56 protein-coding genes (1 of these 56 cut by a window edge) are annotated in these 55,174 nt (G+C 59.1%); 31 read left to right on the top strand and 25 right to left on the bottom strand.

Annotated elements, in window-relative coordinates; genetic code table 11:
* From AB5Y53_RS13065 to AB5Y53_RS13100, 8 genes are all read left to right on the top strand, one after another.
* A partial coding sequence (locus AB5Y53_RS13065) for a type VI secretion system tip protein VgrG (protein WP_368182240.1) occupies positions 1-1,803 on the top strand: 1,803 nt, incomplete at its 5' end.
* Positions 1,803-2,672 carry a DUF4123 domain-containing protein gene (locus AB5Y53_RS13070; RefSeq protein ID WP_368182242.1) on the top strand — a complete coding sequence of 290 codons (870 nt, stop codon included), beginning with the start codon at positions 1,803-1,805 and terminating at the stop codon, positions 2,670-2,672. The genes AB5Y53_RS13065 and AB5Y53_RS13070, both read left to right, overlap by 1 nt.
* Positions 2,669-5,839 carry a T6SS effector BTH_I2691 family protein gene (locus AB5Y53_RS13075; RefSeq protein WP_368182243.1) on the top strand — a complete coding sequence of 1,057 codons (3,171 nt, stop codon included), beginning with the start codon at positions 2,669-2,671 and terminating at the stop codon, positions 5,837-5,839. Before AB5Y53_RS13070 ends, AB5Y53_RS13075 begins: the two co-directional genes overlap by 4 nt.
* Entirely contained in the window at positions 5,839-6,633 is a 795-nt protein-coding gene (locus tag AB5Y53_RS13080; RefSeq protein ID WP_368182244.1) for a hypothetical protein, read from the top strand. The genes AB5Y53_RS13075 and AB5Y53_RS13080 overlap by 1 nt, the downstream gene beginning before the upstream one ends.
* A 295-nt stretch (positions 6,634-6,928) precedes the next feature.
* Positions 6,929-7,222, top strand: a complete 294-nt coding sequence (locus AB5Y53_RS13085; RefSeq protein ID WP_368182246.1) for a hypothetical protein — start codon at positions 6,929-6,931, stop codon at positions 7,220-7,222.
* Complete coding sequence (locus AB5Y53_RS13090) at positions 7,219-7,854, top strand: hypothetical protein (RefSeq protein ID WP_368182247.1); 636 nt, start codon at positions 7,219-7,221, stop codon at positions 7,852-7,854. The genes AB5Y53_RS13085 and AB5Y53_RS13090 overlap by 4 nt, the downstream gene beginning before the upstream one ends.
* Positions 7,855-8,330: 476 nt before the next feature.
* A complete protein-coding gene (locus AB5Y53_RS13095) occupies positions 8,331-8,621 on the top strand; it encodes a hypothetical protein (RefSeq protein WP_368182248.1) in 291 nt (96 codons plus the stop codon).
* A complete protein-coding gene (locus AB5Y53_RS13100) occupies positions 8,621-9,352 on the top strand; it encodes a hypothetical protein (protein ID WP_368182249.1) in 732 nt (243 codons plus the stop codon). The genes AB5Y53_RS13095 and AB5Y53_RS13100 overlap by 1 nt, the downstream gene beginning before the upstream one ends.
* Before the next feature lie 117 nt (positions 9,353-9,469).
* On the opposite strand, the gene AB5Y53_RS13105 is transcribed toward AB5Y53_RS13100, so the two are convergent.
* Together AB5Y53_RS13105 and AB5Y53_RS13110 are read right to left on the bottom strand one after the other, a co-directional pair.
* Entirely contained in the window at positions 9,470-10,045 is a 576-nt protein-coding gene (locus tag AB5Y53_RS13105; protein ID WP_368182251.1) for a DJ-1 family glyoxalase III, read from the bottom strand.
* A 30-nt stretch (positions 10,046-10,075) separates the two neighbouring features.
* Complete coding sequence (locus tag AB5Y53_RS13110) at positions 10,076-11,023, bottom strand: ketopantoate reductase family protein (RefSeq protein ID WP_128344696.1); 948 nt, start codon at positions 11,021-11,023, stop codon at positions 10,076-10,078.
* A 358-nt stretch (positions 11,024-11,381) separates the two neighbouring features.
* On the opposite strand from AB5Y53_RS13110, the gene AB5Y53_RS13115 reads away from it, so the two are divergent.
* The gene (locus tag AB5Y53_RS13115) at positions 11,382-11,864 is read left to right on the top strand and encodes a YajQ family cyclic di-GMP-binding protein (RefSeq protein ID WP_010673357.1); all 483 of its coding nucleotides are present in this window, start codon (positions 11,382-11,384) and stop codon (positions 11,862-11,864) included.
* Positions 11,865-11,967: 103 nt separating this feature from the next.
* On the opposite strand, the gene AB5Y53_RS13120 is transcribed toward AB5Y53_RS13115, so the two are convergent.
* From AB5Y53_RS13120 to AB5Y53_RS13145, 6 genes are all read right to left on the bottom strand, one after another.
* Positions 11,968-12,774 carry an outer membrane protein OmpK gene (locus AB5Y53_RS13120; protein WP_039040713.1) on the bottom strand — a complete coding sequence of 269 codons (807 nt, stop codon included), beginning with the start codon at positions 12,772-12,774 and terminating at the stop codon, positions 11,968-11,970.
* 156 nt (positions 12,775-12,930) lie between these two features.
* A complete protein-coding gene (locus AB5Y53_RS13125) occupies positions 12,931-14,232 on the bottom strand; it encodes an MFS transporter (RefSeq protein ID WP_227263739.1) in 1,302 nt (433 codons plus the stop codon).
* 187 nt (positions 14,233-14,419) lie between these two features.
* Complete coding sequence (locus AB5Y53_RS13130) at positions 14,420-14,749, bottom strand: hypothetical protein (protein ID WP_214002747.1); 330 nt, start codon at positions 14,747-14,749, stop codon at positions 14,420-14,422.
* Between the two features lie 114 nt (positions 14,750-14,863).
* Positions 14,864-15,415 (bottom strand): peptidylprolyl isomerase, encoded by a 552-nt coding sequence (locus tag AB5Y53_RS13135; RefSeq protein ID WP_010673361.1) that lies wholly within the window; start codon positions 15,413-15,415, stop codon positions 14,864-14,866.
* A gap of 14 nt (positions 15,416-15,429) precedes the next feature.
* Positions 15,430-16,002 (bottom strand): YajG family lipoprotein, encoded by a 573-nt coding sequence (locus AB5Y53_RS13140; protein ID WP_010673362.1) that lies wholly within the window; start codon positions 16,000-16,002, stop codon positions 15,430-15,432.
* Between the two features lie 24 nt (positions 16,003-16,026).
* Complete coding sequence (locus AB5Y53_RS13145) at positions 16,027-17,160, bottom strand: methyltransferase (RefSeq protein ID WP_049636261.1); 1,134 nt, start codon at positions 17,158-17,160, stop codon at positions 16,027-16,029.
* Positions 17,161-17,367: 207 nt separating this feature from the next.
* Here AB5Y53_RS13145 and AB5Y53_RS13150 point away from each other — a divergent pair, with 207 nt between their 5' ends.
* From AB5Y53_RS13150 to nqrM, 9 genes are all read left to right on the top strand, one after another.
* Positions 17,368-17,676 carry a BolA family transcriptional regulator gene (locus AB5Y53_RS13150; RefSeq protein WP_010673364.1) on the top strand — a complete coding sequence of 103 codons (309 nt, stop codon included), beginning with the start codon at positions 17,368-17,370 and terminating at the stop codon, positions 17,674-17,676.
* 419 nt (positions 17,677-18,095) lie between these two features.
* Entirely contained in the window at positions 18,096-19,439 is a 1,344-nt protein-coding gene (locus AB5Y53_RS13155) for a Na(+)-translocating NADH-quinone reductase subunit A (RefSeq protein WP_029313920.1), read from the top strand.
* 3 nt (positions 19,440-19,442) lie between these two features.
* Entirely contained in the window at positions 19,443-20,672 is a 1,230-nt protein-coding gene (locus tag AB5Y53_RS13160; protein WP_010673367.1) for an NADH:ubiquinone reductase (Na(+)-transporting) subunit B, read from the top strand.
* Positions 20,662-21,450: a Na(+)-translocating NADH-quinone reductase subunit C gene (locus AB5Y53_RS13165; RefSeq protein WP_039040709.1), complete on the top strand. Its 789-nt coding sequence runs from the start codon at positions 20,662-20,664 to the stop codon at positions 21,448-21,450. The genes AB5Y53_RS13160 and AB5Y53_RS13165 overlap by 11 nt, the downstream gene beginning before the upstream one ends.
* Positions 21,443-22,075, top strand: coding sequence for an NADH:ubiquinone reductase (Na(+)-transporting) subunit D (locus AB5Y53_RS13170; protein ID WP_005303545.1), 633 nt, complete (start codon positions 21,443-21,445; stop codon positions 22,073-22,075). The genes AB5Y53_RS13165 and AB5Y53_RS13170 overlap by 8 nt, the downstream gene beginning before the upstream one ends.
* Positions 22,076-22,078: 3 nt before the next feature.
* The gene (gene nqrE, locus AB5Y53_RS13175; protein ID WP_005303538.1) at positions 22,079-22,675 is read left to right on the top strand and encodes an NADH:ubiquinone reductase (Na(+)-transporting) subunit E; all 597 of its coding nucleotides are present in this window, start codon (positions 22,079-22,081) and stop codon (positions 22,673-22,675) included.
* 17 nt (positions 22,676-22,692) lie between these two features.
* Complete coding sequence (gene nqrF, locus AB5Y53_RS13180; RefSeq protein WP_010673369.1) at positions 22,693-23,916, top strand: NADH:ubiquinone reductase (Na(+)-transporting) subunit F; 1,224 nt, start codon at positions 22,693-22,695, stop codon at positions 23,914-23,916.
* Positions 23,917-23,919: 3 nt separating this feature from the next.
* Positions 23,920-24,957: an FAD:protein FMN transferase gene (locus AB5Y53_RS13185; RefSeq protein ID WP_029313924.1), complete on the top strand. Its 1,038-nt coding sequence runs from the start codon at positions 23,920-23,922 to the stop codon at positions 24,955-24,957.
* 11 nt (positions 24,958-24,968) lie between these two features.
* Positions 24,969-25,193 carry a (Na+)-NQR maturation NqrM gene (gene nqrM, locus AB5Y53_RS13190; RefSeq protein WP_010673371.1) on the top strand — a complete coding sequence of 75 codons (225 nt, stop codon included), beginning with the start codon at positions 24,969-24,971 and terminating at the stop codon, positions 25,191-25,193.
* An 81-nt stretch (positions 25,194-25,274) separates the two neighbouring features.
* Here nqrM and AB5Y53_RS13195 read toward each other — a convergent pair whose 3' ends face one another.
* Complete coding sequence (locus tag AB5Y53_RS13195; protein WP_048208185.1) at positions 25,275-25,484, bottom strand: hypothetical protein; 210 nt, start codon at positions 25,482-25,484, stop codon at positions 25,275-25,277.
* Between the two features lie 217 nt (positions 25,485-25,701).
* On the opposite strand from AB5Y53_RS13195, the gene dinB reads away from it, so the two are divergent.
* The 6 genes from dinB (at position 25,702) to rlmM (ending at position 32,329) form a co-directional block, all read left to right on the top strand.
* Positions 25,702-26,754 carry a DNA polymerase IV gene (gene dinB / locus AB5Y53_RS13200; RefSeq protein WP_010673373.1) on the top strand — a complete coding sequence of 351 codons (1,053 nt, stop codon included), beginning with the start codon at positions 25,702-25,704 and terminating at the stop codon, positions 26,752-26,754.
* A 67-nt stretch (positions 26,755-26,821) separates the two neighbouring features.
* Positions 26,822-28,957 (top strand): methyl-accepting chemotaxis protein, encoded by a 2,136-nt coding sequence (locus AB5Y53_RS13205; protein WP_368182253.1) that lies wholly within the window; start codon positions 26,822-26,824, stop codon positions 28,955-28,957.
* Positions 28,958-29,243: 286 nt separating this feature from the next.
* Entirely contained in the window at positions 29,244-30,164 is a 921-nt protein-coding gene (locus tag AB5Y53_RS13210) for a transcriptional regulator GcvA (RefSeq protein WP_029313926.1), read from the top strand.
* A 12-nt stretch (positions 30,165-30,176) separates the two neighbouring features.
* Positions 30,177-30,812, top strand: a complete 636-nt coding sequence (locus AB5Y53_RS13215) for an alpha/beta fold hydrolase (protein WP_368182254.1) — start codon at positions 30,177-30,179, stop codon at positions 30,810-30,812.
* A gap of 43 nt (positions 30,813-30,855) precedes the next feature.
* Positions 30,856-31,242, top strand: a complete 387-nt coding sequence (locus tag AB5Y53_RS13220; protein ID WP_114523173.1) for a DUF423 domain-containing protein — start codon at positions 30,856-30,858, stop codon at positions 31,240-31,242.
* Entirely contained in the window at positions 31,235-32,329 is a 1,095-nt protein-coding gene (gene rlmM, locus AB5Y53_RS13225) for a 23S rRNA (cytidine(2498)-2'-O)-methyltransferase RlmM (RefSeq protein WP_041214679.1), read from the top strand. The genes AB5Y53_RS13220 and rlmM overlap by 8 nt, the downstream gene beginning before the upstream one ends.
* A 66-nt stretch (positions 32,330-32,395) precedes the next feature.
* Here rlmM and AB5Y53_RS13230 read toward each other — a convergent pair whose 3' ends face one another.
* The 7 genes from AB5Y53_RS13230 to queF all read right to left on the bottom strand — a co-directional run bounded on the left by AB5Y53_RS13230 (position 32,396) and on the right by queF (position 41,466).
* A complete protein-coding gene (locus AB5Y53_RS13230) occupies positions 32,396-32,839 on the bottom strand; it encodes a hypothetical protein (protein WP_368182255.1) in 444 nt (147 codons plus the stop codon).
* Positions 32,840-32,959: 120 nt separating this feature from the next.
* The gene (locus tag AB5Y53_RS13235; protein WP_368182256.1) at positions 32,960-33,967 is read right to left on the bottom strand and encodes an isocitrate dehydrogenase; all 1,008 of its coding nucleotides are present in this window, start codon (positions 33,965-33,967) and stop codon (positions 32,960-32,962) included.
* A 142-nt stretch (positions 33,968-34,109) separates the two neighbouring features.
* Positions 34,110-34,907 (bottom strand): flap endonuclease Xni, encoded by a 798-nt coding sequence (xni, locus tag AB5Y53_RS13240; protein ID WP_368182257.1) that lies wholly within the window; start codon positions 34,905-34,907, stop codon positions 34,110-34,112.
* A gap of 122 nt (positions 34,908-35,029) precedes the next feature.
* On the bottom strand, positions 35,030-36,385 hold the full coding sequence (gene ppnN / locus AB5Y53_RS13245) for a nucleotide 5'-monophosphate nucleosidase PpnN (RefSeq protein WP_010673382.1): 1,356 nt from the start codon (positions 36,383-36,385) through the stop codon (positions 35,030-35,032).
* Between the two features lie 158 nt (positions 36,386-36,543).
* Positions 36,544-38,145: a diguanylate cyclase gene (locus tag AB5Y53_RS13250; protein ID WP_029313929.1), complete on the bottom strand. Its 1,602-nt coding sequence runs from the start codon at positions 38,143-38,145 to the stop codon at positions 36,544-36,546.
* A gap of 85 nt (positions 38,146-38,230) precedes the next feature.
* Complete coding sequence (locus AB5Y53_RS13255) at positions 38,231-40,501, bottom strand: hypothetical protein (RefSeq protein ID WP_114523178.1); 2,271 nt, start codon at positions 40,499-40,501, stop codon at positions 38,231-38,233.
* A gap of 116 nt (positions 40,502-40,617) precedes the next feature.
* Positions 40,618-41,466, bottom strand: coding sequence for an NADPH-dependent 7-cyano-7-deazaguanine reductase QueF (gene queF / locus AB5Y53_RS13260; RefSeq protein WP_368182259.1), 849 nt, complete (start codon positions 41,464-41,466; stop codon positions 40,618-40,620).
* A 105-nt stretch (positions 41,467-41,571) separates the two neighbouring features.
* Between queF and syd the strand changes: the two genes are divergently transcribed.
* Positions 41,572-42,120 (top strand): SecY-interacting protein, encoded by a 549-nt coding sequence (syd, locus tag AB5Y53_RS13265; protein WP_010673386.1) that lies wholly within the window; start codon positions 41,572-41,574, stop codon positions 42,118-42,120.
* Between the two features lie 73 nt (positions 42,121-42,193).
* On the opposite strand, the gene AB5Y53_RS13270 is transcribed toward syd, so the two are convergent.
* From AB5Y53_RS13270 to AB5Y53_RS13290, 5 genes are all read right to left on the bottom strand, one after another.
* Positions 42,194-42,979, bottom strand: a complete 786-nt coding sequence (locus AB5Y53_RS13270; RefSeq protein WP_368182261.1) for a Zn-ribbon-containing protein — start codon at positions 42,977-42,979, stop codon at positions 42,194-42,196.
* 9 nt (positions 42,980-42,988) lie between these two features.
* On the bottom strand, positions 42,989-43,300 hold the full coding sequence (locus AB5Y53_RS13275) for a hypothetical protein (RefSeq protein ID WP_368182262.1): 312 nt from the start codon (positions 43,298-43,300) through the stop codon (positions 42,989-42,991).
* A 181-nt stretch (positions 43,301-43,481) separates the two neighbouring features.
* Positions 43,482-43,718: a DUF2789 domain-containing protein gene (locus tag AB5Y53_RS13280; RefSeq protein ID WP_039039420.1), complete on the bottom strand. Its 237-nt coding sequence runs from the start codon at positions 43,716-43,718 to the stop codon at positions 43,482-43,484.
* Between the two features lie 59 nt (positions 43,719-43,777).
* Positions 43,778-44,074, bottom strand: a complete 297-nt coding sequence (locus AB5Y53_RS13285) for a DUF3301 domain-containing protein (protein ID WP_039039421.1) — start codon at positions 44,072-44,074, stop codon at positions 43,778-43,780.
* Between the two features lie 68 nt (positions 44,075-44,142).
* Positions 44,143-45,171 carry a DUF3549 family protein gene (locus AB5Y53_RS13290; RefSeq protein ID WP_368182264.1) on the bottom strand — a complete coding sequence of 343 codons (1,029 nt, stop codon included), beginning with the start codon at positions 45,169-45,171 and terminating at the stop codon, positions 44,143-44,145.
* A 197-nt stretch (positions 45,172-45,368) separates the two neighbouring features.
* On the opposite strand from AB5Y53_RS13290, the gene AB5Y53_RS13295 reads away from it, so the two are divergent.
* The 3 genes from AB5Y53_RS13295 to AB5Y53_RS13305 all read left to right on the top strand — a co-directional run bounded on the left by AB5Y53_RS13295 (position 45,369) and on the right by AB5Y53_RS13305 (position 47,105).
* Positions 45,369-45,704 carry a YqcC family protein gene (locus AB5Y53_RS13295; protein WP_202042134.1) on the top strand — a complete coding sequence of 112 codons (336 nt, stop codon included), beginning with the start codon at positions 45,369-45,371 and terminating at the stop codon, positions 45,702-45,704.
* Positions 45,701-46,480, top strand: coding sequence for a tRNA pseudouridine(65) synthase TruC (truC, locus tag AB5Y53_RS13300; protein WP_010673393.1), 780 nt, complete (start codon positions 45,701-45,703; stop codon positions 46,478-46,480). Before AB5Y53_RS13295 ends, truC begins: the two co-directional genes overlap by 4 nt.
* 184 nt (positions 46,481-46,664) lie before the next feature.
* Positions 46,665-47,105, top strand: coding sequence for a flavodoxin (locus AB5Y53_RS13305; protein ID WP_010673394.1), 441 nt, complete (start codon positions 46,665-46,667; stop codon positions 47,103-47,105).
* Positions 47,106-47,176: 71 nt separating this feature from the next.
* Here AB5Y53_RS13305 and AB5Y53_RS13310 read toward each other — a convergent pair whose 3' ends face one another.
* A complete protein-coding gene (locus AB5Y53_RS13310; RefSeq protein ID WP_010673395.1) occupies positions 47,177-47,317 on the bottom strand; it encodes a hypothetical protein in 141 nt (46 codons plus the stop codon).
* Positions 47,318-47,632: 315 nt separating this feature from the next.
* Between AB5Y53_RS13310 and AB5Y53_RS13315 the strand changes: the two genes are divergently transcribed.
* The 3 genes from AB5Y53_RS13315 to ptsG all read left to right on the top strand — a co-directional run bounded on the left by AB5Y53_RS13315 (position 47,633) and on the right by ptsG (position 51,879).
* The gene (locus AB5Y53_RS13315; RefSeq protein WP_053288142.1) at positions 47,633-48,952 is read left to right on the top strand and encodes a maltoporin; all 1,320 of its coding nucleotides are present in this window, start codon (positions 47,633-47,635) and stop codon (positions 48,950-48,952) included.
* Between the two features lie 90 nt (positions 48,953-49,042).
* Positions 49,043-50,017, top strand: a complete 975-nt coding sequence (locus AB5Y53_RS13320; protein WP_042015533.1) for a MalM family protein — start codon at positions 49,043-49,045, stop codon at positions 50,015-50,017.
* A 428-nt stretch (positions 50,018-50,445) separates the two neighbouring features.
* Positions 50,446-51,879 (top strand): PTS glucose transporter subunit IIBC, encoded by a 1,434-nt coding sequence (gene ptsG / locus AB5Y53_RS13325; protein ID WP_010673398.1) that lies wholly within the window; start codon positions 50,446-50,448, stop codon positions 51,877-51,879.
* A 163-nt stretch (positions 51,880-52,042) separates the two neighbouring features.
* Here ptsG and AB5Y53_RS13330 read toward each other — a convergent pair whose 3' ends face one another.
* The 3 genes from AB5Y53_RS13330 to glnD all read right to left on the bottom strand — a co-directional run.
* A complete protein-coding gene (locus tag AB5Y53_RS13330) occupies positions 52,043-52,426 on the bottom strand; it encodes a DUF3461 family protein (protein WP_039039426.1) in 384 nt (127 codons plus the stop codon).
* A gap of 275 nt (positions 52,427-52,701) precedes the next feature.
* Positions 52,702-53,529: a 2,3,4,5-tetrahydropyridine-2,6-dicarboxylate N-succinyltransferase gene (dapD, locus tag AB5Y53_RS13335; protein ID WP_010673400.1), complete on the bottom strand. Its 828-nt coding sequence runs from the start codon at positions 53,527-53,529 to the stop codon at positions 52,702-52,704.
* Positions 53,530-53,707: 178 nt separating this feature from the next.
* A protein-coding gene (gene glnD / locus AB5Y53_RS13340; RefSeq protein ID WP_368182267.1) for a bifunctional uridylyltransferase/uridylyl-removing protein GlnD crosses the window boundary here: on the bottom strand, positions 53,708-55,174 show its 3' portion. Its footprint extends 1,176 nt past the window's final position; only the last 1,467 of its 2,643 coding nucleotides appear in the window; its start codon lies off the right edge, out of view — the gene reads right to left on this strand; it ends in the stop codon at positions 53,708-53,710.

Genomic DNA, 55,174 nt, shown 5'->3' on the forward strand with positions numbered 1-55,174 from the left:
CAGGGTGACAGCGGCTTTCGCCGCACCCGCTATCAGCTGCTGGTACAGCCGGCCCTGTGGCGGCTGTCACTTCGCCACAACTCCCGCATCTTCCAGGCACAAAAGCCCGATGAAATCCTCTCCATCCTGTTGCAAGAGCACGGCATCACCGATTACGCCTTTGCGCTCAAAAACGAGCATGCCCAGCGGGAATACTGTGTTCAGTACCGGGAAACCGACCTCGACTTTGTGAACCGCCTCGCCGCCGAAGAGGGGATGTTCTACTTCCACGAGTTTGAAGCGGGCAAACACCGCATCGTCTTTGCCGACGACGCAGCCGCATTGACTCAAGGCCCCGAGCTCTTCTTCAACCTCGGCAATCGTTCCCTTGAGCAAGGCCCCTATGTGCGCCAATTCCACTACCGCGAGGCGGTGCGCCCCTCGGATGTAGAGCTCAAAGACTACAGCTTCAAGACCCCGGCTTATGGCCTCTCCCACAAAAAGCAGGGTGCAGAGCTCGAACACCAGCGCGACACCTACCAGCACTTCGACTTCCCGGGTCGCTACAAGCAGGATGGCAGCGGCAAGGCCTTTGCCCAGCACCGGCTCGATGCCCTGCGCAACGATGCTGTGGCGGGCCAGGCTAAGTCCAACTGCGCGGCTTTGCAGCCGGGGCAAACCTTCTCACTGACCGAACACCCCAACGGCAGCCTCAACACCGACTGGCAAGTGGTGCGTATCCAGCATACCGGCTTGCAGCCCCAGGCGCTGGAAGAGGAGGGGGGCAGCGGCCCCACCGTCTACCACAACGAATTCGGGGTGGTGAAAGCGAGCACCACCTGGCGGGCGCGCATCGGCAGCCCGGAGGCTCCTCACAAGCCGATGGTGGATGGCCCGCAAATCGCCATGGTGGTAGGCCCCGAGGGGGAAGAGATTTACTGCGACGAGCACGGCCGGGTGAAGTTGCAATTCCCGTGGGACCGCTACGGCTCGAGCAACGACCAGAGCTCCTGCTGGGTGCGAGTCTCGCAGGGCTGGGCGGGCGGTCAATACGGCATGATGGCCATCCCACGCATCGGCCACGAGGTCATCGTCTCATTTCTGGAGGGGGACCCCGACCAGCCCATCGTGACTGGTCGCACCTATCACGCCACCAACCGGCCGCCGTATGAGCTGCCGGCCAACAAGACCCGCACCGTGCTGCGCACCGAAACTCACCAGGGGGAGGGCTTCAACGAGCTGCGTTTCGAAGACCAGGCGGGCAAGGAAGAGATTTACATCCACGGTCAGAAAGACCTGAACGTGCTTATCGAAAATGATGCCGCCTGGCACATCAAGCACGACCAGCACACCGATATCGACAACGAGCGAGTGACCCGCATCAAGGCCAATGACCATCTCACCGTCAATGGAGAGAAGCGCGATCACATCAAGGCCGACTATTCCCTGACCGTGGATGCCAGCCTGCACCAGAAGCTCGGCCAATCCCTGCTGGTGGAAGCGGGAAGCGAGGTACACCACAAGGCGGGCATGAAGATAGTGATGGAGGCGGGTGCCGAGCTGACCCTCAAGGTGGGGGGGAGTTTTGTCAAAATCGACCCGAGCGGTGTCATCCTCTCGGGCGGCTCCATCAAGATGAACTCAGGCGGCAGCCCGGGTTCTGGCTCTGGCTGGGGTGGCCAGATGCCGATCCAGCCCGGAGCGGTTGAGGTGGTGGCGCCACCACCTCCCATGGACCCCGCACGTCAGATTGCGACGCTCAAGTCTGCCGAACCTGTGTGCGAGATCTGTGAGCAACTGGCCAGACAGGAGGGTGGTGGCTGATGGCCATGGCTTTCGTCGCAGAGCGTCCCGACATCGAGCTGAACAGCGGTGAGCAACTCTATCTGTTGCTCGATGGGGCGCGCATTCCCGCGCTGGAGCGCGCGTTGTTCGAGCAGGACCCATCGCCTTCCTATCAGCCTGTTTACCTTCACGCCCCCTGGGACAGCTTGCGAGAAGTGAGCCCCTGTCTGGTCTGTGCAACGCCCAATCTGCTGGATTGGTTTATGCAAAACCGCGATGCATCATGGGGTTACCTGTTATCGTCCCCTCTTTCTCTGTTGCCGTTGGCCGAGCGACTGCGTGGGCTTATCGAGGTGGAGAGTCCCTATGGCAGCAGGATTTTGCTCAAGCTGGCCATGCCGGAGACCATGTGGCGGCTGTTTATGGATGATGAACCCTGGCTCTGGCAGGGGGTGGCTCAAGTCTGGATCCCGACCCGGCAAGGGGAGGGGCAGGTGTGGCAGCACAAGGTTGCCGCGCCTGGAATGGGGTCCCCCATGGGGGATCGCCTGCGACTTTCCGACGTGCAGTGGCGCCGTCTGGGAGAGGTGAGCTGGTTGCACACCCTTGATGGGATAAGAGCACACATGCACACCTGGTTTGGGGCTCGCATGCTGACGCTGCCAGAACCCATGGCCTGGATTGCCCATTGGGCTGATTACGCCTATGCCCAGGGATTCGAGAGCGAGCGGGATCTGCTGCTGTTTTTCAATGTGATGGGGTATCTCGGCAGTGGCTGGTTTGATGAAGATGAGCATCCCCGGATCAAGGCGTTGATTACCCAGCGTTCGCCCCAGACCCCTTCGCAACGTATCGAGCAGGCCGCCGAGCTTGCTGCCGCATTGAGCAACAAGGATCAAGACGCATGAGTACGCCCAATCAAGCCGCCCAGTGTGCAAACACGACCGACAGCAAGAGCCCGGCAGGAGTCTGTCCGCTCAAGAACAAGAAGATCGCCATCATCCCGGTGCGTTATGCCCTGGATGAGCCGTTCTCCCCGCCACAAAAGCAGCCTCACCCAGTCCCCGCCGGAGCAGGCTTTGTGGTGCCTCTCAAGTTGAAAGAGAGCGGTTATGCCTTGCGCCAACTGCGTGATGGCTGGCTCTATGTCTATGACGAAAAGACCAAGACATTTGATGAGTACGAGATAAAGGGAGCGACCTTCATCAGCCAGAGCAAGGGAAGCAAGGGGCATCTGCTCTACCCGGCGAACCATACCCTCTCCCTCGCTTATTCTCCCCAGCGCTGGACGGGGCGCATCAAGCATGAGATGGAAAAGAGCGGCGGTTTGCGCACCACCTGGATGCGGCAGGTGAAACTGGGCAGTTTTGCCAGCACCATGAAGGCACCTCATTGCGGTCTGCCAGATGTGCTCGACAAGGTTGCGGACCTGGGGATGTCCAACAAGGGATTTGTGCTCTCTTCTACCCCCCTTGCCAAGCCTGCCGAAGAGGACAAGCAGGGGATCAAGTTGCTGGCTCACAAACCGGCGAGTTCACCGACTGCCTACAAAGCGGGCATACCGGATCCCAAGAGCGCCATGGTGGTCGCTCTGGAGGACCCGCTGGCCGACCTTGCCGACCTTTCCATGAAGGTCAATCAACTGCTCGCCAAGCGCGAAGCACTGCTGGGGAAAGATGATGCCACCATCAAGGTCAACAGCCACAAGCTGATGATGGCGGAGGTCACGCGCAACCTGGCCAGGGTGCGGCTCGACGAGAAGGAGTTGCCCGCCTCCGTCAGGGGAAATGTCGCCAGGACCCAGGCCTTTGAAGAGGCGCTGGATGATTATCTTGGGGATCGCTACCTCGCCGACATGGAGAGCATGACGGCAGAGCCCGGGATGGTGCGGTTCAACTCCCCCATGGAGAAACGGGCTGATGAGAAGCTGAAAATCTTGCGGGAACAATATGGTTTCAATCCATCTCAAAAACAGGTTTCCCAATGGAAAGAGCGCGCCGCCTTCCAGGATGAGGTCAACTGGAGCGGGCTCAATGCGTTTATCAAGCAGTATCAGGTGCCACTCAATGAGCTGGGTCTGGCCCTGACGCGGGCTCATGAAGATCTGTTCAACGGTGTGGCCCGTCTCAAGGCCGATCCGCTGCCCTTTGGTCTGGACAACAGAACGACTCAAGGACAAGCCTATCTGCAGACCCTGTTTGCCGAGGCCGGGCCGGTACTCTCTCTTAGCTGCCACACGGAGGAGAGGAAGAAAGCGCTGGAGAAGCTGCTGGGCGAAAAGAGCCGCGACAACTTGCTGGCGCTAGCCCCTTATGGCTTTGATGCCGCGTTGCACAAGGGATTGAGCGAGCTGACGGTAGACAATGCCTGGCTCAGCACCTCCTCTGGCGATATGACAGCCCTCTATGGCAGAACGGCTGATCTGGAGACGCTACTGGGGGACGAGAGATTCAAGCAAAAGTCCTGGTTCCAGACGATCGAAGCCGTCATTGAAGCCATGAAAGTTGCTGGAAAATCCATGGCCAAGGGGGCCCACGCCCAGATCATGGCGGCCATCTTGCCCCATGCCTGGAAGAACAGCCTGGCGGGCAACCTCAGACTCGTATTGCTGGAGTCCCTGCTCGGCGACCAGCCGCTGCAGGTCAACCGAGACTATCGGATGCTCCACAACCGCTTCCAGCAGAAGGTCTGGATCATAGTCAAGGAGATGTCGGCCATCAGCTCTCCTCCTCCCGGGCGCCGCACCACGGTGAAGGCCATCAACGGTCAGCTAAAAACCTTGCAGCAACAGCTTGATACCCTGATTGCCAGTGAAATGCCCCTGCTGGTGAAGCTGAAAGGTGATCTCTACCAGCAACAAGCCAGACAATATGTTGGTGACTATCTGGCGAGCGTACGTAGCGGCGTGAATCAACGCATCACGGCCATGAACGAGAGAATTCCCAATCTGGCGACCTTTGGCGGGCTGGTTGCCCTGCTCAACCTCTGGAATCTGACAGTGGTCATCGCAGGGACGGCGCAAAACGCCCAGTCCATCGGTCGGGAACGGGCAAATATGCAGTTGGGCTCGGCCTTCGCCTGGACGGGTAATGCCATCGCCGCACTCTATCAGGGGGCTGCATGGGAGAAGCTAAAACCTCTAGTAATTAACGGTAAAACACTGACATCATTGCCTATTAGTGATGTGCTGGGAAGTGAGAGTGGAGCTTTGATTAAGTCATTCTCTATGCGGATGTTAGCTTTTGCTGGATTGGGAATGGTGGCTGCCGGGGCAGAGATGTGGGACACCTTCCAGGCCAGCAAGGATCCCCTGATAAGTGATATGGAAAAGACGCTCTTGCAGATGAAAGCAGGAGTATTGCTGGGGCAAGGAATCATCTTTGGCGCACAGCTCTTCTATCTGCTGGGGAATGGATTGGGTTTCTCATCAATCGCAGCGATCTTTGCGCCCTGGATGCTGGTTGGACTCTTTGTGCTAGGTGCCGCTTATCTGGTGTTGACCGTGCTGCTCAATATTTTTAAACGCTCGGATCTGGAGAAGTGGTTATTACAATCTACCTGGGGTAAGCAGCCTGCCAATTGGTCCTCGGAAGACGAACTGGCTCGCTTTGAAATGCTGGTCAATAAGCCTGGAGCTAGCCTGACTGTGGTTCGCTCCAGGCCTCAGGGCTGGATGGATACCGGTCGCCCCCAGTGGCAGTTGCAACTCTCGCTCCCCGCCCATTTGCGAGGACAAACAATAGGGTTAAATGTCACTTCTCAACCACTTGCCAGAGCTGGCCAGATGGTGCCGGTACGCTCCAAAGAGGATCTGGCGCGCTATCAGGCTGCGATGCAGCCAAAGACGCTGGAAACACAACGAGGCCGCTGGGATGACATGGTCTATACCCTACCTTTGGATATCGCTACCAATAGTGCCATCAAGTTGGAACTGGGATATATGGGCGATATGGTCCAGCGGGAAATTATCTTCAAGGGCAGCGGAAATAACAACGGCCCCATCACATTGGATACAAGTAGTGGTGAACTGGAAAAAATGCCGGCTTTGGTAGTTGGCAACCAAGGAAATAAATAATGAATAAGGTGAATGCAATGGCTGAGGTAAGTGAGCAGGAAACCCCTCTTCATCAACTATCGCAGGAAGAGCAGCATGAAATCAACACTAACAATCAGAAAAGAGTACGCGAAGCACCGACGATACATGAATGGGAAATAAGGGTTAGAGAGTCTTTTGTTCCTGTTTTTATATTTTTGTTGATCGGTACACCTATACTTATCGGTGCGGGAATGTTATGGAATAGTTCATCCAATGGCTGGGTTTTTATTATAGTGGGGGTGATTATGTTCCCCTATTTTCGCTATTTGGTTATGGCTGATAAGCATTACCATTATCGGCTAACGACAGAAGGTTTAATCACCACTTATCAAGATGCCATTCCTGAAGTGGCCTATACCATAGTGCGTGGCTTGGCTTGGCTTGGGGTGGTGGTTTGCGTGATAGCTATGGCTGTATTGGGACCGTTAGCACTGATTGGTGCAGGTGGAATGGCACTTTTCGCTGTTTTTTTTACTAACTTCGAAAAGAAAATATCAGTTGAATACACGGTTTTTAATAAAGATAAAAAATATGTTGTGAAAGTTGTGAAAAATAGAAGTCTTATTCGCTTTGATATCATTCCATTCAGTTGGTTCGAGTTCTCTTACTTATATTGCAATGAAGGTGAACTATATAGGATTTTATCAAGTTTAATGAAAGAACTTGGGTGTGATGAATATAGAGAGTTTAAAAGTGAATTATCTCTTCGCAGAGCTCCCGTTGGTGTATTGGATGTTGGCACGCCAAGAAGGCTGGATGAGATCAATAAGTAAATCCTTCGAGTAATACTTTTGTCAGATGTGACAGTTATAGAGAAATTATTGGTGTCAAAAAAGTGGTGATTTCAATCAACTCTGGTGCAATCAGTCTATCGTAGATGACCTGGTTCCTTTTGAAATGCTGGTCAATAAGCCAGGGGGCAGTTTGACTGTGGTACGCACCGCACCTTAGGGCTGGATGGACACAGGTCGTTCCTAGTGACAGTTGCAACTCTCGCTCCCTGCCCATTTACGAGGACAAACCATAGGGTTAAATGTTACTTCTCAACCACTTGCCAGTGCTGGCCAGATGGTGCCGGTACGCTCCAAAGAGGATTTGGCGCGCTATCAGGCAGCCATGCAGCCCAGGACGCTGGAGACACAACGCGGAGGTTGGGATGGTCTGGTCTATACCTTGCCTTTGGGGGTCGATACCAATAGTGCCATCAAGTTGGAGCTGGGATATATGGGTGGCATGGTACAGCGGCAATTTGTCTTCAAGGGCAGCGGTAATAGCAACGGCCCCATTATATTGGATACCAGCAGTGGTGAGGTGAACTCTATGCCTGCACTAATAGTTGGCACGCAAGGGAATAAATCATGAATGAGGAGATTGAGGTGAGCGAGCAGGACATCCCTTTTCATCTTCTGCCGCAGGAAGAGCAGCAACGTATAATTAATGCCAATCAGAAAATGGTGCGTGAAGCCCCTACGCTACATGAGTGGAATATTAGGGTAGAAACACCTTTTGTTTGGCTAGTCATTTCAATCCCAGTTGGTATTATGATGTCTATTGGTATATGGCTAGTGTATAGCGATGATGATGCAGGTTGGGCTCCTATTATAATGGGGGCAATAGTTGCTGCCTTTACTCGTTACTTATGGCTAGCAGATAAAAACTACCATTATCGGCTAACGACAGAAGGTTTAATCACCACTTATCAAGATGCTATTCCAGAAATGGTCTACACCATAGTGCGTGGGTTGGCTTGGCTGGGGGTGGTAGTTTGCGTGATGGCTATGGCTGTATTGGGACCGTTAGCATTAGTTGGTGCAGGTGGCATGGCGCTCTTTGCGGTATTTTTCACTGGCTTCAAGAAAGAAGAGATAGTTGAATATACACGATTCAATAAAGAAAAAATAAATATAATAAAGGTGGCTAGGAAAGCCGCTTTTGTTCAATTTGAGACTGTTCCTTTTGGCTACTCTGGATTTGCAAACTTCTATTGTTATTAAAATGACTTGAATAAAATTTTTTTTTCTTTGTTATCGTTGCTGAATTGCTGCGAGTATAGAGAGTTTAAAACTGTTTTCTCATTAAATAGGGCTCCTCATAGCTCTCTGGATGTTGGTGTGCCAAGAAAATTTGATGAACTTAACACCTAATGACTCAGGTGGCGCTGTGCGATTACAGAGTCATTTTTCATTATTTCAATGTTTGTATTGGCTATGTTGCTCAATATCATTAAAACGCTCAGATCTGGAGAAATGGTTGTTGCAATCCACCAGGGGAAAGCAGCCTGCCAATTGGTCCTCGGAAGACGAACTGGCTCGCTTCTAGTTGTTGGTCAATAAACCGGGCGCCAGCTTGACTGTGGTTCGCTCCAAGCCTCAGGGGTGGATGGATACCGGTCGTCCCCAGTGGCAGTTGCAACTCTCGCTCCCTGCCCATTTGCGAGGACAAACCATAGGCACTTGCCAGAGCTGGCCAGATGGTGCCGGTACGCTCCAAAGAGGATCTGGCGCGCTATCAGGCTGCGATGCAGCCCAAGACGCTGGAAACACAACGAGGCCGCTGGGATGACATTGTCTATTCCATGCCGCTGGGTGTGGATACCAATTCGGCCATCAAGCTGAAACTGGGCTATCTCGGGGGCATGATTCAGCGGGAGTTTATTTTCAAGGGCAGCAGTAATAGTAGCGGTCCTGTTACATTGAATGGCAGTAGCGGTGATCTGGGTACCATGCCCGCGTTGGTGGTCGGCAAGTTGGGGAATAACTGATGAACAAGGTGAATGAGGTAATCGAGATGAACGAGCAGGAAACCCCTTTTCATCTGTTACCGCAGGAAGAACAACAGCGCATTCTCGATGCTCATCAGAAGAAAGTGCGTGAAGCCCCTACGCTACATGAGTGGAATATTAGGGTAGAAACACCTTTTGTTTGGTTAGTCATTTCAATCCCAGTTGGTATTATGATGTCTATTGGTATATGGCTAGTGTATAGCGATGATGATGCTGGTTGGGCTCCTATTATCATGGGGGCAATAGTTGCGGCATTTACTCGTTACTTATGGTTGGCAGATAAAAACTATCATTACCGCCTCACAACGGAAGGTGTTATCGTCACCTATCAGGATGCTATTCCAGAGGCAGCCTATACCATAGTGCGTGGTCTTGCTTGGTTGGCAATGGCAATATGTGTGATGGCCGTTTCCGTGTTGGGGCCATTAGCCTTGGTTGGTGCTGGCGGGATGGCTCTTTCTGCAATATTTTTCACTGATTTTAAACGTGAAGTGTCAGAGCATGAGACCTTGTTTAAAAAAGATTGGATCTATACACTTTTTATATCCAATAAGAAGAAGGCTGTAAGGTTTGAATCAACCCCTTTTAAAATATCATACAGTGATACTTTATATTTTAAATCTGAAGATTTTGAAAAGATTGTTGAACTGATAAAAGGGCAGATTCGATGTGCCGAAATAAAGTATATTAAAGGTCATCCAATGACCTGACTTTTATATTCTACCTGTCAGGTGAGGACCATCTCCATACCGTCTGAGCCTCCAAAGCAGAGCCCCCTTGCCACTGGCAAGGGGGCTCTGTCGCTTTCATCGGAGTGCCCGATGTGGTTATAGCGATAGCGAGGGGGGCAACACCATGGGACCGGCCACCGTACGGGCGGCCTCGTCACCTCGCAGTACCCGTATTATCTCGAGAGCGAACTCGATGGCGGTACCCGGGCCCTGGCTGGTGATCAGGCGATGGGCTTCATCGGTCACTACCCTTGCCGTGCTCAACTGTGTCGCGGGCAGACGGGCCTGAAAGCCCGGGTGGCAGGTGGTGCTCGCATCCCCCAGCAAGCCGTGATGGTGCAGTACCACGGCGGGTGCGGCGCAGATGGCGGCGCGCCAGCGGCCGAGGCCTGCCTGCTCCCGTAGCAGGTCGATGGCGAGGGGGGTGTCGCGGATCACTTCGCTGCCGGGCAGACCGCCCGGTACGACCATGGCATCGAAGTCACGAGTGGTCAGCTCGTCGAGATGGCAATCCGCCACCAGTTGCACCCCGCGAGAGGCTCGGATCTGGCGCGCTCCTGTGGGGCAGCAGGAGGCCAGCACCACATCGATGCCACCCCGAACCAGGGTATCGACGATGGCAACCGTCTCTATCTCTTCCGACCCGGGGGCCACCAGTACCAGTACGCTCATCCTGCACTCCTTGCTTGCCAGCTGCTCTGCTCAGCGCTTCTCTTTGACGGCCTGATAGAGGCCCTGATTGACCGGCACCGCGATACCGTGAAGGGCGGCCTTGCCCAGCAGGAAGCCGGTGATGGCTTCGATCTCGGTCTCGCGGCCCTGTTCCATGTCCTGATACATGGAAGAGTAATTGTCGGCGGTGAGCTCCACCACCATCATGACACGGCGCAACAGCTCTTCGCTGCCGGTAGGCTGACCTTCGGCCCGCATGACGTCAGCCACTTCCACGCAGATTTGCTGCAGGGCATCGGCAAAACGCGGACCAGCCAATTCGCCGTTCTTGAGCTTGTAGAGCGCGGTGAGGGGATTGATGGCGCAGTTGACGGCGAGTTTCTGCCACTGGCGTGTCAGGATCTGCTCATCCCAGCCGGCCTGACCCAGGGCGCTGGCCAGCTCGTCGGCGAGGTGGGCATGGGCACGGGCCGCTTCGTTGACAGGGCCCAGCCAGGTCTCCCCCTTGCCGGTGTGGCGGAACACGAAGTGGCCGCTCTGCATGGCGCCATGGCTGGTGACGCCGGCGATCACGGGGTTGTCTGGGAAGAGTGCGACCACCTGATCGGCGATCCCCATGCCGTTGTGCAGCAGCACGATGGGCACCCCTGCCGCCAGTTGCCCGACCAGGGGAGTGAGGGCCGATATCACCTGCCCCGCCTTGGTCATGACCAGCAGGCGTTTGATGCTGCCCGGCTTGTCGATGAAGGCGCGTTCGATGGCCAGGAGCTGGGTATGCCCCTCAAGGGAGGTAAAGTCGACGCCGGGGTGCAAGGTGGCACGATGGCGCTCGCGCAGCAGGAGGCGGGTTGCTTGGCCGCTTTGGGTCAACAGGGAGGCGAAGACGCCGCCCAGGGCGCCGCAGCCCAGCAAGGTCCACTCGGGAGAGACAGGGTGACGGCGTGTTTTCAGGTTGTTGTCGCGTAATCCGCTTGGCATGAAGAGGCTCGATCATGGGAAGGGCTGCCATCCTGTCAACCGCCAACCCGGGATAAGGGAAGATGTCGCTTGGTGAATACCTGGAACCGGTGCATGAGCTGGCTGTCGGGTCGTGCTCAAGGCTCATGCGCAGCCAGGGAGCCTCATGTATGCATGACCATACGGGTTCCTGGGCTGCACTTCACCGAGTGTCGGACCTCTCGCGACCGCTCCTGAACGGGTTCTAACGGGTCTCACCATTCCTGTGCGCAGGGGATTCTAGCAGAGCAATCCCATCGAAATCAGCAAATTTGCCCGTTTTCTGGTAGATTTGCCCACCTGTCAGCACAACCTGAAGTACAGCATGAGGAGCCCGGCTATGCCGTCATTCGATATTGTCTCTGAAGTCAAAATGAACGAGGTGTTGAACGCCGTTGATAACGCCAACCGTGAACTGGCGACCCGTTTCGATTTTCGTGGTGTGGAAGCCAGCTTCGAATTGAACAAGGAAGAAGTAAAGCTGGAAGCCGACGCCGATTTCCAGCTCAAGCAGATGGTCGAGATCCTGCGCGGCGCCCTGCTCAAGCGCCAGATCGAGAACAGTTCCATGGACGTGGGTGACAGCGTCCACTCCGGCAAGCGTTTCCACCTGACCGTGAAGTTCAAGCAGGGGATCGACAAGGAAGTGGCCAAGAAGCTGGTGAAGCTCATCAAGGATTCCAAGATCAAGGTGCAGGCCGCCATCCAGGGCGACGAGGTGCGGGTCACCGGCAAGAAGCGCGACGATCTGCAAGAGACCATGGCGCTGGTGCGTGGCGCCGAACTGGGCCAGCCGATGCAGTTCCAGAACTTCCGCGATTGATGGCGAACGGGGAGGGCGCGGCTCTCCCCCCACTGCCAGCATGAGGGCATAAAAAAACCGGAGCAGCTGCTCCGGTTTTTTTGTGTCCGTGTGACGAGTTCGATTAGAACTTGTAGGTCACGGAGAAGTAGTGGCCGAAACCAGTGGTCTTCAGACCGTAAGAACCGTTCTGGATGCCGTAGATGTCGTTGAAGTACTTCAGACCGTAACCGACGGCGTAGCGGTCGGAGTGCCAGTACAGGCCGTTGAACATGGCGGTACCGTCGGTGGAAGTGTCCTTGGCATCAAACAGGTGATCCAGGTAACCCTGATAGGCTACGAAGCTGCCGTTGGAGAAGGTGTAGAAAGGCTTGAACCAGTTCATGGAGAACTGATAGCCGTTCCAGCCCTGCTCGCCACCGCCTTCATTGACGTGACGGGCATACAGGTTCATGCCCATTTTGCCGAACCAGGGCACCATGACGTCTGCACCCAGACCGGTCATGGCTTCAAACAGACCATCCGGACCACCGACGTTGATCAGGTTGGCGATGTAGACTTCCTGCACCGGGCCGAAGGAGAGATCTTTGCCGGTCATGGCATCGATGGAGATGCGCGGTGCAAATTTGATGAACAGGTTGTCCTGGTTGTGCTTGTCGTCGTGACGGTTCTGGAAGATGTCGAATACGTCGACGTAACCGTACAGATCGAAGATACCGGAACGGCCACCAAACTCCATTTCGAAGTAGGTATCGTTGTAACCACCTTCGGACTCAGCGTAGGGCAGCTGATCGATGGTGTGCATCACGTTGAACTGGAACCACTTGTAGTCGTTCTTGTGGATGTCGCCGCTGTAGTCGGCAGCGAAGGCCGGAGTGGCGGAGGCAGCCAGCAGACCGGCAGCGATCAGAGTCTTGGTAAATTTGGCCATTTTATTGGTCTCTTGTGCGTTAGTTGAGGTTTTCCGTAGCCTGCCCACAAGGAGCGGGAGGGATTCTAGCCAAATAAATTCAACGGATAAACAAGCACCAGGGAACTTTGTCAGGATTTGTGAATCTAATCACCCCCTAAAATGCGCAAACGCTTGCTATTTGTGCGTTTGTGGTGACAAGGTGCTGCCTCGTTTGGCAACCATGATGATCAGGATCATCACCGGAATGCCGAGCAGACTGGTGCCGATGAAGAAGTGGCTGTAGCCGATCTGCTCCACTACCCGACCGGAAAACCCCGCCAGCAACTTGGGCAGCAACAGCATGATGGAGCTGAACAGGGCGTACTGGGTGGCGGAGAAGGCGACGTTGGTGAGACTCGAGAGATAGGTCACAAACGCAGCCGTGGCGATGCCGGCGCTGAGGTTGTCCAGCGAGATGATCAGGGTCAGCAGCTCCAGGTTGTGGCCCACTTCGTTGAGGAGAGCGAACAGCAGGTTGGTGCTGGCGGTCAGCACGGCGCCGAGGAACAGAATGCGCAGGGTGCCAAAGCGCATCACCAGCACGCCCCCGAGCGCGGCCCCCACCAGCGTCATGATGACGCCATAGACCTTGGTGATGGTGGCCACTTCCGTCTTGCTGAACTGCAGATCCACATAGAAGCTGTTGGACATCACCCCCATCACCACGTCCGAGATGCGATAGCAGGCGATAAGCCCGAGGATCAGCAGGGCCGAGGAGCCGTAGCGGCGAAAGAAGTCGGCGAAGGGACACCAGATGGCCTCGTAGGTCCAGGCCCCCAGCCCGGCCAGCGTGGGTGACCAACCCCGTGCCAGCAGGGTGGCCTTGCGCGCCATCTGCTGCTCGTCCTGACTCTTGAGATCGATCTGCGGCTCGTGACTCATCAGGGTGGTGAGGATGCCAAGAGACATCAGCCCTCCCATCAGCAGATAGGTGAGCTGCCAGCCGCGATAGTCATAGCCGTTGTTGCTGCCGAGCCAGGCCGCCAGCGCCAGCGCCCCCGCTCCCGCCATGATCATGGCGAGTCGATACCCCGTCATATAGGAAGCGGCCATGGCCGCCTGCAGCCGCTCGGGAGCTGATTCGATGCGATAGGCGTCGATGACGATGTCCTGGGTGGCAGAGGAGAGGGCCACCAGCAGAGCGAAGAGGGCCAGCTGGGCGAGCTGGGTCTTGGGATCGCAATAGGCCATCCCCACCAGGGAGAGGGCGATCAGCACCTGGGAGAACAGCATCCAGCTGCGTCGTCGCCCAAGCAGCCGTGACAGCAGGGGCAGGGGCAGCCGATCCACCAGGGGTGACCATAGCCACTTGAAACCGTAGGCCAGCGCTACCCAGCTCATGTAGCCGATGTCGGTCAGGCTGACATCCGCCTCGCGCAGCCAGAACGAGAGGGTGCCAAAGACCAGCAGCAAGGGCAGGCCGGAGGAGAATCCCATGGCGAACAGGATGAGTACCCGCGCTTCCAGATAGACGGCGAGGGCATCTCGCCAGCGGGTGGCGCGGCCCGGTGTGTGGCTGGGCGGGCGGAGATTGTTCAACAGCCTGACTCCTCTGGGAAAAGGGGGTCATTTTGTCAGGTTCGGCAGGCGTAGCCAAGGCAAGCCGAGGGGGGAGCGGCAGGTTTCAGGGGCGTGAGCCGATGCAGTGGTGCGGGCAGGGGCCCCCGTCGGCGAGAAAATTGGCGCAGGCCATGAGTTGCAGACGCAGCGCGTCATCACAGAGGAGGTGCTGCTCATCCCACAGGTGCAGGCTGTGAAGCAGATGCCAGAACACTCCTTCCTGTGCGTTGGCGGGGGTTTTGTCCATGGGGATCACGCAGAGCGCCTGCCAATGGGAGAGGAGCTGCCAGCTCAAGTCCTCCAGCTGCTGGTAGGGAATCTTGCGTGCCAGAAAATGGCGAACCGCCTGGGCCAGCGGGCCGGCGTGTTGGGTTATGTAATCATGACAGGTCACCGGCTCCTCCTTCTGGTTCTGCTCCCCGATGCGTGGCACACATCGGGGAGCAGAGTATAGAAAAAGAGATTGGTGACCCGTTCAGGGACGCGGTGGAATGTGATCCGGGCCGCGTTATTTGTCCGCGAGCAGCACCACTTTCTTCAGGATGATGGGGCTGGTGGGGACGTCGTTGGCACGCAGGATGGAGCTGTAGCCGGTCTGAACCTGGGCCAGTTTGTCCAGCACCTCCATCCCCTTCACGACCTGGCCGAACACGGTGTAACCGGCGCCGGCATTGGCGTTGAGGTTGTCGTTGTCCACCAGATTGAAATAGAACTGGCGAGTGGCGCTGTCGACCGCCTGGGTGCGGGCCATGGCGATGGTGCCGCGCTTGTTGGGCAGGCCGCCTCTGGACTCGTTGACCACGGGATCGAAGGTCGGCAGGGGCTGGAACTGCTGGTTGTAGCCCCCACCCTGCACCACGAAGTTCTGGATCACCCGGTGGAACAGGCTGCCGTCATAGCTGCCGTCTGCCACGTAGCGCAGGAAGTTCTTCACGGTCTGGGGCGCCTGTTTGGGGGCCAGCTCCACGACGATGGTGCCATGGTTGGTCTCCATCTGGACTTTTTGACCGGCAAAAGCCAGGGGGGCGATCAGGGTGACCAGTAACCAGAGTTTCTTCATTTATATGTCCTCGCTCAGCTCGGCTGGCCCTTGAGATAACCGCGCAGCGCCTCGTCGGCCATAATCTGCTGCAGCACGCTGCCCAGTTGCTGGTTCAGGGTGGATTCCAGATCGGCCATGCTCGGCTCGCCCGGGCTCTCTTTGCTGGAGGACATGTTGAACTGCTTGGTCAGCTTGCTGCCCTGGAAGTCGGCAATCACCTGCAGGCTGACGCGGGACTTGGTGACATAGGTGAAGGTTTTCTCTTCCACGGTGACGGCGGCGGTGGAGATGGCCAGCGTCAGGTTGGTGGTGCCGCTGTTGCCCACTTCCAGGCCCTGGCTGCGCAGCCCTTCCGCCAGTTTTTCAGCCAGCAGGCTGTTGAGAGGCTGACTGCTGTTCACCAGCACAGGCGCCTTCTCTTTCTTCTTGATGGAGAAGACATAGGCGGCTTCACGCTTGTCCACCCCTTCCATGGTGATGCGGTTGCCGGAGTAGTACTGCTGGTTGGAGGGGATGACTTGCGGGTTGAGCAGGGCGCTCTCGGGCCAGTGAGTAGCACAACCGCCCAATACCAGAGCGGCCAGCAGCAAGAGTGACTTTTTCATCATGGGTTTCCTTTAGCTTTATCTTTAGCGTTTGATGGCTTTCAAAATAACGAATTTGCTGTTCGACGCAACGACTTGTGCATTGCCAAACAGGCGCTTGAGTTTGTTGTGATAGTCCAGATGACGGTTGCCTACTATCCAGAGTTCGCCCCCCTGAGGCAACACCCGGTGGGCATCGCTGAACATCTGCCAGGCGATGTGATCGGTGATCGCCTGCAGCTGATGGAAGGGGGGATTGCAGAGGATCCTGTCCGCTGCCCCGACGGGAACGTCATCGAGACAGTTGTTGACCATGAAGTGGGCACGGGGCAGGGCATCGGGCAGGTTGTGCTCGACGTTGAGCCGTGCGGACGCTACCGCCATCCGGGATTCGTCGATGAAGGTCACCTCCACCTCGCTGTCGCGCGCGAGCAGGGAGAGCCCGAGCACGCCGTTGCCACATCCCAGATCGATCACTCTGCGGGCACTGTGGATGGGCAGGTTGTCCAGCATGAAGCGGGCGCCGATATCCAGGCTGGTGCGCGAGAACACGTTGGCATGGTTGTGGATGAGCATGTCGGTGCCTTCCAGCGGCCAGACGGTCGGGAAGGGACTGGTCAGGGACGGGCGCTCGGCGGCCGGGGTGCAATGAATGAGGCGTGCCTTCTTCCAGGCGAGTGAGGTGCGGGTCTCCCCCAGATACTTCTCGAACAGCTTGAGGGTGGAGGTGTGGATGTCCTTGGCCTTGCCGGCAGCAATGATGCGGGTCGCAGGGGTCACGACCCCGCGCAGGGCAAGCAGTTGCTGCTCCAGCAGCGCCTGATACTTGGAGACCTTGATCACCACCAGGGCGGGGGCATCGGGCAGGGGGGCCAGCGCATCCTGCAGGGTGATGGCGTGGGGATCCAGCCCGTTTTCCGCCAGGTTGGCCAGGGTGGCCCGCTCGCTGATGTGGGAGTCGGTCACGCAGACGGGGGCGTGGGCATGCAGGTAGCCTGCCAGGGCGCCGAAGCCGTCGTTCATGATGATGACGGGGCCGTCAGGTACCTGCTGCGATTCGGCAAGGTGGCTTATCAGATACTCGTCCGCCGCATCCCAGGCCTGCAGGGGATCCTGGCTCTGCCGCGGGTAACGATACAGGGTCAGGCGGCAGTGGGCCGTGTCGAGCAGGGTTTGCATAGGCAAGAGTCCAACGTGTGATTGATGAATGGCGACCGTCTGCCCCGTGTTGCCCGGCAGCGGTGAAAGTGGCGCTATTCTAGCGGCGGCGGAGAAATTCACCAGTCCGGTGCGGCGAGAGCGAGCGGATCCTTCGTACCTGATGCATCGGGCGCACAACCCTGGCTACAATGGCCGGATATTCAACGAGGAGTCCTTACCGTGAGCATGCAACAACAGATAGAGGCCAAGCTGGCCGCCGCGCTCTCCCCGAGCCACCTGGAAGTGATCAATGAGAGCTACATGCACAGGGTGGCACCGGGCTCCGAAAGCCACTTCAAGGTAGTCGTGGTGAGCCAGGCGTTTGAGGGACAGCGTTTGCTGGGTCGCCATCGTCAGGTGAACGGGGTGCTGGCCGACGAGCTGGCGGGAGCCATTCATGCATTGGCGCTGCATACCTATACCGAATCCGAGTGGCAGGCCAGGGAGCAGGCGCCAAAGACGCCGGGTTGCGTCAGCAAATCCCCCTTTGCGTGAGCCGTTGTACCTTCTGATGGCGCCTTCCTCGGGCCATTAACAGCGCTATCACGAATGGTGTGCCGCCAGGGATGAGGGGTGTAGCATTATTTTTTCTAATCCTTTTCCTTATCCCTGTAAAATACCTCTATATGGTTAGTTTTGCGAAAAGTCCTTTAAAACCACGGTTTGCAAGGACGTGCGCGAAATATTCAGTGAAGGTTAATTTTGTGATAGGGCGGGGATTTTCCCCATTTGGCGTGGCGGCTAACTCGCCTAAGGTGGTAAACTCAGGCGCTTTTGAATGATCCTGTATGTTGCTGATTTGTTTATTTCTTCGACAGCTTTCCGCGATGTTGACGGGCTCATTCAACAACTCGTCGTGATGTATTTCTCGGCGCTAACCAACCTGTCTTCCCTTAACGGTAGTGCAAGTGAGTATGATTACAATTAAAAGAGGACTGGACATCCCCGTGCTGGGTGCTCCGGAGCAAGTAATCTACGATGGCCCGGCCATCACCCGTGTTGCTACACTCGGCGAAGAGTTCGTGGGGATGCGTCCTACTATGTTTGTCAAAGTAGGTGATCGCGTCATTAAAGGTCAGGAGCTCTTCGAAGATAAGAAGAATCCCGGCGTTAAATTCACGGCCCCTGCCACCGGTGTGGTTTCTGAGATCAACCGTGGTGCCAAGCGTGTTCTCCAGTCCGTCGTCATCGACATCGATGGGTCCGACGAGCAGGTGACCTTTGAGCATTTTGCCTCCGCCGAGCTAGCACAGCTCGAGCGCAGCAAGGTGCAGGAGATCCTGGTCGCATCAGGCCAATGGACCGCGCTGCGTACCCGCCCGTTCAGCAAGGTGCCTGCCGTGGGTTCCACCCCGCGCGCCATCTTCGTCACCGCCATGGACACCAACCCGCTGGCCGCCAGTGCGGAGCTGATCATCAAGGAACAGGCCCAGGCCTTCCTCGACGGTCTGGCCGTGCTGACCCGCCTGACCGATGGTACCGTCCACGTCTGCAAGGGCGAAGCCAGCCTGCCGCACTCCTCCCTGGCCCAGGTCAAGGAAGCCGTGTTCGTCGGTCCGCATCCCGCCGGTCTGCCGGGCACCCACATCCACTTCCTGGATCCGGTCGGTGCCAACAAGGTGCAGTGGCACATCAACTATCAGGACGTGATCGCTTACGGCAAGCTGTTCACCACCGGCCAGATCTTTACCGACAAGGTGATCTCCCTGGCTGGCCCGAACGTCATCAAGCCGCGTCTGCTGCGTACCCGTCTGGGTGCCAGCCTCAGCCAGCTGACCAACAACGAGCTGCGTGCGGACGAAAACCGCATCATCTCCGGTTCCCTGCTGAGCGGTGCCAAGGCCGAAGGGGTCCATGACTACCTGGGTCGCTTCCACAACCAGGTGAGCGTGCTGGGCGAAGGCCGTGAGAAAGAGTTCATGGGCTGGGTCAAACCCAGTGCCAACAAGTTCTCCATCACCCGTACCACCCTCTCTCACCTGATGAAGGGCAAACTCATCAACTTCACTACCACCACCAACGGTAGTGATCGCTCCATGGTGCCTATCGGCAACTATGAGCGTGTGATGCCGCTCGACATCCTGCCGACCCTGCTGCTGCGGGATCTGATCTCCGGTGACACCGACAGCGCGCAGGCGCTCGGCTGCCTGGAGCTGGATGAGGAAGATTTGGCGCTCTGTACCTTCGTCTGCCCCGGCAAGACAGAGTACGGCCCCGTCTTGCGTGAGTGCCTGACCAAGATCGAACTGGAAGGTTAAGCGATGAGTTTCAAGCAACTTCTTGAAAATATGGAACATCACTTCGAGCCGGGTGGCAAGTACGCCAAGTACTATGCCCTGTTCGAAGCGGCGTACACCCTGTTTTATACCCCGGGTTCCGTGACCCGCAATGCCGCCCACGTCCGTGATGCGATCGATCTGAAGCGCATGATGATCATGGTGTGGCTGGCCGTGTTCCCGGCCATGTTCTGGGGCATGTACAACGTCGGCAACCAGTCCATCGCCGCCATCGCCCACATGGGCAGCGCGGCCGGTGCCGATTCCTGGCAATACGCCCTGGCCACCCTGTTCGGTGCCTCGCTGGATCCGGCCGTCGCCGGCATCGGCAGCAAGATGCTGATCGGTGCGGCGCACTTCTTCCCGATCTACATCACCGTCTTCATCGTCGGTGGTTTTTGGGAAGTGCTGTTCGCCATGGTGCGCAAGCACGAGATCAACGAAGGCTTCTTCGTGACCTCCATCCTGTTCGCCCTGATCGTGCCGCCCGAGCTGCCCCTGTGGCAAGCTGCCCTGGGTATCACCTTCGGTGTGGTGCTGGCCAAGGAAGTGTTCGGTGGTACCGGCAAAAACTTCCTGAACCCGGCGCTGGCGGGTCGTGCCTTCCTGTTCTTCGCCTACCCGGGTCAAATCTCCGGCGATGCGGTCTGGGTTGCCGTTGACGGCTTCTCCGGCGCAACCGCACTGAGCCAGTGGGCCCAGGGCGGCCAGATGGCGCTGATCAACGGTGCCACCGGTGAAGCCATCAGCTGGATGGACGCCTTCCTTGGCAACCTGCCCGGTTCCATCGGTGAAGTTTCCACCCTGATGATCCTCATCGGCGCGGCCATGATCGTCTACATGCGCATCGCCTCCTGGCGCATCATCGCCGGCGTCATGGTCGGCATGGTCGCGACCTCCCTGCTGTTCAACGTCATCGGTTCCGATACCAACCCCATGTTCAGCATGCCGTGGCACTGGCACCTGGTGCTGGGCGGCTTCGCGTTCGGCATGGCCTTCATGGCGACCGACCCCGTCTCCGCTGCCTTCACCAACAAGGGCAAGTGGTGGTATGGCGCCCTGATCGGCGTGATGGTGGTGCTGATCCGGGTTGTGAACCCTGCCTTCCCGGAAGGCATGATGCTGGCCATTCTGTTCGCCAACCTGTTTGCCCCCTTGTTTGACCATTTCGTGGCGCAGGCGAACATCAAGCGGAGGATCGCACGTGGCGTTTAATAAAGACTCTACTACCGGCACCCTCGCCGTAGTGACCGGTCTGTGTCTGGTCTGCTCCATCGTGGTCTCCGTGGCCGCCGTGGGTCTGCGTCCGGCCCAGCTGGAAAACAAGGCGCTGGACAAGCAAAGCAACATCCTGTCCGTCGCCGGCGTCGACATCAGCGCCGTGGCCAAGCGTGACCTGGCCCAGCTCTATGGCGACAAGATTGAAGCGCGTCTGGTGGATCTGACCACTGGTGAGTTCGTTGACGGCGATGCCGACAACTTCGACACCAAGGTTGCCGCCAAGGACCCGGCCAAGAGCATCCGTCTGGCCCCGGCCGACGACAAGGCCGGCCTGCGTCAAATCTCCAAGCTGGTTCCCGTGTTCTTCGCGAAAGATGCCGAAGGCAAGGTCGACAACATCATCCTGCCGATCTACGGCCAGGGTCTGTGGTCCACCATGTACGCCTTCGTAGCGGTCGCGGCCGATGGCCAGACCATCAAGGGCATCACCTACTATGACCACGGTGAAACCCCGGGTCTGGGTGGCGAGATCGAGAACCCGGCCTGGCGCGAGCTGTTCGTCGGCAAGAAGCTGTTCGACCAGAACGGTCAGCCTGCGCTGCGGGTGATCAAGGGCCATGCTCCGGCTGGTTCCGAGCATGAAATCGACGGCCTGTCTGGTGCAACCCTGACCGGTAATGGTGTACAGCACACCTTCGACTTCTGGATGGGCCCCAAGGGCTTCGGTCCCTTCCTGGCCAAGGTACGTGCAGGAGAAATCAACAATGGCTGACAAGAGCGAAATGAAAAAGTTGCTGTTGACGCCTGTGCTCGGCAACAACCCCATCGCACTGCAGGTGCTGGGTGTCTGTTCCGCGCTGGCCGTTACCAGCCAGATGAAGACGGCGTTCGTGATGACGCTGGCCGTTACCGCGGTCACCGCCTTCTCCAACCTGTTCATCTCCCTGATCCGCAACCAGATCCCGAACAGTGTGCGGATCATCGCCCAGATGGCGGTGATTGCCTCGCTGGTTATCGTGGTTGACCAGGTGCTCAAGGCGTATGCCTATGACATCTCCAAGCAACTGTCGGTGTTCGTCGGTCTCATCATCACCAACTGTATCGTGATGGGTCGTGCCGAAGCCTACGCCATGAAGAGTGCCCCGCTGCCCTCCTTCCTGGACGGTATTGGCAACGGTCTGGGTTATGGCGCCGTGCTGCTGACCGTGGCCACCGTGCGCGAGATCCTGGGTTCCGGCACCTGGTTCGGCATCGAGCTGCTGCCGCTGGTGAACAATGGTGGCTGGTATGTGCCCAACGGCCTGCTGCTGCTGCCGCCGAGTGCGTTCTTCATCATTGGTCTGATCATCTGGGGCGTGCGCACCAAGGATCCCAAGCAGGTGGAGGCGAAGGATTAAGGTATGGAACACTATATCAGTCTGTTGATTCGCTCGATCTTCATCGAGAACCTGGCGCTCTCCTTCTTCCTGGGGATGTGTACCTTCCTGGCGGTGTCCAAGAAGGTCAAGACCGCCATGGGTCTGGGGATTGCCGTTATCGTGGTTCAGACCGTTGCCGTCCCGGCCAACAACCTGATCTACAACTACGTGCTCAAAGACGGTGCCCTGGTATCCGGTCTGGATCTGAGCTTCCTAAGCTTCATCACCTTCATCGGGGTGATCGCGGCCCTGGTACAGATCCTGGAGATGGCGCTGGACAAGTACTTCCCGGCCCTCTACAACGCCCTCGGTATCTTCCTGCCGCTCATCACCGTGAACTGCGCCATCTTCGGCGGCGTCTCCTTCATGGTGCAGCGTGACTACAACTTCGTTGAGTCCGTGGTCTATGGCGTGGGTTCGGGTGCAGGCTGGATGCTGGCTATCGTCGCGATGGCAGGGATCCGCGAGAAGATGAAATATTCCGATGTTCCGGAAGGCCTGCGCGGCCTCGGCATCACCTTCATCACCGCGGGTCTGATGGCGCTGGGCTTCATGTCCTTCTCTGGTATTTCCCTGTAATCGGAAAGGAAATATAGATGGAAATTATTCTGGGTGTGGTCATGTTCACCGTGATCCTGCTGGCCTTGGTGGCAGTCATTCTGTTCGCCAAGTCCAAGCTGGTGACCGCCGGTGACGTGACAATCAGCATCAACGGCGACCCGGCCAAGGCTGTGACCAGCCCGGCGGGTGGCAAGCTGCTTGGCGTGCTCGCCGGCAGTGGTATCTTCGTCTCCTCCGCCTGTGGCGGCGGCGGCTCCTGTGGTCAGTGCAAGGTGCGTGTGAAATCCGGCGGCGGCGACATCCTGCCGACCGAGCTGGATCACATCAGCAAGGGCGAAGCCCGTCATGGCGAGCGTCTGGCCTGTCAGGTCACCGTCCGTTCCGACATGGACATCGAGCTGCCGGAAGAGATCTTCGGCGTGAAGAAGTGGGACTGTACCGTCATCTCCAATGATAACAAGGCCACCTTCATCAAGGAGCTCAAGCTGCAGATCCCGGATGGCGAGAGCGTGCCGTTCCGTGCCGGTGGTTATATCCAGATCGAAGCGCCTGCCCACCACGTGCAGTACAAGAACTTCGATATTCCCGAGGAGTATCGTGGCGACTGGGATCGCTTCAAGATCTTCGAGCTGGAGTCCAAGGTCAACGAGCCGATCATCCGTGCCTACTCCATGGCGAACTATCCGGAAGAGTTCGGCATCATCATGCTGAACGTGCGGATCGCAACTCCGCCGCCCAGCAACTGGACTGCCCCTCCCGGCCAGATGTCTTCCTACATCTTCAGCCTGAAGGCCGGTGACAAGGTGACCATCTCCGGTCCGTTCGGCGAGTTCTTCGCCAAGGACACCGACGCCGAAATGGTGTTCGTCGGTGGTGGTGCGGGTATGGCGCCGATGCGTTCCCACATCTTCGACCAGCTGCGCCGTCTGAAGACCAAGCGCAAGATGAGCTTCTGGTACGGTGCCCGTTCCAAGCGCGAGATGTTCTATGTCGAAGACTTCGACATGCTGCAGGCCGAGAACGACAACTTCCAGTGGCACGTCGCCCTGTCCGATCCGCAACCGGAAGACAACTGGGATGGCTACACCGGCTTCATCCACAACGTGTTGTTCGAGAACTACCTCAAGAACCACGAGGCGCCTGAGGATTGCGAGTTCTACATGTGCGGGCCTCCCGTGATGAACGCCGCCGTCATCAACATGCTGAAAAACCTCGGTGTTGAAGACGAGAACATCCTGCTGGATGACTTCGGTGGTTAATCCATGCACAGCGTTGTAAAGACCTGGCTAGCCTTCGGGCTAGCCTTTTTCTTGACTGGGTGCGGTCAGGAAACGGTCCAATCGAAGCCGGAGATCCACATCACCGGCAGCACCATGGGTACCTACTACTCCATCAAGGTGGCAGATAGCGCTGTTCAGGATGCCGCCAGGCTGCAAGCCGAGGTCGACGTCTTGCTGGAGCGGGTCAACGATCAGATGTCGACCTATCGCCCGGATTCCGAGCTGTCACGCTTCAACCAGCACAAGAGCAATACCCCTGTGGTGGTTTCCCGCGATACCGCACGGGTGGTGACCGAGGCCATTCACATTGGCCGCGAGAGCCGCGGGGCGCTGGACGTCACCGTCGGTCCTCTGGTCAATCTGTGGGGCTTTGGGCCGGATGCCAGACCGACCAAGGTGCCGTCCGACGAGCTGATCGCCCAGACCCGGCAGAAGACGGGCCTTGGCAATCTGCATGTGATAACCTCTGCCGATGCCGATACCCTGCAAAAGGACATCCCGGACCTCTACGTGGATCTCTCCGCCATTGCCAAGGGGTTTGGCGTGGACAAGGTGGCCGAGTACCTGGAGTCCCAGGGGGCGCGCAACTATCTGGTGGAGATCGGCGGCGAGCTGCGCATCAACGGCGTCAACGGCAAGGGGCATCCCTGGCGTGTCGCCATCGAGAAGCCGACCGTCAATGCCGGTTCCGTACAGGAGGTGATCCTGCCCGGTGACAACGGGGTGGCCACCTCGGGCGAGTACCGCAACTATTACGAGCTGGACGGCAAGCGCTTCTCCCACACCATGGATCCGCTGACGGGCAAGCCCATCCAGCACCGCCTGGTGTCGGTGACCGTCATCCACCCCTCCTGCATGACAGCAGACGGGTTGGCGACCGTGTTCATGGTCATGGGGCCGGAGAAGAGCCTGGCCTATGCCAAGGAACGGGGGCTGGCCATCTTCACCATCACCAAGACGGATGACGGGTTCGAAGAGGCTTATTCGGATGCCTTCAAACCATATCTGGTCAAGAAGTAAGGGGTAACTACATGCAGATCTTTCTGATCACCTTCGGGGTGTTTCTGATGGTCGTGGTGGCCATGGCCATCGGCTACATTTTCCAGCGCAAGTCCATCTCCGGCTCCTGTGGCGGCCTGGGTTCCATCGGGATCGAGAAGGAGTGCGACTGCCCCGAGCCTTGCGACAACCGCAAGAAGAAGATGGCCAAGGAAGAGGCCCGTCGCAAGATGCTGGTGGACAACCGCATCATCTAACGGCGGATATCGCTCTGAAGGCAGCTGTGCAACGAAACGAGCCGACCCCTGGGTCGGCTCGTTTTTTTATGTGGCATGGGGTCAGTAGTCATATTGGCTGCATGCCTTTGCCTTGAACTCTTTCTTTCGCTTTGCCAGCTCTTCCCTGGTGCCCAGTTCATCCCCTTGCTGTATGGCTTTTTCCAAGGCGGCGATGCGCTGATAGAGCCAGTTGCACTCCGCAGTCGGGTGATCTTTGCTCGTGCCCGTCAGCGGCAGCAACAGGCCCAGCAGCGGCCAGAACCTTCTCATCCTGTACCTCCCAGCTCCCGTAAATGGGAGCCCTGAGAGTCTATGCCCGAGCCCGAACTGGCGCGCTGGCAGAAATGACAGGCTTGGGGTAGCATGGAACGTTCAACTGGTTATCCATACAGTATTTTTGTCGTTCGACACGCCTCCTCGCCGGATGCCCAGGGTCTATCCCCTATGATCTGTTCGGGAGGCTGGCGACACAGCAACAGACACGGCCATGCGCAAGATCATTCACATCGACATGGACTGCTTCTTCGCCGCGGTGGAGATGCGGGACAACCCGGCCCTCAGGGAGGTGCCGCTCGCCATCGGTGGCGCCGCCGACCGACGCGGAGTCATCTCCACCTGCAACTACGTGGCGCGCCGCTTCGGGGTGCGCTCCGCCATGCCGAGCGCCCTGGCCAGAAAGCTCTGTCCGCCATTGGTGCTGATCCCCGGGCGGATGGCCGTCTACAAAGAAACGTCGCGCCAGTTGCGCGCCATCTTCCTGCGCTACACCGAGCAGGTGGAGCCGCTCTCCCTCGATGAAGCCTATCTCGACGTGACCCAGAGTCCCCGCTGCGGTGGCAGCGCCACCCTGATGGCGGCGGAGATCCGTGCCGCCATCAGCGCCGAGCTTGGGTTGACTGCCTCGGCCGGTGTGGCGCCGAACAAGTTTCTGGCCAAGCTCGCCTCCGAGCAGCGCAAGCCTGACGGCCTGTTCGTCATCCGCCCCCAGGAGGTGGACGAGTTCGTGCGCCAGCTCCCCCTTGGCAAGCTGCCCGGCATCGGCCGCAAGACGGCAGAGCGGCTGGAGTCCCTCGGGCTGTATTCGTGCGAAGATGCCCGCCAGCTCGGCAACGAGGAGCTGATCGCCCGTTTCGGCAAGCTCGGGGAGATGCTGGCCGGCCGCATCTGGGGGCATGACGATCAGCCGGTGCAGGCCAGGCGGGTGCGCAAGAGCATCGGTGTGGAGACGACGCTCGCCAGCGATGTGCTGGACGAGGACGCCTGCTGGCAGGTGCTCAGCCGGCTCATTCCTGAGCTGGAGCAGCGTTTTGCCAAGGCCTGCCCTGCGGAGATGCTGATGGGGCAGGGGATCAAGCTGAAGTTTGCCGATTTTCACCAGACCACCGTCTATCGCAAGGGGAGTTATCAGGCGGCACGTTTCCACGATCTGCTGCACGAGGGACTGCAACGGGCTCAAGGAAAGCCCATTCGCCTGCTCGGTCTGGTCGTTGGTTTGCCCGGAGCGGGTGAAATCAATCAATTAAGCCTGGATCTCTGCTGATTTAGTTAAGTTTTTGTATCCAAAACCGATACAGTGTTCACATCTGTAGACGTTAGGAAATAGTGGCATGAGTTCTCTTTCTGTTCAGGGACGGATCACCCTGATCGCCGGTTGCTGTCTTCTGGCCAGTGCCGTCGCGCTGGTGGCTTCTTCTCTTTTCAACGCGGCCCGCATGCAGGAGCAGGTGCTCACCTCCACCACCCTGGAGGGGCAGCACGCGGCAGAAAACTGGATGCAGGCCATGGGGGCGACCCAGGCAGCCCGGGTGACCAGCTACCTCGATGAGGCTTACTTCAGGGCTACCCTGCTTGCCGAGGGCATTCTGTTCCAGCGCAAGAACGCGGCCGACAACTTCGTTCACTCCGAGGCGCTGCGCAATGCCGTCAACCAGCAGTTGCAGGATGCGGCGGAGTCGTCAGCGAACCTGCTCGGTGTCTATGCGGTATTCGAACCCAACCAGCTCGACGGGGAGGATGACAACTATCAGGGGTCGACGGCGCTCGGCGCCAACGACAAGGGGCGTTTTTCCAGCTATTGGGCCAGGGTCGACGGCAAGGTCAGCCTGGAGGTGATGGACGAAGCGATGCTGGTCAACGACAAGCCCTCCGGACACGGCGGCCTTGAGAACGACTGGTACAGTTGCAGCATCCGCAGCAAGGCGCTCTGTCTGCTCGAACCCTATGTGGACGAGGTGGGGACCCAGCAGGTGTTGATGACCTCGGTGACCGTGCCGCTGCTGGACCAGGGTTCCCTGCTGGGCATGGTGGGGGTCGACATCTCCCTGGGGACCCTGCAGAGCCTGGTGGAAGAGATGGGCCGGACCCTCTACAAGGGGCAGGGCAAGGTGCTTCTGCTGAGCAGTGAAGGGCGGGTGGCCGGCGTGGAAGGGTTCCCGGTCACCCTTGGCAATCTGCTGGAGCAGCAAGGGCTGACGCAGGATCTCAAGGGGTGGCTGACCAAGGGAGATGTGGTGACGCGCTGGAGCCCGGATGGCGCACTGTTGCAGACCTTCGTGCCGGTCAGCATGCGCGGTACGGATCGCAAGTGGGGCATCTATATCGAGCTGCCCCGCGCCGTGGTGCTCGCCTCGGCCCTGCAACTGCAAGGGGAGCTTGAGGATCAGGCCCAGCGCAGCGTGGCCACCCAGCTCACCATAGGTGGTGGGATTTCGGCGCTCGCCCTGCTCTGCATCTGGCTGATGGCCCAGCGCATCGTGGCGCCCATCCGCGCCGTGGTGGCACGCCTCAAGGACATCGCCAGCGGGGAGGGGGATCTCACTCAGCGCATCGATCTGCGCAGGGATGACGAGATAGGCGAGCTGGCCAAGTGGTTCAACAACTTCCTGGACAAGCTGCAATCCACCATCAGCCAGGTGATCGACACCGTTGCGGGCACTCGGGCCAGTGCGGCCCTGGCGGCGCAAGGGGCAGCCCGTACCAGCGCCGGCATGCAGTCCCAGTATCAGGAGGTGGATCTGGTGGCGACCGCGTTTGAAGAGTTGAGCGCTACCGCCCTGCAGGTCGCCGGCAATGCCAATGCGGCGGTGGCGGCGGCCGATGAGGCCGACACGGCGGCCCAGGAGGGCAAGTCCGTGGTGGCGCAGACCCAGGAGGCCATGTCCAGACTGATGACGGTGATAAGCGATGCCAAACCAGTGGTGGAGCACCTCTCTGCCAACAGCGACAACATCAACGACATCCTGGTGGTGATCCAGGGGATTGCCGAGCAGACCAACCTGCTGGCCCTGAACGCGGCCATCGAGGCGGCCCGAGCCGGTGAGCAGGGGCGCGGTTTTGCGGTGGTCGCCGACGAGGTGCGCAACCTGGCGGGCCGAACCCAGAACGCCATCGTCGAGATCCAGAACCTCATCGGCCAGTTGCAGTCGGGGACGGAGGCGGTGGTGAAGGCGATCCTGACCGGTCATCACCAGGCAGATCTGACCCTCACCAAGGTGGAGCAGTCGGTCAGCGTGCTGGAGCAGATCATCCAGGCTGTCGGCACCATCCACCAGATGAACGAGCAGATCGCGAGGGCCGCGCAGGAGCAGAGCGGAGTGGCGGACGAGATCAATCGCAACGTCAGCAACATTCGCGATGTGAGCCATACCATTCGGGCGGAAGCGGCGACCTCCGCCGACAACGGGCGCGAGCTGTCGCAACTGGCGGACAAGCAGCAGCAACTGGTGGGCCAGTTCCGGGTGTAGGGGAGGATAAGAAAAAAGGCGCCATCCAACCGGAGGCGCCAAACACATTCAGATGACAGACTGGGTTAAATCGACCTGATTTAGCCCTTCTTCCCGCAGAGGAAGAAACACAACACCACAATCACTGTCGACTCACTCACAAAAACCACATGTAAACCAACATGGAAGAGAAGGTGTGAGCCATATGACAACGAATTGCGTGGCGAATTATGTTTATTCACTGGTCGACCCGCAACCGACAATTTATAATGCGCCCCATTAGAAAAATTCATCGTCGGCCGATTCCATGTCTCGTCGTTTACCTCCGCTCAATGCACTGAAAGCGTTTGAAGCCGCGGCTCGTCACTTGAGCTTTACCCGCGCAGCAGAAGAGCTGTTCGTGACCCAGGCAGCCATCAGCCACCAGATCAAGGCGCTGGAGGAGTATCTCGGCATCAAGCTGTTTCGCCGCAAGAATCGCTCCCTGCTACTGACCGAGGAGGGGCAGAGCTACTTCCTCGACATCAAGGACATCTTTGCCTCCATCTCCGAGGCGACCGACAAGCTGCTGGCCCGCAGCGCCAAGGGGGCGCTCACCGTCTCCCTGCAGCCGAGCTTCGCCATCCAGTGGCTGGTGCCCCGCTTGGTCAAGTTCAGCGAACGCCACCCGGACATCGATGTGCGGATCAAGGCGGTGGACATGGACGAGGGGTCGCTGACCGACGACGTGGACGTGGCCATCTACTACGGCCGCGGCAACTGGCCGGGTCTTCGTTCGGACAAGCTGCACACCGAGTACCTGATCCCGGTCTGCTCGCCCCTGTTGCTGACCGGCCCCAAGCCCCTGCGCACCCCGGACGATCTGACCCGTCACACCCTGCTGCACGACACCTCCCGGCGCGACTGGAAGGCCTGGTTCCGCCAGCTCGACATCGATGCCCCCAATGTCAATCAGGGGCCCATCTTCAGCCACTCCACCATGGTGATCCAGGCGGCGATCCACGGTCAGGGGGTGGCGCTCGGCCACAGCGTGCTGGCCCAGCCGGAGATCGAGGCGGGTCGTCTCATCTGCCCGTTCGAACAGGTGCTGGTGAGCAAGAACGCTTTCTATCTGGTGTGTCAGGAGCAGCAGTCCGATCAGGGCAAGATAGTGGCTTTTCGCGACTGGATGCTGGAACTGGTGGAGCAGGAAGAGGCCCGCAGGCGTGCCCGCCTTGCCGATGCCTGAGGAGTTGACCTGGTGACTGACCTGACAAGAGAGGGGGCGAGTGACGCCCCCGTTCGCATTCTGCTGGCCCACGGCGCGGGGGCGGGCATGGAGCACCGCTTCTTGGCCGAGTTGTCGCGACTGCTGGCGGGGCCGGATATCGAGGTGGTGCGCTTCAACTTCCCCTATATGAGCAAACGGGCTCAGGACGGCAAACGCAGGCCGCCGGACAGACAACCCGTGCTGCTGGCTCACTGGCGCGAGATGGTGCGTCAGTTTGCCCATCCCCGGTTGTTTCTGGCGGGCAAGTCCATGGGGGGGAGGATGGCGGCCGAGCTGTTTTGCGAGGGGGACGACGAGATGGATGCTGCAGGATTGATCGTTCTCGGGTATCCTTTCCACCCCCCGGCCAAGCCCGACGCATGGCGGGGCGAGGTGCTCAAGCTGATCACGACGCCCACGCTGCTGCTGCAGGGGGAGCGCGATACCTTCGGTTCTCGCGCCGAGCTGGCCGATTTCCCCTTCTCACCCGCCGTATCGGTCCACTGGCTGACCGACGGGGATCATGGTTTCAAACCGAGAAAGGCGAGCGGCATGAGCGAGCAGGAGAACCTGCGACTGGCCGCGGAGCGGATCAAGGGTTTTATCGCGGCGGTGGGCCGCTCCTGACCATCTCGAGCGGGTCGAGAGAAGAAGCGTGCAAGGAGAGAAGATGCAGATCCAACGACATTGGCTGGTGCTGGCGGGCTTCTTCGGCCTGACGGCCACCATGCTCGGGGCCTACGGCGCTCACGGGCTGGCGGCGACCGGCATTGCTCCTTCGTTGCTGGCGGCGTTCAACACCGCCGTGCAATACCAGTTTTTCCACGCCCTGGCCCTGCTGGTGCTGGGGTTGTGCGGCGTGCGCGGCAAGGGGATCACCTTCGCGGGCGCCGTCTTTGTGCTGGGGATCCTGGGATTCTCCGGCAGTATTTACGCCATGGTGCTGCTTGGCAGCAAGGGGCTGGGGCTCATCACCCCGGCCGGTGGCCTCTGTTTTATGTTGGGATGGGCGGCTCTGATGTGGGCCGGCTGTCGTCTTGGAGGAAAGAATGAATAATCTGCTGCTTTATTGCCGCCCGGGTTTTGAGAAAGAGGCGGCGGCAGAGATCACCGAGCGTGCCGGCAACATGCAGTGCTACGGCTTTGCCCGGGTCAAGGACGACAGCGGCTATGTGATCTTCGAGTTGTATGACGAGGAGCAGGCCGATCTGCTGGCGCGCAAGCTGCCGTTCCGCGAGCTCATCTTCATTCGCCAGATGCTGGTGGTGACCCACGAGCTGAAAGATCTGGAAATAAGCGATCGGGTCTCTCCCATCCTGGAGGCGGCGAGCGGTTACGCCATTTGCGGGGATCTGCGGGTGGAGACGGCCGATACCAACGAGGCGAAGGAGCTCTCCGCCTTCTGCCGCAAGTTCACCGTGCCGCTTCGCCAGGCGCTGCGCAGCAACGAGATCCTGACCAAGAAGGAGACCCCGAACCGTCCTGTGTTCCACGCCTTCTTCCTGGCCAATGACCACCTGATGCTGGGGTACTCCTACTCCTTCAACAACTCTGCCTTCCACATGGGGATCCCGCGCCTGCGATTCCCGGCCGATGCCCCGAGCCGCTCCAGCCTCAAGCTGGAAGAGGCGTTCTACGTCTTCGTGCCGAAGGAAGAGTGGGACTTGCGCCTGTGCTCCGGCCTGAAGGCCGTGGATCTTGGCGCCTGCCCGGGTGGCTGGACCTATCAGCTGGTGCGTCGCGGCATGATGGTGACGGCGGTGGACAACGGCATGATGGCCCAATCCCTGATGGACACAGGTCAGGTGAAGCATATCCGTGACGATGGTTTCGTGTGGCGGCCGAGCAAGAAGAATACCTACTGGCTGGTGTGCGACATGGTGGACAAGCCGGCGCGAGTGACCCACATGGTGGCCGACTGGTTCAGGGAGAACGACTGTCAGGAAGCCATGTTCAACCTCAAGCTGCCGATGAAGAAGCGCTACGCCGAGGCGGTGCACAACATCGAGGTGCTGCGCGGACTGCTGGCCGACATCGACGGCGGTTTCATCATTCAGGCCAAACAGCTCTATCACGATCGCGAAGAGATCACGGTGCACGTCTACAACAAGTTCTGGGTCTCCAAGTTGTCCCCCAAGTCCTGAAGCAGCATCGGGAACAGGGCATGAAAAAACCGGACGGCGACGTCCGGTTTTTTTGTGTCTGGGTCATCAGAATCGGTAGTCCAGACGCATCATGGACTCGTCGTCGGTGATCTTCAGCTCAATTTGCAGGGGAATGGTCTTGTCACTGGGGTTGAACTGCATCTTGACGCCATCCCCGCGAAGCTTGACCGAGGTGTTGATGCCGCCAGCGTTGAACTTGATCCTGGGCTTTTGCTTTTCGAAGGAGAGGCTGACGCTCTTCTCTGCCGTGAGGTTCAGCTTCTGATAGGGGGTGACCAGCCGATTGCCGTTGCTGTCGGTGGTGATATCCACCCCCAGAGAGAGCGGCTTGGGCTGTTTGAGCAGATCGTTGGTATCCAGGGTGGATTGCCAGGTTTGCTTGGCTGGCGCCTCGTGCTGGGGAGGCGGCGTCAACCAGGCATTGTCGACTGGCCTGTCTAATGCCGTGGCACTGCTGCTGACGATCAGCAAGATGAAAGTAGCACGCATGGTGGATCTCCTTATCCCTCATATCAACATAGTATTCATCTGGCGAGGGAGGTAGGGAGGCGTTGGCATAAAACAAAGGGAGCCGAAGCTCCCTTTTAAAATCATATGGTTGGACTCTATTTATAGACGGTCGATGATGGCCAGGGTGAATTCGCTGGTGGACGCTGTGCCCCCCAGGTCACGGGTCACCCGATCACCGGACTCGATGGTCGCCCGCACGGCCTCGCGAATGCGCTCCGCCTTGTCCTGCATGCCGAGATACTCCAGCATCTGGATGGAGGCAAGGATCACCGAGGTGGGGTTGGCGATGTTCTTGCCGGCGATGTCCGGCGCAGAGCCGTGTACCGCTTCGAAGATGGCGGCCCCTTCACCGATGTTGGCGCCCGGCGCCATGCCCAGCCCCCCCACCAGACCGGCGCAGAGATCCGAGAGAATGTCGCCGAACAGGTTGGTGGTGACCATCACATCGAAGCGCTCCGGGTACATCACCAGGTTCATGCAGGCGGCGTCGACGATCATCTCCTCGTTCTGGATGTCCGGGTAGCGGGCCGCGACCTGACGGGCCACTTCCAGGAACAGGCCGGAGGTGGACTTGAGGATGTTGGCCTTGTGGATGATGGTGACCTTCTTGCGTCCTTCCTGGCGCGCCAGCTCGAAGGCGAAGGTGACGATGCGCTCGGCCCCTTCCCGGGTGATGATGCTCATCGCCTCGGCGCTCTGGTTGTCATCGCTGCGCTTCTGGCCGGCACCGGAGTACATGCCTTCGGTGTTCTCGCGCACCGTGATAATGTCGATGTTGTCGTAACGGCTCTTGGTGCCCTTGAAGGAGAGGACGGGGCGCACATTGGCGTAGAGATTGAACTTCTTGCGCAGGGAGACGTTGATGGAGGTGAAGCCGCCGCCGACCGGAGTGGTGAGCGGGCCTTTCAGGCTGACCTTGTTCTTCTCGATCAGGTCGAGGGTGGCCTGGGGCAGCAGCTCGCCATGTTTTTCCAGGGCTACCAGACCGGCGTCTGCGTATTCGTAGTCGAAGTCACAACCCGCGTGGGTCAGGATCTGGATGGCGGATTCGATGATGCTGGGGCCGATGCCGTCGCCCGGGATGACGGTAATCTTTCTTTTTGACATGAGGCGTATCCACTTCTAGGGAACAGAGGGGGAGGATTCGTCGGCTTTATACCATTTTTGCACCACATCCTCCATGTTTCTTTACATTTTACCCATTTATGTCAACAGGTACGGCCTGTCTTGGGAAATGGTGTGCTGGGGATCACGCCCCGGCATCAGGGATGGGAGGGTAGCGGATCTCCCGCAGGTTGAATCCGAGCGGGATATCGTGCTGCAGCCGGACCAGGCGTTGGGCCAGCAGGGCCTCTTCCCGGTGCTGGCGCAGCTTGAGCAGGGGTCTGGTGGCCTCCTCCTGCTCACAGGCCTCCAGCATGGCAGCCAGGTCCCCGTATTGCTGCAGCAACTGGGTGGCGGTCTTGGGGCCGATGCCGGGTACCCCCTTGATGTTGGAGCCGCCGATACCGGTCAGGGCCCAGAAGTCCACAAGCTGGGTCGGTGTAACGCCGTACTGCTGCTGGACGAAGGCGGCATCCAGCCAGCGTTTGTTGAAGTAATCCCGCACCCGGATCTGCGGGCAGATGAGCTGGCAGAACCCCTTGTCGGTGGAGATGATGGTGGCGCTGGCGCCGTGCTGGGCAATGCCGCTTGCCAGGGTGGCGATGAGATCGTCCGCCTCGTCGGTCTGGGAGAGCAGGGCATCCACACCGCACTCCCAGAAGGCGTCCTGCAGGTCGGCAAGCCCTTCCCTCAGCTCATCCGGCATGGGGGTGCGGCCCTCCTTGTAGGGGGGATAGAGCGTCTTGCGCCAGCTGTGGACCTCACCGTCAAAGACCGCGATGGCGTGGGTCGGCTCGCTGGCTGCCAGGAGCTTCTTGCAGGTGTTGATGAGGTTGGCTCGGGTGGCGAGCAGGGCCTGGGCCGGGGTCAGTCCCTGCTGGCTCTGCACCGCGTGCAGTCGGCGGATGAGGTTGAGGGCATCGATGATGAGCAGGTGTGGCATGGGGCACTCCGGGCGTCGGGGAGTGCCATTGTAACAATGGTGGCGTCTCCTGCTAACCCCGTAGAAGACCAGTCAATGAAAGAGGGGCCCATGGGCCCCTCCGGTGCATTGTGGTGTCCCGGCTATTTGACTATCTCGTAGCAGGGAACGTACTGGCTGCCCGGCAGCTTCATGCGCTGCTGCTTGACGAAGCTCTCCAGCAACCTGTCCATCAGGTGCATCAGCTCCTTGTCGCCGTGCAGCTTGAAGGGACCCTTCTTCTCGATGGCCCTGATGCCCCCTTCCTTGACGTTGCCTGCGACGATGCCTGAGAAGGCGCGGCGCAGGTTGGCTGCCAGCAGCTGGGGCGGCTGGTTGCGATGCAGATCCAGGCTGGCCATGCTGGCGTGATCCGGCTCGAACGGCAGCTGGAACTCGGGCTCGATCCGCAGGGACCAGTTGAAGGAGTAGGCATCTCCCACCGACTTGCGGTATTCGCGGATCTTCGGCATCGCCTCCTTCATCACGCGGGCCACCTCGGGCGCATCGCCGATGATGATCCGGTAGAGACTGGTGGCGGCTTCCCCCAGGGTCGCCTTGACGAAGTCGTCGATGGCGCGGAAGTAGTCGGCGCTCTCTTTCGGGCCGGTCAGCACGATGGGGATGGGTTGGCGATCGTTGGCCGGGTGCATCATGATGCCGAGCAGGTAGAGCAGCTCCTCGGCAGTTCCGACCCCGCCCGGGAAGATGATGATGCCGTGACCCAGACGCACGAAGGCTTCCAGCCGCTTCTCGATGTCCGGCAGGATCACCAGCTCGTTGACGATGGGGTTCGGCGGTTCGGCGGCGATGATGGAAGGCTCGGTGAGACCGATGTAACGGCCGTTGCGCACCCGCTGCTTGGCGTGGCCGACGGCGGCCCCTTTCATGGGGCCCTCCATGGCACCCGGACCGCAGCCGGTACAGATGTTGAGCTCGCGCAGACCCAGCTCGCTACCCACTGCCCGGGTGTACTGGTATTCCACCTCGTTGATGGAGTGGCCGCCCCAGCAGACCACCAGGTTGGGGTCGGCGCCGGGCAGGATCGCCTTGGCGTTGCGCAGGATGGCGAACACCACGTTGGAGATATGGGTGGAGCTGGTCAGGTTGACCAGACGATTGGACTCGAGCTGGGTCGACACATAGAGAATGTCCCGCAGCACGGAGAACAGGTGCTCCTGGATGCCGCGGATGATCTCGCCATCGACGAAGGCGTGCTCGGGGGCGTTGAACAGCTCGAGCTTGACCCCGCGCTCGCGCCGGATCACGTGAATATCGAAGGATTTGAAACGTTCCAGTATCTCTTTGGAACTGTCGGTATGGCTGCCGGAGTTGAGGACCGCCAGCGAGCAGTTGCGAAACAGTTGATAGATATCGCTGGAGGCCGTCTGCTTGAGGCGATCCACCTCGAGCTGGGACAGCAGGTCCATGCTGCCCACGGGATTGATGTGTGTAATCATAATTTCCCCTTTCACTCGCTTGTTATCGTTGTGCTTTCCCTGGGGAGAAAACGGGATGCTTTGGCATCCCTCGGGTTCGATAGTAGAGGCAAGGGGGTGGGCAGGGGAATAGGGGGACTGTGCGTTTGCCGCTTTTTTAGCCGCCCCTCAAAACGGATTCAGGCGAGATTGACCTGATCCCGGCCGGAGTGCTTGGAACTGTAAAGCGCCTTGTCGGCACGCTCGAACGCATCCGTGGTATGGTCGCCGGTCCGAAACAGGGTGGCACCGATGGAGATGGTGATCTCGACCCTGGCATCTCGAAAGCGGAACGGGATGCTCTTGATGGTCTGACGCAGGTTCTCCAGCGGCTTCTGGTACTTGTCCGGATTGATGTTCGGCAGCAGGACCACGAACTCCTCACCGCCAAAGCGGGCGATGAAGTCGGTGTCGCGCAAGGCGTTCTGCAGGGCTTTGGCAACCACCTTCAATGCCTTGTCGCCGGCCATGTGGCCGTAGTTGTCATTGATGTGCTTGAAGTGGTCGATGTCGATGATGGCCAGGCACAGGGGGGTGCCATAGCGTAGCCAGCGTTTGTATTCGAGCTCGAGCCGCTCGTCCAGGGCCGCCCGGTTGTGTACCTGGGTCAGGCTGTCGAGGAAGAGCTTGTGTTTCTGGATGGTGAGCCGCTTCTTGTACTCGGCGGTCTCGTCCTTCATCAACCTGAGCTTGGCTTCCATGTTGGAGAGGTGGGTGAGCAGGTGGCGCTCGCGGTTGGCCATCTCCTCCCGCTCCTGCTGCAGCCGGCGGATGGTGTCCAGATGCCCAGAAATGGCGCCCCTGAGTATCTGTGGCGAGTCATGGGCTGCCATGGCGCGATCGATGGCGGCGAGTTCCCGCTCCAGCGCCTGTCCGCTGAGATGGGCAGCATTTTGCAGCGCCCGCCCTTCATCCAGGGATTCGGTAAAGCTGTAATGGACCGAGGAGAGACTCTCGTTCAGGGTGCTGAGAAACGCCTGGGAGGCTTTGCGCTCTTCCCGGGTCCCCTCGATGATGAGTTCGATGATCTGCAGGCAGACTTCGGCCAGCAGGGCAGGGGTGATGCCCCCGAGCAACTGGCGGCGGATGTCTGCGAGGCTCTCGCCCACGGCGCCGGCAAAGTCGAGCTCGGTGATGAGACGCTGCAACTCGTCTGAAATCTGGGCATGTGCCTTGATGTCAAAGGAGTCGGTAGGGGCCGGGCTGGAAAGTTCGGTGGGGATCTCCGCCGAAGGGGGGATCAGCGGCTTGCGCGGCAGCAGCTGGATCTTGATCGCCTGTTGGTAGAACTCCAGCAGCCGGATCACCTTCTTCTGGTGATCGCCGATGCCGTAACTCTCCGGGCTGGCGAGAAACTCCTTGAGGGCGCGGCGGGTATCTTCCGGAAACCCTTTGATGGTTTTGAGCTGTTTGCTGCCGAGATCGATGGCTGCCCGGGTCAGGCTGATGGACTCTTCCATGGTGTGGCTGTGCTGCTGCAACAGCTTCTCGATGGCGATCAGATCGGCATCGATGGAGGTGAGCGGAGGGTTGCCTTCAAGTTTCTGCTTGAGCTTGGCGAGCCGGTTGTCGAGCTCGCGATCGTGGCCGCGACAGGCTTGCATCAACTTGCCGATGAACTGGATACTGCGGGTGCGTTCGGCATCGGAGAAGCTCGCCATGCCGTCAAGCTCCTGCTGTTTCTGCTGGAGGGATTCCCTGAGTCTTGCCAGTTGTCCTGTTACGGCAGCCATATCATTCATTCTTCAGGTCGCCCTGTTGTCATTATCGTTTTTGTTTCGTCCAGCAACAGAAAGCCAATCAAAGACCCCGTTGAGTACCTTTTTGTCACGGATTGTCCGCAACCTTCGTCCGTGAAAGCGCAAGCCAGTTAACCCATTGCTTTTCATGAGAAGAATTTACTTTTACCAGTCCCTTGTCAATTGCCATCAAGCAGCATTGCCACACATCTCCGTTAAAAAATGCGGCCTGCTGGCAATCGATGGCGGCCAGCTCAAGCCAGACGCTCTGCTGGCATTTTTCGCTGAGCTGAATGGCACCCGAGAGGGCCAGGTAGCAGAGATCGAACAGGCCGTGGTGATCGAGGGCCATGGCCGCCTTGGGCAGGAAGGGATGACTGACGATGCCGAGGCTGATGCGCCTGTCCAGCGGGTGCTCGCAGGGGAAGGCTGCCAGGGTGTCGAGCAGGGTCTGGGCCAGCTGATGCAACTGGGCCACATGGCGCTGGGGCACCACATAGAGCAGGTGGCCTTCGCGCAGGTCGTAGATGCGGCCATCTTGCGGGGTCAGTTCGTTGACGTAGCGGCCGAAGGCCTGCTCTATCTCGCGGCTGACCTGATAGCCGTGTTGCTCCAGGCTGTTGATCAGGAAGGGAACCCGGAACAGCAGGTAGTGCAGCTTGTCGTCAAATTCGCTGGTAGGGCGTTCGCTCAGGTACCAGCGCTCGGATTTTTGCTGGCGCTTGGCCATCTCCCGCGGCCAGCGGCTCATCAGTCGCTGCCAGTTGGCCAGGCCGCTGCGCGGCTCTACTAGCAGGGCCTCTCCCAGCTGTTTGGCATGAAGGCGCGCGACCCGCAGTTTCAGCCAGAGGGTGAAGAACAGATAGATGAAGAGTGCCAGCAGCAGCCCGGTGCTGACGCTGGTCCAGAGGTATCGCTCCTGCTGGTGCTGGCTGACGTCGAGTTGCTGTTCCAGCTCCTTGACCTGTTGCACACGCTCCACCTGGGCGTAGTTGTCGCGCACCGCCTCCTGCTCCAGCGCCAGCTGTTGCTGGCGAACCAGTTCGCTGCGCTGGTGGTAATTCTTGTAGCTCTCCAGGGCCTGCTGGAGGTAACCCTTCTGCTCATAGGCGACGGAGAGCAAGCGGAAGATCTCGAATTGGCGCCGGATGTCCCCAATCCGGTTGGCCAGGGTGAGAGCGTTCTCCAACTGCAGGATGGCGATGCCCGCCTCCTGCTGCTTGAGGTGCAGCTCTCCCAGCAACAGCAGGGTGTCGATGAGCGACTCCTTGTCATCCCCCAGCTCATGGGACTGGCGTGCGGCGTTCAGGTAGTTTCGCGCCAGGTTGAGATTGCCGGTCTGCAGGTAGGTCTTGCCTATCTCGAACTTGAGGTGGGCGATGCGGGTACGGTTGCTGCTCTCGTCCAGCAGGTCGAGGGCATTGAAGAAATAGACCAGCGCCATGTTCATCTCGCCCTGATCCCGGTTGAGGCGGGCGAGCACGATCAGGGCGTCGCTCAGCATGGAAGGATTGCCGAGAGCATGAAAATAGTTGGCCGCCTCGCTGGCGTATTGCAGCGCTTTTTGTGGCTCCTGCTCTTCCTGATAGAGGCTGACCATCTGGTTCGAGAGCAGGCCGAGGAAGAGGGGATCCTGCAGGGGCTTGGCTTGCTGTTGTGCTTCGATGTACTCCCCCAGTGCAAGCTGGGGCTGACCCAGAGCCTGATAGAGATCCCCGCCCACGGCGCTGGTCCAGGCCCTGGCCAGAGGCTGTTTGGCGTGATCCGCCCATTTGCGGGTCTCGGCCAGCTGCTGTTTGGCGAGATCGAATTGCCGTTCCTCTATGCTGGCGTTGACGCGCAGCAAGCGGCTGTAGACCTGCAACTGGCTCTCCTTGAGGTCGGGATTGGCCAGCAGTTTGTCGAGTTTGTCGAGCAGGGGGGCCGCGGCGCCATGGGTATGCTGTTGCAGGTTGCGGCTTCGAACCAGCAGATAGAGCCCATGGGCCTGCAGCTCGAACTGCTGCTCTTTCTCGGCCATGGCGATGCCCTGCTCAAAGGACTCCTGTGCCTGGGCGAACTGCCCTAGCTGCTGTAGACACTCCCCCTTGAGCAGATAGGCGCCCGTGGTCTGGGTGGCGGTACCGTAGTTCAGCATCGGCTCGCGATAGCCGTACTCCTGACGGTTGCTGATGATTTGTTTGGGATTGTTGGCCGTGCGTTCGAGGAAGGAGGTGGCAATCTGGGCACATCTGGCGGGATCGGTCAGCACCAGGGTCTGGGCCTGCTGCAGGTCGATGGACAACTGCTCCTTGGCCAGATCCAGATCAGGAGCCGACAGGGAGGACATCATCATTGCCAGAAAAAACAGTTGATTCATTGGATTAAGAACGGCACGGAGGTGCAGGCATGTTATCCAAGCCCACCCCCGCCCGTCCAGAGTTTACTGAGGTGATGCGCAGCGGGCCGCAGCCCGCAGGATGGCGGCGCCGGTGATTACTGGCGAATGAGGCGCAGGTTCGCCGGAACCGGCTCCCAGTCGCTGCGGAAGGGGTTGATGTCCAGGCCGCCGCGGCGGGTGTAACGGGCATGGACGGTCAGTTTTTCCGGGGCGCAGAAGTGCTTGAGATCGGTAAAGATGCGCTCGATGCACTGCTCGTGGAACTCGTTGTGCTGGCGGAACGAGATGAGGTAGCGCAACAGCTTCTCCCGGTCGAGACGCGGGCCTCGATAGTGGATCACCACGGATCCCCAGTCCGGCTGGCTGGTCACCAGGCAGTTGGACTTGAGCAGGTGGCTGTGCAGGGTCTCCTCCACGATCTCGCGACCGGCGGCCCCTTGCAGCAGGGTCTCGTCAAACTCGTAGCCGTCCACCTCGATATCCAGGTTGTCGATGCACTCACCGGGCAGCTGGGCTATCTGGTGGGGGGCCTGGTCGAGGGTGAAGAGGGTGACGCTCACCGGGGCACCAGCGCAGCCACTCAGATCCTGAACCAACAGCGCCTGCACCGCCTCCAGGGAGTCGCAGCGGGTCTGGTTGAAGGAGTTCAGGTAAAGCTTGAACGACTTGGACTCGATGAGATTCGGGCTGGTAGCAGGCACAAAGACCTCCCCGATGGCAACCACGGGCTTGCCTTTGGCATTGAGCCAGGAGAGTTCATACAGGGTCCAGACGTCGCTCCCCTGGAACGGCAGTTCACCTCTCAGGCCAAGATCGTCGCGGTTCAGGCTGCGTGGCACGGGCTGCAGCAGACTCGGGGTGTACTGGCTGATGTAGGCTGACTGTTGCCCCAGGCTCAGGCCTTGCAGCGCAATGGCGCCGGCGTATCTCTCTTGTTTGCTCATGCTGGTTTGCTCACGCTTGTCTGATAAAGGGTTTGATGGTGCAATGGCCCGATTTTTCGATCAGGTACTTGCGGCCATCAGAGGCCGCTATTGTGGGGAATATCGATGTCGGATCAAGTCCTGTCTGCCCTGGAGCAGTTCTTTTTACGCTGGCAGCGCGATGGCGAAGGAAGGCGGGGGCTGCCCCTGTGCGACTGGGAGGCCGATTGGCGCTCTCCTTGCGAGCTGGATGAACCCAGGGAGGGGCGAGTCGCCTGGCGTCCATTCCAGCGGGAGCAGGCAGCCGACTTCACGGCCATGGCGAACGCCCTGGAGCTGACCCTGCATCCCAGCGCCATCGCCCTGTTTGGCCACTGGTTCAGCCGCCCTCTGCCCTGCTCTTTCAAGGGGCTGCGCATCGAACTCATCCTGCCGTGGAACGACGCCGATCTGGATCTGCTCAAGGAGAACCTCATCGGCCACCTGCTGATGCTGCGCAAGTTGAAGCGATCCCCCTCACTCTTCATTGCCACGACCCGCAACGAGATGACGCTGGTCTCCCTCGATAACGAGAGCGGCCAGGTGTGGCTGGAGTGGCTGGACTCTGGGCGGCGCCTGACGTTGGCTCCCTCGTTGCCGGCCTTTCTGGCGCGACTGGAAACCTTGCCCCAGTGATGCTCCAAAAGAGAGGGCCTTGCCACCTGGCAAGGCCCTCTCTTTTTATTGCGCCATTGTGCGCGGTGGGCTCCTACTCCTTGAAGTCCCAGGAGAGGTTGGACACCAGCCTGCAAGGCTCGCACCTGAAGTCGAAGATCTCGTGCAGGGGGGCGGCCAGCGCCCATGGGCCACCACAGCCAGGGCAGGGGCGAGCCCGCTCTTCGGTAGCGCTCAGGCCACCTACCCGGTAGAGATAGTAATAGGTGGGGATGCCGCTCAGGACTTCCAGCCGTCTGGCGAGATCGCTGCCCCGGCGATGAAGGCGGCTGCCCACCTCGCCGATTTCGTGCAGGGCGGCGTGCTCGGCAATGGAGCCGTTCATCTGCAACTGATCGCAGGCCTCCCAATCTTCCTGCCACTTGATGATCTGCTTGTGATCACCATTCGCGACGGCGGGCAGCCGATAGAGCGGGATGGGGGCGAAGTGATCGCCGCAGCGCAGGGGAGAGCAACTGTGCAGGAAGCTGGTGTAGAGCAGCATCCAGCTGGGACGCTCTCCCTGCTCTGCGCACGGGTCCGTACTGTCCGAGAGCAGATCCGCCCCTTGCAGGTGGAGTTTGGGGGCGAGCAGGCCCGCCTGGTGCAGACCTTGCTCGGCAAGGGCGACCAGCTCGCTCTGGTTGTCAGGGTGCAGGCTGTCCTGCTCCGGGCAGACCACCCGGCTGACGAAATAGCCTTCGTGCATGCTGGTGGGAAACTCCCGCCCCTGGATCTGCCCCTGATAGCGCAACATGTCGAGGTAGTGGACGATGGCCCGCTCTGCCTCCCCGAGGGAGGTATCGCGGTAGCACTCAAAGGTGAGTTCGAGGATATACATGGCGATGGGTCAATCCTGCTTCTGGTTGAGCAGCAGGTCGGTGAGACGATCGACCTTCTGCTCCAGCCGGGCGAGCTGTTCGCTCAGTTGCTGAAGAGTGACGCTTTCCGTGGCCAAGGGGGATGCCTCGGGGGCACTGGCGGGGGCGGGCGCGGGCGCTGTCGACGCGGGCTGGGGTTGTTGCTTCCACTGGCTCAACACCTTGAGCAGCTCGGCCATGGGCACGGGATGGCTGAGGCGGGCCTTGACCATGGCGGTAGAGGGGGTGATCCCCCTGGCACTGAGTTCGTTGGCTATCTGGATGATCTCTTGGGCTGACATCTTGGCTCCTGCACGGCTGTCTTGCTGCGGGTGGATAGTGGCACAGAGCTTAATCAAAGCCTGTCCATCAGGAAAGCGGAGCGAAGGGCGTGGGTGGCGAGAGGGAGGGGCGCCTGGGTGATGGAGGGAGGGGATTGGCGGCTCCGCGTCTACCCAACGCTGGCCGCCGGGAGTGGGGTGATCAGGTCCCCTGGCGCAGCATCACATCCAGCTGGTCGATGGCTTCCGCCCAGTCGGCGTCGTGGCTGAGGGCATCGCGCAGAAAGCCTGCCTGGGAAGGAGTCCAGAACGGCGCGTCGGGCAACTGGGTATGGCGATCGATGGGATGGTCGCGGATAAAACGCTGCTGGCTGATGTCGTCACTGGCCAGCCCCAGCTGGGCAAACAGGGCGGCCATGTCATGGGTGAGCAATTCCATGTCGGTACTCCTTGGAAGGGGGCTGTGGAAGAGTATAGCCAGCCCCCGTGCTCTCAAATCTAGGAGGGGAGACGATGGGGTGGCAGCTCGACACCGGCGACATGCAGCCCCTGCATGCAGAGCTGTCCCTGATAATGGCTCTCTCCGTCGCTGGAGAACTCGAACTGGTAGTAGGTGAGCAGGCGCAGGGGCTTGTGCCCCAGGGCGCGGTGTGTCCGCGCCAGCGACAGCAGTTGCAGGTCGTGGTGCTGGCAGTAGCGGCGCATGTATTGCCAGGCCAGCTCCGCCTGGCGGCGCTGTTGCCAGAAGGCCCAGCCAACGAGGCCGAGCAGCAAGATCCCAAGCATTTCTCCCATCAGCGGGTTCCTTCTGTGATGTGTGTGGGGCCCTGTTCACCTCAGGCAACAGGGCCGTTGTGTCGGGCCTAGGTGGAAGCGAACAGGCGACCGATGGCCAGACCCAGGGCCTCGCTGCGTTCGGGGTCACGCAGTTTTGCCAGCATATCATTGCGCAGGGCCGGTAGCGTGACGAGCTCGGCAAATACCTGGTTGAAGAACTGGGTGGGTTGCAGGGCGAGCTGCTCCAGAAACAGGCCGAGCAGTTCGGGGTGTTTCAGATCGGGCCAGAGGCGGCCAGCGATGGCGAGGAGCAGGGAGGGGCTTGGCCGGGTTTGCAGCAGGGTCAGTAGCTTGTTGGTGCGCAGCCCGTTGCCCGGGCAGGAGGCCAGTGCCCGGCACAGATAGGCCAGGGTTTCGGGGTCAGGCTCGGCGCACTCCTGCTCCTTGCCGATGCGCTCCAGCAATGCACCTTGCAGGGCAGGAGGCAGGGGGGCGTTCTCCAGGCTCTGGCACAGGGCGTAGAGGGGGGCCTGCGGCAGCACGGGCAAGGCCTTGCAGACCAGTGCCAGGTTGCGTTCAACCTGCAGCCGCTCCGCGAGATCTGCAAACCCTTGCAGTCCCAGGGCCTGCCACCCCTCTTCCCCCGGCGCCGCCAGATAGTGGCAGAGGGCCTCGTAGTAAGCGGAAGGGGCTTGTTCCAGCTGGCGGGCCAGCTTGGCGTGCACACTGGCCATCTTGGCCTCGGCCGGACGGAAGGTATAGGGGTTGTCCGCCAGACGCTGGGCCTTCTCTTCGTCCAGTTCACCGGTGAGCTTGTAGCCCAGAGTCTCTACCACCTGATCCATGAAATGCTTGGGGCCGCTGGAAATGAGGAGGCCGCGCTCATCGAGGGCGAACTTGAGGAACCAGAGGTAGTGCCTGGATTCGGTGGACTGGAAGAAGTGCACGCCGAGCCAGGCGTGCTGCTGCAACGGCCAGGGATAGGGCTCCTGCTGCTGCTCGATGCGCACGAAGAGGTCGCTGGGGAGCGGGCGCACCTGGCGGCCCAGATCGAACAGCTGGAACTGGGTATCGGCCTGGGTCAGAAACTCGGTCAGGGTGTTGATGGAAGACATGAAGAGATCCCGCTTGAAGATAATGCGGGCGATTATAAGGGGGCTGCACCAGATAGCCAGAGGCGGTGATGCAGGGTATGAAGGTGACGGCAACATGGCAGCCATTGCGGGGTCGGTGTATAGTAGCGCCCCTTTTTGATGGCCGTATTGAGTGGGGCCCCGTCGCAGACCGGGCCCGCGATGAGGAAGTGAGCGAGATGAATCAATATCTGCTGGTTGCCGGTCTGCTGGGAGAGCTGACTGCCGAGTTGCAACGTCTGGAACGCTGGCAAGCCGACCATCCGGGGAGCGAGGCGCTGGCAAGCGAGCTGCCGTTCTGTGTCGATACCCTGAGTTTCGATCAATGGCTGCAGTTCGTGCTGATCCCGCGCATGGAGCAGCTAGTGGTGCTGCAGGCTCCGCTGCCGACCAGCGTCTCCCTCTATCCCATGGCGAGTGAGGTCTATAAAGAGGAGCTGGCGGAGGCCGAGGCCCTGCTTCGTCTGATCGCCCGTTTCGATCTGCTGCTCTCCGGCAAAGTGGTCGAACAATGATGGACGAGCAGACCCGGACAGCGGATGCCTTGCAGCCGACTCTGCTCTATCAGGATGACTGGCTGGTGGCGGTGAACAAACCGTCCGGTCTCCTGGTGCACCGCAGTTGGCTCGACAAGGCCGAGACCCGTTTCGCCATGCAGATGACCCGGGATCTGATCGGGGGTCGTCATGTCTACCCCGTGCACCGACTGGACAGGCCCACTTCGGGTGTGCTGTTGTTTGCTCTCGATCCTGCCGTGGCCCGTACCCTGACCGAGGCCTTTGCTGCCCGTCAGGTCCACAAGGAGTACCTGGCACTGGTGCGGGGATGGGCCCCCGAAGAGGGGCTCATCGACTATCCGCTCAAGGAGCAGCTGGACAAGATTGCCGATGCCTTCAGCGACCCGGATCGCCCCGCCCAGGAGGCGGTGACCGCGTTTCGTCGTCTGCATCAGGTCGAGTTGCCCTTCGCCGTCTCCAAGAAGCATCCCACCAGTCGCTACAGCCTGGTCCGCCTCTTTCCCAAGACGGGGCGCAAGCACCAGCTGCGCCGCCATCTGGATCACCTGTTCCACCCCATCGTTGGTGATACCACCCACGGGGATGGCCGGCACAACCGCTTCTTTCGCGAGCATTACGGGTGCGACCGCCTGCTGCTGATCGCGCACCGTCTGAGCTTCGAGCATCCGGTGCTCAAGGTGCCGATGCGGATCCAGGCGCCCCTGGGCCCCGAGGTGCTGGGTCTGTTCGCCCGTCTGGGCTGGCCTGCCAGCGAGCAAGACTACGGCGCCTGAGCCTCTTTCCATCTGTTGCCTCTGACCGGGCTGTGGCATGCTGTAGCCCAGGTACGTCAGAGGAATGACTTATGGCTCAACGAGATATCGCCTGCGCAATCGCGTGCCCCCCGCCTGTTCAGGGGGGCTCTTCCTACCCATCCCGGTCTTGCCGGGTCCAATATCTGTCCCTGAGGAGTCGCTGATGGCCGAGATCGACATCCTGGTCGGCACCGTCTACGGCTCTGCCATGCTGGTGGCCGAGACCCTCTGTGACCACCTGCAAGCCAATGGCCATGTCTGCCAGATCTTCGATGACGCGGCGCTGACCGACATCGATGCCTCCCGCTTTCTGCTCATCGTGACCGCCACCACGGGGCAGGGGGATATACCGCCCAATTTGCAGCCCTTTGCCAGTGCCCTGGCCGATCGTGCTCCTTATATGAAGGGATGGCGCTATGCCCTCATCGCCATGGGAGACAGCAGCTATGAACACTTCTGCGGAGCGGGGCGAACGCTGGATGCCCTGTTGCAGGAGCTGGCTGCCGAGCCACTGGTTGTGCACCTGGAAATCGATGCGACGGTAGAAGATGAGCCTGAAGTGGCAGCGCTGGCCTGGTTGAAAACCTGGGAAAATAGACTGTAGCCAGACCCTTCTCCCCGAGAATAAATTCACCTCCGTGAGTGTGCTGACGGGGGTGTTTTATTTTTGGGGCGTCACGCCTCAGCCCCCAAATATATCCTCTCTTTCGTCCGGTTATTTTTCTCGCCAATGATGATAACCGGTTGGCCATATTCATCATCACCCACGACAAATTGAAAAATTAAAAGTTCCGCATTGAAAGCGATTTCAGTCATGTTTTTGCTACTGCGATACGGATTTATCACTTAACTCTCGTCGCGAATTAATATTTGAAAGCGCTTTCTTTGGTTATTGTTTTTATTTTTTGTGCTTTTAATGGGTGATTGGTGCCATCAAATGCAAATTTATTGACTTTTTGTTGCTGTGGTTGTCGATGGCGTGTGATTTGTCATCGTTTTGTGAATCAGCTCATGTTTGCAGGGAATTTGGGTACATATAATCGACCCCGGTTATCACCAAAACGTTTTTCCGGTGATAAGAACTTGAATATCAGGATCACACTCCTCTCAGCGGGAATAAGGAAAATGAAAATGAAAGCAAAGTGGCTCCCGATCGCTGCAGCAGTAACCGCAGCCCTGGCTTCCCAAGCCGCCTTCGCCGTTGATTTCCACGGCTACTTCCGTTCCGGTGTCGGTGTTTCCGGTGACGGGGACATGGTCAAATACAACGTCAACAAGGTTGGTCGTCTGGGTAACGAAAATGATACCTACGGCGAAGTCCAGCTGGGTCAGGAAGTCTTCAACAAAGATGGCAAGACTTTCTACGTAGACTCCATGTTCGCCATGACCTCCAACGGCTCCAACGACTGGGAAGGTACCGGCACCGTCTGTAACTTCGATGCCAAGCAGTGCAACGGCGACTCCGACTTCGCCCTGCGTCAGTTCAACGTGCAAGCCAAGGGGCTGCTGGGCTTCGCGCCGGAAGCCACCCTGTGGGCCGGTAAGCGTTTCTACCAACGTCACGACATCCATATCTCTGACTTCTACTACTGGAACATCTCCGGTGCCGGCGCCGGTATCGAAGGCATCCAGGCTGGTCCTGGCAAACTCTCCCTGGCCTGGGTCCGCAACGACCGTAGCGCGGCGGATGTATTTGGTCAGTACACCAATACCGGAACCAGCACGGCTCCGAACTATGTGAAAAACGAAGATCTGAACGTCAACACCCTGGACGTGCGTTATGCCGGCATCCCGCTGTGGCAGGACGGTTCTCTGGAAGTGGGCGCCATGTATGCCCTGGTCAATGAGACCGACGCCCAGAAAGATCTGAAGAACGACAACATGAAGAACGGCGTCATGCTGACCGCCGAACTGACCCAAGGCATCTTCGGTGGCTTCAACAAGACCGTACTGCAGTACGGTACCGAAGGCTACTCCAAGACCATGGCCTACTACGGTGATGGCTCCTGGTACGGTGCCGAAGCCAAAGCCGGTGCCGATGGCTACCGTATCATCAACTGGGGCGTCATCCCGATGGGCAACTCCTGGGAGATGGGTCACCAGCTGGTCTACGGGGTAGGCAACGAGATGTGGGATACCAACGACAAGACCGAAACCATGTCTGTCGTAGTTCGCCCGATGTACAAGTGGGATGACTTCAACAAGACCATCTTCGAAGGCGGTTACTTCAAGGACAAGACCAGCTATAACAATGGCGCTGCCGATGACAAGGATGCTGGCTACAAGCTGACCCTGGCTCAGGCCTGGTCTGCCGGCTCCAGCTTCTGGGCCCGTCCGGAAATCCGTGTATTCGCTTCCTATCTGGCGAATGATGAAGACAAGGAAGTGTTTGAAGGCAACACCTCCAAAGACACCTATCAGGTTGGCGTACAAGCAGAAGCCTGGTGGTAAGCAATATCTTCAGTTAAGTTAGTCACTGCCCCCTTATGGGGGCAGTTTTGTTTCGCATGATGTGGCAACCGGGTTATGGAGATAAGAAGAATGAAACTGGTAAAGATGTCTATCGCGGCCATGGTTACCGCGCTGCTGGCCGGTTGTTCCGGTAGCATGGTGGTGCCCGTGCAGGAGCACGCCTCCATTCTGAGTAATGCCGATCAGGCCAAGCAGGCGCTCTCCCAGGCAACCAGTTGTTGCACAGGGTTCAACGAATTCAATTATGTCTCCCTGCCGGAAGGCGAGACGCTGCTGGCCATCGACGGCAAGCAGCCCAGTTATCAGTTTGACGAGGGCATGAGCTATTTTGCCGCCTATCGTCTGCCGGCCAATACCGGCAATCTGGCCATCACCCTGGCCTCCCAGGTCAGCAAGACGGTCCTGGTTCCCAAGGTGATCATGCTGGATGCCCAGTTCAAGGTGACTCGCGTGCTGGGTGAGTCGGTCTTTGCCTATCAACCAGCCCACCTGCTCGACAACGACAGGATTGAGGGGCGCGTGTTTGTGGACCGCAGCATGCCGGGCAATCCCGCCACTGAAACCTATATGGTGGTCTATGCGCCGGCCAACGAGACGGCGGGCAGCACCACCATCTTGCACCCCGCGAAGGCCTTTGCCCGTGCCAACGGCACGGTCGAGCCGGATATCAAGGACCCCGTGATCCCCCATTCGCCCTGGGGTCTGGTACAGATAAAGGTCACGGACATGGCCAAGGGACAAGGCCTGGAAGCCGTGTTCAAGCCTGAATACGCCGACAAGGTGGCGATGAGCCAGGCCAAGCCTGCTACCACTGCCGTGGCTGCGACGGCGGCCACCACGGCTGCCGTTGCCGCAGCGCCGAGCAAACCGGCTCCCGCCATGCTGAGCGAGACCGAGAGCTTCTACAACGCCCAGATCGAGAAAGCGGTGAAGGCCGGTGACATCGACAAGGCGATGCAACTCGTGAATGAAGCCGAGCGTGCCGGTTCAACCAAGGCGAAATCGGTCTTTATTGATGCAGTGAAACGTTCACAGAAGAACTAAATATCTCGGTTTATTAAAATCGATATTTATTGGAGGCCTCCCTTGTTGGAGGCCTTTTTAATCGGTAGACTGGATAATATAAATCCGCAATAAGTTACATTCAGTTACAGTGAGTATCGTTGGGTATTATTTGGTTTCTTTGTGATTTATTTTGAAGTGGTTTATTTCTTTTTGCGGCGAAGCTATAACAATACGAAATAATATTCAAGACAGTCCCCTCTCTGCTTATTTATTATCTTGTGATCTCTCCTCCAAATTTATTATTCCCTTGTTTCCGACAGAGGCATTTCCACCCCCGCTGGGTTATATTCTGCTGGTCAAAATAAGCAACCCGGAAAACGCACTTGGCGCAGTGACGGATGAAGCACATCGTCATCAATAAACTGCCCTGAGTCGTTGTCGGAAAAAATCCATTCAGGAGCGCACACATGTTAAAAAATGCTTTCTCTAATCTGCAAAAGGTCGGTAAGGCGCTGATGCTGCCCGTATCGGTCTTGCCCGTTGCAGGTATTCTGCTGGGGGTGGGTGCTGCCCACTTCAGCTGGTTGCCGGAAATCGTCTCCCAACTGATGGAGCAGGCCGGTGGTTCCGTATTCGGCCAGATGGCTCTGCTGTTCGCCGTGGGCGTCGCCCTTGGCTTCACCAATAACGACGGTGTTTCCGGCCTGTCCGCCATCGTCGGCTACGGCATCATGACCGCCACCCTGACTGTGATGGCGCCTGTGATGGGTGTCGAGAAGATCGATACCGGTGTGCTGGGTGGTATCCTCGCCGGTGGCGTGGCTGCCTGGGCGTTCAACCGCTTCTACAAGATCCAGCTGCCAGAGTACCTCGGCTTCTTCGCTGGCAAGCGCGCCGTGCCCATCATCACCGGTTTTGTTTCCATCGGTCTGGGTGTCGTGCTCTCCTTCATCTGGCCGCCGATCGGTGGTGCCATCGGTGCCTTCTCCGACTGGGCTGCCAACCAGAACCCGGTCCTGGCCTTCGGCATCTACGGCGTGGTTGAGCGCTCCCTGATCCCGTTCGGTCTGCACCACATCTGGAACGTGCCGTTCTTCTATCAGGCTGGTACCTGCGTCAACGCCGCCGGTGAAACCGTACACGGCATCATGACCTGCTTCCTGACTGCTGATGACGCTTCCCGTGCTGCCGGCAACGGCTTCGGTCAGCTGGCGGGTGGCTACCTGTTCAAGATGTTCGGTCTGCCTGCTGCCGCGTTTGCCATTGCGCACTCCGCCAAGCCGGAAAACCGCGCCAAGATCGTAGGTATCATGGCTTCTGCTGCCCTGACCTCCTTCCTGACCGGTATCACCGAGCCTATCGAATTCTCCTTCCTGTTCGTGGCCCCGGTTCTGTACGCCATCCACGCCCTGCTGGCCGGTCTGGCATACGTGCTGACCAACATGCTGGGTGTCGTTCACGGTCACACCTTCTCCAACGGCTTCATCGACTTCGTGGTGCAATCCCCGCGTGCCGACAACATGCTGCTGCTGGTGGGTCTGGGTCTGGTCTACGCGGTCATCTACTACGTGGTCTTCACCGTGGTCATCCGTGCCATGAACCTGAAAACTCCGGGTCGTGAAGACGAAGCCGCTCAAGAGTCCTCTGCCGGTCAAAGCAAGGACGAGATGTCTGCTGCACTGGTCTCCGCCTTCGGTGGCAAAGAGAACATCGCCTCTCTGGACGCCTGCATCACCCGTCTGCGTGTCGGTGTGAAGGATGTGGCCAAGGTTGACCAGGCTGGTCTGAAGAAGCTGGGCGCCGCCGGTGTGGTGGTGGCGGGTTCCGGTGTACAAGCCATCTTCGGCACCAAGTCCGACAACCTGAAAACTGAAATGGACATCTGGATGAAGAGCAACTGATTGTCGCTCCGATATCCGAGTTCCGAAAAGGGAGGCGCAAGCCTCCCTTTTTGCTGGGTTGCGTTTGGTGGCGGGACATGTGCGGGGGTTTTCCTGACGGCGCCAGCATGGTGTGACCCAATGAAAAAGGCGCCCCTGGGCGCCTTTGCTGCATCAGACCGGCTTAAAGCTTTTCGAGATCCCGTTCTATCTCGCTGATCTTGTTCTGCACCACTTTTTCCAGATGACGCAAGTCGCGCAGTATTTTCTGCTTGATGTCCGGATCGGCGGAAGGCTGGCCGCCCTGGGTCAGATTGTCCAGCTCATCCACCACGTATTTGAGGTTGGCGTTGATCTCGGTGACATCTTTGTACTCATGGGTCCCCGAGTCGACCAGCATGGTCTTGCGCTGGCGGGGGTATTTGAATTTGACGCTCTTGGCGAAGAATTCACCCTTCTGCTTCTTGAAATAGATCTTGAGGATGTCGTGGTTGGCTTCCTGGCGCAGGGTGTAGCTGTCCACCGAGGTGGGTTCCTGGATCCCCAGGCTCTTGAGATTCTCGTACATCGGGCTTCCTTGGTTTGAAACGATCCTGACCCCTCTATCTTACCCGAGTCCGGACGCCTTGCCTGTGACAGGCGCGCCAAATTCAAATTGGTGTCAAAAAGGTCTTTTTTAATCAGCGAGCCAAGGGGGAGGGGTGAACGCCTTGTCAGCACTGCCATAAGCGGTATCGTCTCATGGGGGTGTGCAGTGCTGGTGGGGCAGGAGGGTTGGCGTCCACCCATGAGAGCGGGCATGAAAAAGGGCACCAGAGGTGCCCTTGATGACATCGGCGTGGATTACTCGTCGATGGAGCGCAGCAGGGCGTTGATGCCGACCTTGGCGCGGGTCTTGGCATCCACCTTCTTGACGATGACGGCGGCGTAGAGGCTGTACTTGCCGCACTTGGAGGGCAGGGAGCCGGAAACGACCACGGAGCCGGCCGGGACGCGGCCGTAGTGGATTTCGCCGGTTTCGCGGTCATAGATGCGGGTGGACTGGCCGATGAAGACCCCCATGGAGATGACGGAGCCTTCCTCGACGATCACCCCTTCCACCACTTCGGAACGGGCACCGATGAAGCAGTTGTCTTCGATGATGGTCGGGTTGGCCTGCAGTGGCTCCAGTACGCCGCCGATGCCGACGCCGCCGGAGAGGTGCACGTTCTTGCCGATCTGGGCGCAGGAGCCCACGGTGGCCCAGGTGTCGACCATGGTGCCTTCATCGACGAAGGCGCCGATGTTGACGTAGGAGGGCATCAGCACTGTGTTCGGGGCGATGAAGGAGCCTTTGCGCGCGGTCGCGGGCGGCACGACGCGTACACCGGCAGCCTTGAACTGCTCTTCGGTGTAGTTGGAGAACTTCAGGGGAACCTTGTCGTAGTACTGGGCATCGTCGCCCTTGATGATGCCGTTGTCGTTGATGCGGAAGGAGAGCAGCACGGCCTTCTTCAGCCACTGGTGGACGACCCACTCGCCGGCAATCTTCTCGGCAACCCGTGCTTTGCCGGAGTCCAGCAGGTCGATGGCTTCCAGAATGGCGGCCTTGGTGGCGGCATCGACGGAGCCGGGGGTGATGGAGTCACGGCGCTCGAAGGCCGCTTCGATGGTCTGTTGCAACTGGGTCATGACAGGTTTCCTTTATAAAATTCTGTTTGTTGTATCACACTTTTCCAATCGTTTTTAAGGGCTCTCGCCGATTTCTTCAGAATCAGGGCGATTTATTGTACTTGAGTGGTCCAACCATTTGTTCTGATTGAGGAATCAATACGTCAAAAAGCCTCTTTCGAGGATTCATCCGAGCGTGTCAGGCACTCTCGCCAACCGGTTCCTGGGGGTTGAGCTGATTGACCAGCTTCTCCTCGAGGGCCTGCTGCTCCTCCGGGTTCAGCGGCTCTCCGGCCAGGGTGGTGAGGCTGAAGAAGTCCTCCACCCGCTCACCGATGGTGGTGATCTTGGCGGCATGGAGGGAGAGGCCGCACTGCTGGAACACGGCACCGATACGGGCCAGCAGGCCCGGAGTATCCAGGGCCGTCAGCTCCAGCAGGGTGTGGCGGTTTTCCCCCTTGTGGGGCAGGAAGACCACCCTGGTCGGCACGCTGAACTGGCGGTGGCGTCTGGACAGGGGTTTGCTGCGCAGTACCAGTTTGCCCGGCTCCTGAAGGGCTTTCTCCAGCGCCTTCTTGATGGTGGCGGTACGATTGGGGCTGATTGGCTCGCCGTTTGGCTCCAGCACGATGAAGGTGTCGAGCACGTAGTCGTTGCGCGAATTCATGATCTGGGCGTCGTGGATGCTGAGGTTCTTCTGATCCAGCGCCGAGGCCACAGTGGCAAAGAGGTTGGGGGTATCGCGACAATAGATGAACACCTCGCTACCGCCCCGTATGGGATGCTTGCCGATGAGCACCAGGGGGGCCGGGTTGTCACCGTGGGCGATGATCTTGCGGCAGTGCCAGGCGATCTGCTCCGGGCTGTGGCGCAGGAAGTAATCGGCCTTGAAGTCGTTCCAGAGGGCGGTGACCGCCTCCTGTGGCACCTCGCGCTGGGTCAGGATCTGCCTGGCCTGGCGCTGGTTTTCACGGATCTTGAGGCGCATGTCCGGCGGGTTTTCCAACCCCTGGCGCAGGGCCTTCTGGGTGGCGAAGTAGAGTTCGCGCAGCAGGGTACCCTTCCAGTCGTTCCACAGACTGTCGTTGGTGGCACAGATGTCGGCCACGGTCAGGCAATAGAGCAGGTCGAGGTGCAATTCATCCCGCACCTTCTGGGCGAAGTCGGTGACCACGTCCGGGTCGTAGATGTCGCGGCGCTGGGCGGTGACCGACATCAGCAGATGGTGGCGCACCAGCCAGGCGACCAGTCGGCTCTCATAGCGATCCAGCCCGTGCAACTGGCAGAACTCCAGCGCATCCACGGCCCCGAGTTCGGAATGATCGCCACGCCTGCCCTTGGCGATGTCGTGGAAGAGGGCGGCGATGCTGAGCAGCTCGGGCTTGCGCAACTGGGTGAACACCTCGTGGCAGAGCGGGTGAGTCTGGCGGCTGGCTGGATTCGGGAAGCGATGGATGTTCTGCAGCAGCCGATGGGTGTGCTCGTCCACCGTGTAGGCGTGGAACATGTCGAACTGCATCTGGCCGACGATGAGGTTCCACTGGGGCAGGTAGGCCGCGAGGATCCCGTACTTGTGCATCAGGGTGAGCGGCTGGCCGATGCCGTTGGGGTGGCGCAGGAGCGCCATGAAGAGACGGCGGCACTCGGGTAGATCTTGCAGCCAGCA

Origin of the sequence: Aeromonas sp. R7-5, from assembly GCF_040908015.1 — a bacterium.
GTDB classification, from domain to species: Bacteria; Pseudomonadota; Gammaproteobacteria; order Enterobacterales; family Aeromonadaceae; genus Aeromonas; species Aeromonas caviae.

What these genes read in the sequence shown, in the direction of transcription:
- AB5Y53_RS13280 (WP_039039420.1), bottom strand. Translation starts at nt 43,718, where the DNA reads ATGGAATTGCTCACCCATGACATGGCCGCCCTGTTTGCCCAGCTGGGG.
- AB5Y53_RS13085 (WP_368182246.1), top strand. Translation starts at nt 6,929, where the DNA reads ATGGTGCCGGTACGCTCCAAAGAGGATTTGGCGCGCTATCAGGCAGCC.
- nqrF (WP_010673369.1), top strand. Translation starts at nt 22,693, where the DNA reads ATGGAAATTATTCTGGGTGTGGTCATGTTCACCGTGATCCTGCTGGCC.
- nqrM (WP_010673371.1), top strand. Translation starts at nt 24,969, where the DNA reads ATGCAGATCTTTCTGATCACCTTCGGGGTGTTTCTGATGGTCGTGGTG.
- AB5Y53_RS13110 (WP_128344696.1), bottom strand. Translation starts at nt 11,023, where the DNA reads ATGCCAAGCGGATTACGCGACAACAACCTGAAAACACGCCGTCACCCT.
- AB5Y53_RS13100 (WP_368182249.1), top strand. Translation starts at nt 8,621, where the DNA reads ATGAACAAGGTGAATGAGGTAATCGAGATGAACGAGCAGGAAACCCCT.
- AB5Y53_RS13210 (WP_029313926.1), top strand. Translation starts at nt 29,244, where the DNA reads ATGTCTCGTCGTTTACCTCCGCTCAATGCACTGAAAGCGTTTGAAGCC.
- nqrE (WP_005303538.1), top strand. Translation starts at nt 22,079, where the DNA reads ATGGAACACTATATCAGTCTGTTGATTCGCTCGATCTTCATCGAGAAC.
- AB5Y53_RS13150 (WP_010673364.1), top strand. Translation starts at nt 17,368, where the DNA reads ATGCAACAACAGATAGAGGCCAAGCTGGCCGCCGCGCTCTCCCCGAGC.
- AB5Y53_RS13115 (WP_010673357.1), top strand. Translation starts at nt 11,382, where the DNA reads ATGCCGTCATTCGATATTGTCTCTGAAGTCAAAATGAACGAGGTGTTG.
- AB5Y53_RS13170 (WP_005303545.1), top strand. Translation starts at nt 21,443, where the DNA reads ATGGCTGACAAGAGCGAAATGAAAAAGTTGCTGTTGACGCCTGTGCTC.
- AB5Y53_RS13155 (WP_029313920.1), top strand. Translation starts at nt 18,096, where the DNA reads ATGATTACAATTAAAAGAGGACTGGACATCCCCGTGCTGGGTGCTCCG.
- AB5Y53_RS13160 (WP_010673367.1), top strand. Translation starts at nt 19,443, where the DNA reads ATGAGTTTCAAGCAACTTCTTGAAAATATGGAACATCACTTCGAGCCG.
- AB5Y53_RS13095 (WP_368182248.1), top strand. Translation starts at nt 8,331, where the DNA reads ATGGTGCCGGTACGCTCCAAAGAGGATCTGGCGCGCTATCAGGCTGCG.
- AB5Y53_RS13070 (WP_368182242.1), top strand. Translation starts at nt 1,803, where the DNA reads ATGGCCATGGCTTTCGTCGCAGAGCGTCCCGACATCGAGCTGAACAGC.
- AB5Y53_RS13235 (WP_368182256.1), bottom strand. Translation starts at nt 33,967, where the DNA reads ATGTCAAAAAGAAAGATTACCGTCATCCCGGGCGACGGCATCGGCCCC.
- AB5Y53_RS13330 (WP_039039426.1), bottom strand. Translation starts at nt 52,426, where the DNA reads ATGTACGAGAATCTCAAGAGCCTGGGGATCCAGGAACCCACCTCGGTG.
- ppnN (WP_010673382.1), bottom strand. Translation starts at nt 36,385, where the DNA reads ATGATTACACACATCAATCCCGTGGGCAGCATGGACCTGCTGTCCCAG.
- AB5Y53_RS13295 (WP_202042134.1), top strand. Translation starts at nt 45,369, where the DNA reads ATGAATCAATATCTGCTGGTTGCCGGTCTGCTGGGAGAGCTGACTGCC.
- AB5Y53_RS13320 (WP_042015533.1), top strand. Translation starts at nt 49,043, where the DNA reads ATGAAACTGGTAAAGATGTCTATCGCGGCCATGGTTACCGCGCTGCTG.
- AB5Y53_RS13135 (WP_010673361.1), bottom strand. Translation starts at nt 15,415, where the DNA reads ATGAAGAAACTCTGGTTACTGGTCACCCTGATCGCCCCCCTGGCTTTT.
- syd (WP_010673386.1), top strand. Translation starts at nt 41,572, where the DNA reads ATGTCGGATCAAGTCCTGTCTGCCCTGGAGCAGTTCTTTTTACGCTGG.
- AB5Y53_RS13105 (WP_368182251.1), bottom strand. Translation starts at nt 10,045, where the DNA reads ATGAGCGTACTGGTACTGGTGGCCCCCGGGTCGGAAGAGATAGAGACG.
- AB5Y53_RS13310 (WP_010673395.1), bottom strand. Translation starts at nt 47,317, where the DNA reads ATGACTGAAATCGCTTTCAATGCGGAACTTTTAATTTTTCAATTTGTC.
- dinB (WP_010673373.1), top strand. Translation starts at nt 25,702, where the DNA reads ATGCGCAAGATCATTCACATCGACATGGACTGCTTCTTCGCCGCGGTG.
- AB5Y53_RS13290 (WP_368182264.1), bottom strand. Translation starts at nt 45,171, where the DNA reads ATGTCTTCCATCAACACCCTGACCGAGTTTCTGACCCAGGCCGATACC.
- AB5Y53_RS13090 (WP_368182247.1), top strand. Translation starts at nt 7,219, where the DNA reads ATGAATGAGGAGATTGAGGTGAGCGAGCAGGACATCCCTTTTCATCTT.
- AB5Y53_RS13185 (WP_029313924.1), top strand. Translation starts at nt 23,920, where the DNA reads ATGCACAGCGTTGTAAAGACCTGGCTAGCCTTCGGGCTAGCCTTTTTC.
- AB5Y53_RS13140 (WP_010673362.1), bottom strand. Translation starts at nt 16,002, where the DNA reads ATGAAAAAGTCACTCTTGCTGCTGGCCGCTCTGGTATTGGGCGGTTGT.
- AB5Y53_RS13205 (WP_368182253.1), top strand. Translation starts at nt 26,822, where the DNA reads ATGAGTTCTCTTTCTGTTCAGGGACGGATCACCCTGATCGCCGGTTGC.
- AB5Y53_RS13145 (WP_049636261.1), bottom strand. Translation starts at nt 17,160, where the DNA reads ATGCAAACCCTGCTCGACACGGCCCACTGCCGCCTGACCCTGTATCGT.
- AB5Y53_RS13250 (WP_029313929.1), bottom strand. Translation starts at nt 38,145, where the DNA reads ATGAATGATATGGCTGCCGTAACAGGACAACTGGCAAGACTCAGGGAA.
- dapD (WP_010673400.1), bottom strand. Translation starts at nt 53,529, where the DNA reads ATGACCCAGTTGCAACAGACCATCGAAGCGGCCTTCGAGCGCCGTGAC.
- queF (WP_368182259.1), bottom strand. Translation starts at nt 41,466, where the DNA reads ATGAGCAAACAAGAGAGATACGCCGGCGCCATTGCGCTGCAAGGCCTG.
- AB5Y53_RS13270 (WP_368182261.1), bottom strand. Translation starts at nt 42,979, where the DNA reads ATGTATATCCTCGAACTCACCTTTGAGTGCTACCGCGATACCTCCCTC.
- rlmM (WP_041214679.1), top strand. Translation starts at nt 31,235, where the DNA reads ATGAATAATCTGCTGCTTTATTGCCGCCCGGGTTTTGAGAAAGAGGCG.
- AB5Y53_RS13075 (WP_368182243.1), top strand. Translation starts at nt 2,669, where the DNA reads ATGAGTACGCCCAATCAAGCCGCCCAGTGTGCAAACACGACCGACAGC.
- AB5Y53_RS13080 (WP_368182244.1), top strand. Translation starts at nt 5,839, where the DNA reads ATGAATAAGGTGAATGCAATGGCTGAGGTAAGTGAGCAGGAAACCCCT.
- AB5Y53_RS13125 (WP_227263739.1), bottom strand. Translation starts at nt 14,232, where the DNA reads ATGGGATTCTCCTCCGGCCTGCCCTTGCTGCTGGTCTTTGGCACCCTC.
- AB5Y53_RS13305 (WP_010673394.1), top strand. Translation starts at nt 46,665, where the DNA reads ATGGCCGAGATCGACATCCTGGTCGGCACCGTCTACGGCTCTGCCATG.
- AB5Y53_RS13275 (WP_368182262.1), bottom strand. Translation starts at nt 43,300, where the DNA reads ATGTCAGCCCAAGAGATCATCCAGATAGCCAACGAACTCAGTGCCAGG.
- AB5Y53_RS13220 (WP_114523173.1), top strand. Translation starts at nt 30,856, where the DNA reads ATGCAGATCCAACGACATTGGCTGGTGCTGGCGGGCTTCTTCGGCCTG.
- AB5Y53_RS13195 (WP_048208185.1), bottom strand. Translation starts at nt 25,484, where the DNA reads ATGAGAAGGTTCTGGCCGCTGCTGGGCCTGTTGCTGCCGCTGACGGGC.
- AB5Y53_RS13285 (WP_039039421.1), bottom strand. Translation starts at nt 44,074, where the DNA reads ATGGGAGAAATGCTTGGGATCTTGCTGCTCGGCCTCGTTGGCTGGGCC.
- truC (WP_010673393.1), top strand. Translation starts at nt 45,701, where the DNA reads ATGATGGACGAGCAGACCCGGACAGCGGATGCCTTGCAGCCGACTCTG.
- AB5Y53_RS13315 (WP_053288142.1), top strand. Translation starts at nt 47,633, where the DNA reads ATGAAAGCAAAGTGGCTCCCGATCGCTGCAGCAGTAACCGCAGCCCTG.
- AB5Y53_RS13230 (WP_368182255.1), bottom strand. Translation starts at nt 32,839, where the DNA reads ATGCGTGCTACTTTCATCTTGCTGATCGTCAGCAGCAGTGCCACGGCA.
- ptsG (WP_010673398.1), top strand. Translation starts at nt 50,446, where the DNA reads ATGTTAAAAAATGCTTTCTCTAATCTGCAAAAGGTCGGTAAGGCGCTG.
- xni (WP_368182257.1), bottom strand. Translation starts at nt 34,907, where the DNA reads ATGCCACACCTGCTCATCATCGATGCCCTCAACCTCATCCGCCGACTG.
- AB5Y53_RS13120 (WP_039040713.1), bottom strand. Translation starts at nt 12,774, where the DNA reads ATGGCCAAATTTACCAAGACTCTGATCGCTGCCGGTCTGCTGGCTGCC.
- AB5Y53_RS13255 (WP_114523178.1), bottom strand. Translation starts at nt 40,501, where the DNA reads ATGAATCAACTGTTTTTTCTGGCAATGATGATGTCCTCCCTGTCGGCT.